Source organism: Methylobacterium sp. WL119 (assembly GCF_008039875.1).
GTDB lineage: Bacteria > Pseudomonadota > Alphaproteobacteria > Rhizobiales > Beijerinckiaceae > Methylobacterium.
Map to the genome: position 1 here is coordinate 1 of NZ_VRUU01000008.1, position 55011 is coordinate 55011.

The window sequence follows — 55011 nt, forward strand, 5'->3', positions numbered from 1 at the left end:
GGAATGGAGGGTGACCGTGTCCCCGGACGCGATCTCGAGCACCGGCGGCAGCGCGGCGTCGAAGTAGCCGAGCACCATCTTGTCGGGGGTGGCCGGGATCTCGTGATGCGTCGGCATGTGCGCTCCTGATGTCAGACGGCGATGTGGCGGGTGAGGTCGGCGTGGCTGATCGCGCCGCGCTCGCTCCGCTCGACGATGCCCCCGCGCGAGAGGACCACGACGGAGTCGGCGAGGCGGATCGCGAAATCGAGATACTGCTCGACGAGCAGCACGGTGATCCGACCTTTGAGGCCGGCGATCACTGCCTCGATCGCCGAGACGATTGAGGGCTGGATGCCCTCGGTCGGCTCGTCGAGGAGCAGCAGCCGCGGGCGCGTCGCCAGCGCGCGGGCGATGGCGAGTTGCTGCTGCTGCCCGCCCGAGAGGTTGCCCCCGGGCCGGTGCCAAAGCTCGCGCAACGCAGGAAACAGCGCCGCCGCCTCGTCCACCGCCCCGGTGCGCTCCAGCCCGTGAGCGCGGGCGGCGACGCGCAGGTTCTCTGCGACGGTCAAATCCGAAAAGATCTCGCGGCCCTGCGGCACCGTCGCAAGCCCGCCCCGCGCGCGCCGATCGATCGGCCAGGATGCGATCTCGTCTTCGTCGAAGGCGATCCGCCCGCGGCTCGCCGGGATCAGCCCGGCCAGACACCGCAGCAGCGTGGTCTTGCCCGCGCCGTTGCGGCCGAGCACTGCAAGGCAGCTGCCCGGTTCGATCGTGAGCGCGACGCCGCGCAGCACCTGCGCGCTGCCGTAATGCTGGTCGAGCCCCTCGACCGTGAGCCGCATCGGCGGTGCTTCGGGCATGCTCATCGGCCTAGAAACACCTCGATCACGCGGGCATCTGCCCGAGCGCCGCGCATCCCGCCCTCGTAGAGGGTGCGGCCCTCGTGCAGCACCGTCACCCGGTCCGCGATGGCCTCGACGAAGGCCATGTCGTGCTCGATCACCACGATGGCCCGGTCGGGCCTTCGCAGCGCGCGGATCAGCGCGGCGGTGCGCTCGGTCTCCGCGTCCGAGAGCCCCGCCACCGGCTCGTCGAGCAGGATGATCCTGGGGTTCGAACCCAGCACCATGCCGATTTCCAGCCACTGCTTCTCGCCGTGGGCAAGTGCCCCGGCGAGTGCGTGCGCGCGGGGTTCGAGGCCGATCTCGCCGAGCACCGCCCCGATGCGCGCGGCGCGCTCCGATGCCGGGAGCCCAGCGCCGCAGCCGATGTCGAGGTTTTCGTACACCGTCAGCGCCGGGAAGACGCTCGGCTTCTGGAACTTGCGCCGCACGCCTGCCTTGGCGATCCCAGCCTCGGAGCACTTGGCTAGGTCCAGGCTGTCGCCGAGCATCACCCGACCGCGGAGGGGCTTGGTGATTCCGGAGATCACGTCGAGGAGCGTGGTCTTGCCGGCCCCGTTCGGGCCGATGACGGCGCGGACCTCGCCGGCATCGACGGCGAGCGATAGCGCGGTCAGCGCCCGGAAGCGGCCGAAGACCACATCGAGCTTGTCGACCAGAAGGGCGCTCACCGGCCCCCTCCGTTGCGCAGCCATGTCGGCTTGGTGCGGAGGGAGGCGAAGTCGAGCAGGCCGTTCGGCAATGCCAGCACCACCACGAGCACCAGCCCCGACAGGATGAAGGGCCACGCCTCCGGCATCGCCGCACTGAGCCAGAATTTGAGCGCGTTGACTGCGACCGCGCCGATCACCGCACCGCCGAGCCGACCCATCCCGCCGATCGCCACCCAGACCGCGATCTCGATCGACAGGTCGGGGGCGAGCACCCGTGGGTTGATGATGCCGACCTGCGGCACGTAGAGCACGCCGGCCAGCGCCGCGATCATCGCCGAGAGGCACCAGATCCCGAGCTTCAGCCGTGTCGTGCCGTAGCCGAGGGTGCGCAGCCGGGTCTCGTCGTCGCGGCACGCCAGCATGCGTCGCCCGATCCGCCCCGCTACCAGCGCGCGGGTGCCGACGAGAACCGCCGCCAGCGCGCCGAGCGAGGCTAGGGCGAGGCCCGTCGTCACGGCCGCCGAGCCCATCGGATATCCGAACAGCAGCGGGAAGCCGGTCATGCCGTTGTTGCCGCCAAGCCCGGTATCGTTGCGGAACATCAGCAACATGGCGACGTAGACGAGTGCCTGGCTGATGATCGAGAAGTAGACGCCGTTCACCCGCGAGCGGAACGAGGCGAAGCCGAAGACGAAGGCGACGGCCCCCGACAGCGCCATCGCCAGGAACAGGGCGTAGGGCGCGTTGGTGAGCCCGGCCCAGTAGGCCGGCAGCGTCTTCCAGCCCATGAACTGCACGAAGTCCGGCGCGACCCCCGTCGCGGAGAACGCGTGCGACAACAGGTGCATGGCGCAGACGTAGCCGCCGATGGCGAAGAACAGCCCGTGACCGAGGCTGAGGATTCCGAGGTAGCCCCAGATGAGGTCGAGCGACACGGCGAGGATCGCGAAGACGGCGAGTTGCCCGATCGTGTTGACGACGTAGGGGGCGGGCTTCAGTCCGACGAGCACCAGGCAAGCAGCCAGGATTAGCAGCAGGATGCCGACGAGGAGCGGTTCGTGAAGCCACGCGGCCGACCGACGCGGACGAGCATTGACCGGGGACGGCAGGCTGTCGGCTGCCCCGCTCATCGCCGACGCCTCGCAACGAATAGGCCCTCGGGGCGTCGTTGGAGGAACACGATGATGCCGACGAGCACGATCACCTTGGCCGCGACCGCCCCGTAGAACGGCTCGATCAGCACGTTGGCCCCGCCGATGCCGAGCGCCGCCACCACCGTCCCGACCACGGTGCCGACGCCGCCCAGGACCACCACCATGAAGCTGTCGACAATGAAGGTCGCGCCCATGCCCGGATTGACGCTGTAGATCGGGCATAGGGCCACTCCCGCGAGCCCAGCGAGCCCTGAGCCGAAACCGAAGGCGAGGCGGTCGACCCGTCGGGTCCTAATGCCGAGCGCGCCGGCCATGTCGCGGTTCTGCGTCACCGCGCGGATGTCGAGGCCGAGCGGCGTGCGCTTGAGGATCAGCAGCGTCGCGGCGAGCGTCACCGCGGCGAAGGCGATGGCGAAGAGCCGGTTCCAGGTGACGATGAAGTCGGCGTAGAGCGGGACACCGCCGCTGACGTAGGACGGCATGCCGAACTGTAGGTTCTGCGAGCCGAAGACGACGCGCACAAGATTGATCAGGAACAGGCTCACCGCCCATGTGGCGAGCAGGCTCATCAGCGGCCTTCGGTAGAGGTGGCGTAGGATCAAAGCCTCGACGACGATGCCGACGCCGGCCGATGCCAGGAACGCGACGGGAATCGCCGCGACGAGGTAGAGGTCGATCAGACCCGGCGCGACCATCCGAAAGGCCTCCTGCACGCCGTAGGCGGCATAGGCGCCGACCATGATGAGCTCGCCCTGGGCGAGGTTGATCACCCCCATCAGCCCGAAGATGATCGCGAGGCCGACCGCTGCCATAAACAGGATGCTGGCAAAGCTCAGGGCGTTGTAGGAGAGCGCGAGTCCATCGCCGATGGTGACCGCGCGTTCGACCCGCGCGATCCCCGCATCGAGCGCGGCTTTGAACGCCGGATCCGCGGCATAGGCCGGATCGGTCCGCAAACTCGCGAGCCGGGAGCGTGCGGCGCTCGACGGGGCGTCGGCGATGGCGCCGATGGCCGCCCGGCGGCGCGCGGGCTCGGGGGCGTTCAGCGCGGCGGCCTGCATTGCCTGAACGATCGCGGCGCGTAGAACCGCATCCGTCTCGGCGGCGCGGGCGCGCTCCAGGATGGTGTCGGCCTCGGGCACCGCTGCGGCCCGTCGCTCCAGGGTGGCGAGTCCGGCCGAACGCTGGGCGGTGCTGGCGCCGGTGAGCAGCGCGACGACCCCAGCGCCTGTCTCGACGAGCCCGCGTTGGCGCAGGCCGAGGACCGGCGAGCGTGCGCCGGCGGCCGACCGCGTCGCGCCGGTCGCGGCATCGCGGCCTTCGCTGCCCCCTGGGCGATCGAGCAGGACCGACGTGTCCCCGACGCAGGCGAGGCGTCGGTCGAGCAGCGCCCGCAGGATGGAGCCGGAGAACGCGAGGTCGTCGGCGCTGGCGGTGGCGGCGGATCGGACAACATCATCCGCGCCGCGAGCGAGGCCGGCTCCGTCGCTGCAGACGGCCCTGGCGAGGGCCGAGCGGTCGATGGGGTCCGCAGCGGCCTGCGCCATCGAAGCGGACACCATCAGGATCAAGGCGAGGGCGACCCGCACCCCGCGAACGAGAAACGACACCGGTTGCGGCAACTCAGCCATACGGGCTGAACGGCACAGGCTTGGGGGCATCCGGCGACTGCCACAAGACGTCGAAGCCGCGCTTCTCGTTGACCGAGCCGATGAAGATCCCGCGCGAGACGTAGTTGTTCTCGCCTGTCATGGTCAGCGTGTAACCGGACGGTCCCTCGTAGCTGAGCCCTGCAAAGGCCTTGCGCACCTCGGGCACCGCGAAGCTCTTCGCCTTCGCGGCCGCCAGCGCCCAAAGCTGGACGCTGTCGTAGGCCGACACCATCGGATCGATCACCGTGTCGGCGCTGAAGGGCACGTTCTTGGCCTTCACATAGGCCGCCCAATCCGAAAGGAACGCCGCGTTGCGTTCACCCTTGGCGGCCTGAAGGTATGCCCAGCAATTGAGATGCCCGATCAGCTTGGTCGTATCCAGGCCCTCCAGATCCGCCTCGACCATGTCGAGGCCGAGGATCGGCACGTCGGTGGCGAGAATGCCTTGGTTGGCGAACTCGCGTAGGAAGTCCGGGATCGAGGAGCCGACGACAGTGAGGACGACGATCGGCTGGCCGCCGGGCTGGGCGGCGAACGTGCGGATCTGGTTCACCAGCGTCTGAAAGTTCGAGAAGCCGAGCGGCACGTACTCCTCGCGCCACGCGCTCTCGGCGATGCCCTTGGACGCCCAGTATCCCTTCAGGATCTTGTTGATGGTCCGCGGCCAGACGTAGTCCGAGCCGATCATGAAAAAGCGCTTGGCGGACACGCCCTCGGACCCCATCAGGTAATCCACGGCCGGCAGCACGGAACTTGCCGGCGGCGAGTTCACGTAGACGACGTTCTTGGAGTTCTCCTCGCCCTCGAAATGGAGCGGATAGAACAGCAGGCCGTCGTTCTGCTCCACCACCGGCAGCACGGATTTGCGCGACACCGAGGTCCAGCAGCCGAACAGGGCGGCGACCTTCTCCTGTTGCAGCATCTGCCGGCCGATCTGCGCGTAGAGCGGCCAATCGGAGGCCGGATCCGAGGTGACGACCTCGACTTGGCGCCCGTTGACGCCGCCCTTGGCGTTCAGCTGGTCTGCGGCCATGCGGACGACATAGTTGAGCCGCCCCTCGATGTTGGCCATCGTTCCAGACGATGAGAACAGGCAGCCGAGCTTGACCGTCTCTGCCGCCCAAGCTGGGCGAATCAGGGCTGGGGCGGCGAGCGCCGCGGCGGTTCCGATCAAGCCCCGTCTCGTGAATTCTGCCATCGGACCCATGCCCCTGCCTCGCTGTCGGATTGTCCGGGCGCGGGGCTGTGCGCGGAAGACCAAAGTGACTGCAGGCATGGCGGCGGCGTGCGCAAATGGCCGGCATGGCGCCCGCCCTGTGGGCGCGGTCGTGCCCAAACGTCAAAATTGCCGTTTGGGCGTCGGTCCGGCTCTTGCAGAGATCGGGCATTCCAAGGCGTCGAGGGCGCCGCGAAGACTGCTCTTGCATCGCGGCGACCGGACGGCTCCGAACAGGGAAGCTGCGCATGCGTCGATCCCGGCATACCGACCAGGAAGTGGCGTTCCTCCTGAAGGAGGCCGCAGCCGGGACCGCCATCGCGGAGATCTGCTCCGCCGCGCACGTCTCGATCGGTACGTTCTACCGCTGGCGCCGACGGCTCGGCGGCCTGCCGCCGGAGGGTGTCGAGCGGCTGGGGCAAGTCGAGCGCGAGAACGCGAGGCTTCGCGACGAGGTCCTGCGCCTGCGCAGCGCCTTGCGCGCCGCCTCCACTCACGCGTCCGATGCCCGTCGTGCGCCCGGCGCGAAACCGGACAATCGTATACCGGCGCCCGTGCATCATCGCGGCGGTGCCGCCTCCGTCGGTCGCTATGCCTTCGTCCGTGGAGCGAATTGACGAACCACCGCGGCGACGCCGGTCGACGGTCACGTCCGGAGGCTGTCGGAATGTGAAGGGCGCCACCACGTGATCCTGACGCGAGATGATCCAGGCGGCGTTGAGCGACGTCATGAACGGGCTTACAGCACCGCTCGGGTGAAGCCGTCGGCGCTGAATTGATCGAGCGGTCCGACGGCACTAGGCCGGGACCCGGCATTCAGGCGTTTGGGCGCTTTGGCATCAGACCGGCGGCGGCAGCGATGTAGGCGACCACGTTCGCGACGATGGCGACGAAGACGGCATCGACCAGCACAGAGCCACGGGCGGCGAGGATCCCTCCGATCGAGCTCGTGGCCACGAGCCCCGCACGGGCGACGGCGGTGTTGAACCCCTGGGCCAAGCTACTGTAGCGTTCGTCGACGGAACCGACCGCCGCGCTCGTGAGCGGTGCCACGGCATAGGCCATGCCGAGTGCCGCGACGAAGGTGCCGGGCAGAACCGTCGACCCGTGGGCGTTGTGTCCGCCGATACGCAGAAGCAGAGGGAACCCGGCCGCGACGGCCAGGGGACCTGCAATCAGGCGGGGTCTGGACGCGATCCGGCCCGCGAGGCCGCTGAGAACCAGCGAGCCGATGGCGACAACGAGTGGTAGCGGCAGGAGCGCCACCCCGGCGACCGTCGAACCCGAATGTCCGAGAGCGGAGACGGTGCGGACCGGGCAGTCTTCGTCCGGCTTCCGCGTGTGAGGCGCCGCATCGATCCGCCGCGATGCTGGAGCGTCATGACGTCGGAGCGTCGTGATGCCGTGGCCCTTCGGATCGAGGCGCGACGGTTCTCAGCTCGTGTCCCGGTAGGGCGGCAGGCGGCCGCTCTCGCGCAGCACCGCCTCCGTGCCCTCGATCAAGAGATCGTTGACCTCGCAGGTGCGTGCAAACGAGCGTTCCATCGGGCGCTGTAGCAGCACGGCCGGCCGGTCGACCTTTGCGCGCCGTGTTGCCTCGCGGAGTGACGTGAGTGCGCCGCGCAGCAAGGTGCGCACGTCCGTGGCGCCGGGCATTTGCGGTGACCGTCTGCAAGCAGCTACAAGTAATGACGGTCAAGCTTAGGCATGGCTGCTCGATTCGAGCAAATCGATTGTCAGTCGAGCGATCCGGTTCCGCACCGACGTCTTGGCTTTCATCGACGATGAATCGCCATTCAGGGCTGCTTAAGCATTTTAGGCTTACGACCTCGTCCACCCTTCCCCACCATTGCCTGCCACCTGCTGCTGACGGCCGAGCAGGACGCCGGAGGTTGCCTTGGTTTGGCGTATGGCGTTGCCCGAGCGTGCTCCGAACCGGTTCAAGCGTCCGCCCTATGGTATGGCACTTGGACTTGCAGAACGGATGGCATTGCCAAGTCTCCGAAGCCCGGTGTGATTATTGCCAAGCTGCGGCCAGCGGATGTCCGGGCCCGTAGTCCGGCACGCCTTGCGGCTCCGACAGCGGGCTCCGATCGGCCTGAGGAGAGATGGGCCAGTGACGGGTTCGGGAAAGCAGGGTCGGGCCACTCGGGGGCATCGGGGCTTCCTCGTCGGGGTGCGTGGGATCCGAAGGTGGCCTGGGCGTTTAGCCCATGAAGTGCCAGGCGGCCTCGGACGTCGTGCGCTCGTGGGAGACGATGCCATCGGGTCGGAGCCCGACCTCGTCGATCCGGGCCTTCTCCGAGTGGTCGAGGGCGAGGTCCCGCTCCTTGGCGGCGGCGGCGTGCTCGCCGTTCGCAAGATGCCTGGCGGAATGCCGGTAATGGGCGGCGGCCCGGTCATGCTGGTGCGCGGCTTCCTCGCAGATCCGTGCCATCTTGCTCATCGCCATCGTCCTTCCCCCGAATTGGTGCCCATCAGCCGCGTGCGGCCCTCGTCAGCCGCGGACCTGGCTCTGCGCCATGTCGCGGTCCCACGTCGTCCTGGCCGCCTCGCGGGCGGCGCGGGCGGCGTTCGCGGTGGCCGTCGCCGCGCGAACGATGGACGCACGCGCTCCGGATGCCGCCCGACGCATCGCCGCCATGTTGGAGCTGATCGAGGCCGCGACGGCATCCTGTGATTTCCGCACCGCCGCCTGCGTCGCCTCCACGGACTTCTGCGCGGAATCGGCGGCCTTGCGCATCGAGGCGTTCGCCGAGACCCCCGCCGCCCTGTTGGCCGCGGCGATCTTGGTCTCGGCCCGGTTGGCGGCCTCCGCGGCGTCGGTGACGAGCTTCCCGATCATGTCGGCGGATTGCTTCGGGGCACCCTTCACCGCCGCCTTCGAGGCCTGCATCGCGAGCCGGGCCGCCTCACGGGCCGCATCGGCGGCCTCGTTCGCCTCGCGCCCGGCCTCCCGCATCGTCGCCGCGGCATCCGTGGAAGGTGCCATCGGCGTTTGCGCCATCGCCGTCGTTATCGTCGTCAGGGCGAGGAAGGTCGCAGTCAGTACCGTCGTCGTTCTCATGTCGCGATCCATTCGTGGTGTGGGGTGTAGACGGCAGGGCGGGCCTGCCGACGGGGGCGTTCTCAATCGACCTGCGGGGTCTTGGAGGCGACGCCCCAATAGGCGTCCGCCTTCGCCGTCTGCAGGGCGAACGGCTCCGCCTTGACGAACCGGCCCTCGACGATACGCGGAGCCTGGTCCATGGCGTCCTTGGTCGTATCGAGGACGAGGATGTTCAGGTTGGGCGAGACCTTGAACCGGTCCCACGGGACCGCGACGTGGCGTTCGCCGAGGCCGAAGACGCCGCCGCGAGCGACGACGAGGTAGGCGATCCCGCCGCCCTCGGGCCCCATGACGATGTCGTCCACGCTGCCGAGCGCCACGTTGTTCGGCGTGCGCACCTCGCTCCCGAGCAGGTCGTCCGACCGGAAGGCGACGGACCGGCTCACGACCGGCCGCGCCAGCGAGAGCTCCTGCTCGCGGAAGCCCAAGGCGTTCGCGACCCGGAGGTCCCGGCCCTGAATGCCGGTCTTGTACCGGTCGTAGCTGGCCTGGATCTGGACCAGCACGTCCTCGCACGGCTGCTGCCTGCCGTGGCGCGCCAGGATGTCGGCGGCGGAGAGGAGCACCCGGACCTCGTATCCGGGACGGGCGTTTGCGTACCCCGTCATCGCGGACGCGGCGCCCATCGCCATGCCGTTGTTCCCGGCCAAGCCGCCGAACAAGTATCCGCCGAGGGGATAGCCGTATCCGTAGCCCGACCCGCCGAGCCAGTAGCCGTCTTTCTCCATCCGGGCGTCGAAGGCCTTGAGGTGGTCGAGGCAGGCCTGCGCCGGCTTGGCATCCGTCTCCGCCATGGGTCCGGCCTTCGGCTCCTCGGCGGCCCGGAGCGGGGCCATCAGGGAGAGCGAAACGACCGCCCCGAGGGCGATGGATCTGGCTGGCCGTTGCATGTTCGTGTTCCGGGTTGTCGGGCGCCCAAAGACTGCTCGCCCCGTTCATCCCCCGGGTTTGCCCCTTCGGCCCCCTCGATACTTTGTTCTGGATCAAGTCCGGCCCACGTCGGTGGGTGAAGGCGCCTTGTCAGGCGCCGACGGCCCGCACGTCCTCCTCGTTCGCGCCCGGTGGCTGGAGGAGGTGGGCGAGCGCCTGGAGGCTTTCCGTGATGTGCGTGAGCACCGTCCGTATCCTCGGCGTGTCGCGATTGTCCTTGTGGACCAGCAGGAGGATGTCGGCGCTGGGCGGTTCCGTCGGCACGTCCATACGGATCAGCCTGGGCTCGTCGTCCCCTCGGAAACGGGCGAGGCAGGCCAGCCCGCCGCCGCTGGCAGCGGCCTGCACGGCGGCCTCGTGGCTGCTCGTCTGCAGGACGACACGGGACATCGAGGCCATCTCGGTCAGCCAAGCCGACTGCGTCATCTCCTGGCTGTCCTCCATCTGCGTGATCAGGTGATGGTCCGGGCAGCCCTCGGCGAAGTTCAGGTCGCCCCGTTCCCTGATGTAATCCGACGTGGCGTAGAGGCCGAAGGCGATGCCGCCGATGCGCCGCACCACGAGGTCGTTCTGCTCGGGCTGCCGCATGCGGACCGAGATGTCCGCCTCGCGCATCGCCAGGCTGAGTTCCCTCGGGTTGGGGATCAGCTCGATCATGATGTCGGGATGCCTGGCGTGCAGGCCGGCGAAGCTCGGTGCCAGCAGGTGCGCGGCCATCGTCTCGGCGCAGGTCACCCGGACCAGCCCCCGCAGACGGCTGTCGCGGCCGGTGACATCCCGCTCAAGGGCCAGGGCCTCGGCTTCCAGACGCTCGGCCTTCTCGCGGACTTCCTTCCCGGCCAGCGTCGGCACGTAGCCGTCGGGGGTCCGGTTGAGCAGGCGCACCGCAAGGGTCGCCTCCAGCGAGTTCAGGCGCCGTCCCACGGTCGATTGCGAGACGTGGAGCACCTTGGCGGCGCTTGAAAGGCTGCCGTGCCGGACGAGCGTCAGAAAAAATCTCAGGTCGTCCCAGTCCAGCATGTGCTCCCCGCGATCCGTTTTCGCATTCCTCCTCGTCAGCTTTGGTGGCCGACTTCGTCGCGGATGAGCCTATGCTGAATGGCAGGAAATAACCACGCAGGAAATATTTTCGCCATCCGAGAATTCTCCTGGCCACTATTTCCTTCCTGGAGAATTCGATGGCACCACCACCCGTCAAACCAGGTCTTGGAGCCGCCGCCCCCATCGACAAGCGCGAACTCCAGACGGTGATCCACCAGGGCAAGGCCGACCCGACCGCCGTCCGGACCCTGCGCTGCCGCACTGTGGCGCAAGGAAGGCTGAGCCAGCTCAATTACATCCGGGACCTGCCGCCGCAGCCGGTGACGGAGCACGCGCCCGAGGGCCCGCTCGGCGAGGCCGCCGCCCCGAACGCCTCCGAGGCCCTGCTCGCGGCCCTCGGCTCATGCCTTTCCATCGGTATCCACGCCAACGCCCTCGCCCAGGGCATCCGGATCCGCTCGCTGGAACTCGACGTCGAAGCCGACATCCACATGACCTCGGTCTGGGGCGGCGGCGACCGGCAACCGAGGACCATCGGCTTCGAGAGCATCCGGGTGTCGGTGAGGATGGACGCCGATGCGTCCCGAAAGGCACTGGCGGCGCTCGTCAGGCATACGGTTCTATGGTCGGCAGTGGCGAACACCCTTCACAACCCGGTCCATCTCGACATCGCGCTCGCACCCGCCGCAGCCGCCTGAAACGAGGCCGGACATGACCGTCACATCGTTCCTTTCCGCGTTGGGACAGCGCCGCGCGAGACCTCGGACAAGAGTGGAACCGCCTCCGATCCTTGGTTCGCCGCCCGCCGTGTTCCACGACCGGGACGTGCACGGGGTGGTGATCCTCGATCGGCTTGCCACGGAGGCGAAGGTGCATGCGGCCGCGTTGGCCCTGAGCGAGGAGCGCCTCCGCTTCACCCAGGAGGCCGGACGCATCGGTTCCTGGACCCTCGACCTCGCGACGATGTCGCTCGACGCATCGGAGGGATGCAAGGCGAACTTCGGACGCGATCCCCTCGCACCCTTCACCTACGAGGCCTGGATCGAGGGTGTCCACGCGGAGGACAGGGGACGCATGCAGGGAGCGGTCTCGGCGGCCATCGCCGGGGACACGCAATACGACCACGAATTCCGGATCACCTACCCGGACGGGGCGGTCCATTGGATACACGCCCGCGGGCATGCCTCCTACCGAATGGACGGGACGGCCCTGACCATCGCCGGCATCTCGCTCGACATCACCGACCGCAGGAGGGTCGAGGCGCACCGCGACCTGCTGGCGAAGGAACTGGCCCACCGGGTCAAGAGCACCCTCGCGACGGTGCAGTCCATCGTCCGCCAGACCCTCCGCAGGTCCGCCTCCCTGGAAGAGGCCGAGACCATCCTCGACGCCCGCATCCTGGCGTTGTCGGCCGCGCACGACGTGCTTATCCGCGACACCTGGGAGGGGGCGACCCTTGGCGAGGTCGTCGGCGTCGCGCTGCGCCCATTCGGGACAGACCAGGAGGGGCGCTTCACGTGCCGGGGGCCCAGCGTCCAGCTCGCCTCGCGGGTCGCGCTGGCCTTCGCCATGGCCCTCCATGAACTCGCCACCAACGCCGTCAAATACGGAGCCTTGTCCACGGCGGCCGGAAGCGTCCTGCTGACGTGGGACATCCTCGAGGTCGACGGCTTGGAACGGCTGCGTTTCACCTGGGAGGAGGCGGGGGGACCGGCCGTTGCCCCGCCGACCAGGGCGGGCTTCGGGTCTCGTATGATCGAACGCGCCCCGGCGGTCGAGATCGGCGGGACCGCCGAGATCGATTACCGCCCGGCCGGCATCCTCTTTTCGGCCACGGCGATCCTGAGCGAGATCCTGCGGTTCGATTGAGTGGCGGACACAGATCCTTGGTCTCGGGATGCAAGCAAAACTGCATCTCCGGTCGGCGCTTTTGGTTCCGCACCCTGACGCCGCATGCACGTTATACTTAGGCGTAGACTGACCTGGATTGCCCGCTCCGAAAGGTCACAATGTTCAGAGCCGACGCCTTTTCCGTTCTAGCCAAGTCGGTCACGACCCTGCGTGACGGAGCGGAAGACAGTCGTGCCTGGGACGACGTCACGGTCCGATTGGCCGCCGGCGCCCTGCAGCGCGCCTTCACGCTCGACGAGGGTGCCCGGAACCACTTCCTCGACCTCGCCCGGCATGCGGAGCGCGTCCGTGCGACCGAGCGCTGGCGCGGTCGCTGACGCGACGTATCTCCCTGGCCGTTCGACGAAGCCTCACCGAACCGGAAGGACAGAGCCATGTCGATCCATCCACTTACGGTCATTCCCGCACCCTACCGGCCCATCCCAAATTCGCTCCTTCGCAACGGGGTCGGAAAGGCCCGCCTCATCAGCCTCTCGGCGGCCCTGCCGCTGGTGGAACGCGATGTCCTAGAGCCGTTGAGCCGACGCGTCTCGCTCGCCCACGGAGAGACCCTGTACGGACAGGACGAGCCCGCTTGCTCGGTCTTCAACGTCACCTCGGGGGCGCTGCGCCTGTACCGCATCCTTCCGGACGGGCGCCGGCAGGTCACCGGCTTCGCGTTCCCGGGCGACTTCCTCGGGCTTTCCCTGCTCGACCGGTTCGCCGTCTCCGCGGACGCACTCGGTTCGGCCACCGCTTGCCGGTTCGAACGGCTGGCGTTCAAGGACCTGATCTGCGGACATCCCGGCCTGATGATGCACCTGCACGAGATCACCGGACAGGAACTGTCCCGGGCCAAGGACATGATGATGCTTCTCGGGCGGCGTACCGCGGAGGAGAAGATCGGTGCGTTCCTGGTGGGGCTCCAGGAACGCTACGTCCGGATCGGGCTATCCGCGGTCACCCTCGAACTGCCGATGGGACGCCTGGACATCGCCGACCACCTCGGCCTGACCATCGAGACGGTGAGCCGGACCCTGTCGCGCCTCGACCGGGACGGCTGCCTCCTGATCGTGCCAGGGGGCGTCCGCCTCCTTGACCAGGCGCGCCTCGCCCGGATGTCGGCGCACTGAGCCTGGGCCCACGGGCGAACGACCGGGAGTGAGTCGGGTGCCTGCCGTCCTCCCAATCGTCCGCGCCTCGGCAGCGATGCCGTCAGAGGTCCGGGGGGCGGACAGGCGGCCGCCTGAGGTCATACCACCGAGGCTTCGGTACCGGCGCATCGGGTCTCAGATTCGTTCCGGTGGCGAGTGGATCCTGCGGGTGGATGTCGCTCGGCACCACCTCCTCGGATCGCGGCATGATCGGCCGTTGGACAGGGCGCGGGTTTCCTCTGCGTGCGCCGCCTGGACCGTCGTCCCGACGAGAAGCGCCCCGAAGGCGGCGTACGCGGTCCTGATCGATCCTGTCGTCGTCCGTCCTTTCCGGGGCGAGTGTCTTGGCCACCCCGACGTCATGGCCAGCATGCGCGTATCGACACCGACGGACTTTGCGCTGGATCAAGGACCCCATGGGACCGGCGACTAGGGTCCGTCCCGTCGGCACCGACGGAACCGTCCTGCTACCGGCCCTCCCCAGCGGCGGTTCCCAAGCCGACGGGCCGCGCGCCCTTCCGCCCCGGCCTCGCCAGGCATCGCCGGAGACGGTCCGCATCCTCCACGATCCAGGAAACAGATCATGACCATGGACAAGACGCTTCAGACGAACGTCCTCGCCGAGCTCAGCTGGGAGCCGAGCGTGACCGCCGCCCATATCGGCGTGACCGCCAAGGACGGTGTCGTGACCCTGACCGGCCACGTGCAGAACTACATGGAGAAGCACGCCGCCGAGAAGGCCGCCGGACGCGTCAAGGGCGTCCGCGCCGTCGCCGAGGAGATCGAGGTCCGCCTTCCGTTCGAGGCCAGGAAAAGCGACGACCAGATCGCCGCCGCCCTCGTGCAGCGGCTCGATTGGAACGTCTCCGTTCCCGACGAGGCGGTGAAGGTGAAGGTCGAGAAGGGTTGGGTCACGCTCACCGGCAGGGTCGAGTGGCAGTACCAGAAGGCGGCCGCGGAGCATGACATCCGCGGGATGCTCGGCGTGGTCGGCATCACGAACCTGATCACGATCAACCCGCATCCGAACGCGACCGACATCAGCGCGGACATCACCAAGGCGCTTCATCGGAGCTGGTACGACCCGAAGACCATCAGCGTCACCGCCCACGGCGGTGTCGTCCACCTCGGCGGCACGGTCCACACTTGGTACGACCGACAGTTGGCCGGATGGACGGCCTGGGGCGCGCCCGGCGCGACGACGGTCGACAACGACATCCGCGTCGTCTGAGCGAACTGCGACCCCCACCGTCACCGCACCGGGCAGGTCGCCCGGTGCGGAGTCCGTCAGGAACCCCATCCGATGATCAATGCCCGGATACACGGTCACGACCGGACCCTCCTCGGCCGGATCTTCCACCACCCTGCCAGCAACAACCTGGCATGGCGGGAGGTGGTGGCCTTCGTGGGGCGGATCGGCCTTAGCGAGGAGACGGGCGACGACACGTGGGGCTTCACCCTCGCCGGCCGGACCGCGACCTTCCTGCGTCCGCGGGACAAGGACATGGACCCACGCGAGGTCGAGCGCCTGCGCCACCTGATGCAGGATGCCGGGCTGTCGCCCTACTCCACCGAGATCCTTGAGGCCTCGCCAACCCCGGTGAAGAGCGATGCCCTCATCGTCGTCGACCACCACGAGGCGCGGATCTATCGCCTCGATCCCGAGACCGCGGGCGGCGAGACCGAGACGACGCTACGGCCCTACGACCCGAAGGGCTACATCCACCATCTCTCCGACAAGGAGGACGGCAACGATCGCGGCCAGCGCGCGCCCGAGGACCTCGGCTACTACGACCGCATCGCCGAGGCCGTCGCACGAGCGCCGCGCGTGGCCATCGTCGGCCACGGGACCGGCAAGGCCAGCGCGATGGCCGTCCTCTCGGATCGCCTGCGAGAGCATCACCACGAGATACAGGGACGCGTCGTGGCGACTGCGACCATCGACCTTTCGGCGGCGACGGACAGCCAGCTGCTGGCGCTCGGGCGCGGGATGCTGACCCGGGACGACCTGTCATGAACGCCCGCGTTTCCATGGTCGACGACCGCGACCTGACGCTGGAGGAGGCGACCGCAATCGTCCGGCGCGCCGTCACCGAGGCCTGCCGGCTCGGGATCACCGTGAGCGTCGCGGTCTGTGGCGCACAGGGCCGTCTCGTCGCCTTCTCGAAAATGGACGGCGCTGGCTGCATGAGCGCCCGCGGGGCCATCGGGAAGGCCGTGGCCTCGGCCATCTCGGGCGAGCCGAGCGAGATCATGCCGCCGCCCGGGGATGACCTTTATTGTTCCGTCGTCGAAGGCGAGGGAACCGCGGCGTTCCACGAGCGCGGCGGCATTCCCCTTCGGCGGGATGGCACCCTCATCGGTGCCATAGGCGTCTACGGCGAGGCATCACGGGAACAGGATCGCGCCTGCGCGACCGTCGGGGCGGCCACCTACGGGTGACGCCGGCCCCCGGCCATGGCACCCTCGACGACGCAGGCGGGCGACCATGCTCGTCGGAACCCGCTCCCGATCCACCGTCAAGACCGACGAACGTTGCAACCCCGAAGGTCCGCATCGTATCGTCTTCGCTGATCGAGACATACTCGCCCTCCACGAAACGGTGGCTGCCCAGCCGGTAGCCAGGCTCGTCGTCATCCGTCGTCCTGTCGTCGTCGTCGATCAGCCCCGTGCCCCCACCGAAGCCACCCTGCCGGTGGATCAGGCGCCCGTCGCGATACGGCTCCCCGAGCCAGAACCAGCGGACGCGGCAAAAGTCCCGCATCTTGCGCCAGAGCACCGGATCGAGCTCTCCCCTGGCGTCGAGGGGCGCGTCGATCTCGTAGCGGCGGTCGACGCTTCCACTGGGAAAATCCGGTCCGCGGGCGAATGTCAGGGTGACGTGGGGCAGCGTGGTGTTCTCCATCGGTGAGGGTACGCGCCCCCGCGGGGTCAGAGGACCTCGTGGACCGGTCGTCCCGTCCGTTCGAACGCGTCGATGTTGGCGACGGTCGTCTCGGCGATGGCCGTCATCGCCTCGACCGTGAAGAAGCCCTGATGCCCAGTGACGAGCACGTTCGAGAACATCAGCAGGCGCTCGAAGACGTCGTCCCGGATCACCGCGTCGGACTTGTCCTCGAAGAAAAGCTCTTCCTCCTCCTCGTAGACGTCGAGGCCGAGGTGTCCGATCCGACCCTCGTTCAGGCCGGCAACGACGGCCTTGGTATCGATGATGGCGCCGCGGCTGGTGTTGATCAGCATCACGCCGCGCTTCATCACGCCGATGGCGGCCGCATCGATGAGATGGTGCGTCTCCGGCGTCAGGGGGCAGTGCAGGGAGATGATGTCCGAGGTGGCGAGCAGGTCCTGGAGCGGGCGGTAGACGACGCCCATGGCCTCGCAGGCCGGGCTCGGCTCGACGTCGTATCCCAGCACCGTGCAGCCGAAGCCCAGCATGATCCTAGCGACGCCGAGGCCGATCCGGCCGGTTCCCACGATTCCCACTGTGCGGCCATGCAGGTTGAACCCGAGCAGGCCATCGAGAGCGAAGTTGCCGTCCCGGACCCGGGCGTAGGCGCGGTGGATGTGCCGGTCGAGGGACAGCATCAGCGCCACGGCGTGCTCGGAAACGGCCTCGGGGGAGTAGGCCGGGACCCGGGCGACGACGATGCCATGCCGCTTGGCGGCGGCGAGGTCGACGTTGTTGAACCCTGCGGACCGCAGGACGACGAGGCGCACACCGGATTGCGCGAACACATTGAGGGCGGCGGTGTCGACCGCGTCGTTGACGAACGCACAGACGACCTGGGCCTTGCCGGCAAGGACCGCCGTGGTCCGGTCGAGCCGCGCATCGATGTAGGTCAGGGCGTGGCGGCCCGCGACCGCCGCGTCGAGGAAGCGCCGGTCGTACGGCTTGGTGCTGAAGACCGCGACATCCATGTGGTCATCCTTGGGCGTGAGGGCGTTCGAGGAGAAGGCATTTGGACGAAGCCGCTCAGGCGGGCGCCAGGACTGAGACGAAAGGCTTCGTGCCGTCCTGCGCGAGGGGTCCCTGCTCGGCCGTGCCGGTCTCCCAGAGGAACAGAGCGAGGACCAAGGCCAGGACGACGCCGCCCACCAGGGGCAGGAAGGCGGTCTGGAAGTCGGCCAGGGTCAAGGGTACGCCCTGCCGCGGTAGCATCAGGTGCGAGATGAACGGCGACATGATCCCCGTCGTCACGAAGACGAGGAAGTTCATCACCCCGGCCGCGGTGCCCTTCACCTCCGACGGGTTTGTCTCCTTCATCATCGAGAAGGGGATCATCGCCGCCCCGGACGCGATGCCGAGGATGAGGGCCACGGAGTAGCGCGGCAGCGTGCCCACCGGGACGTAGATGGCCGTCAGGCCCGCGGCGAGCATCAGCAGGGCGCCGCCCAGCAGCACCGGCTTACGCCGGCCGAGCCTGTCCGAGACGTATCCGAGGAGCGGGCAGCCGAGGACCCAGCCGATGGGCACCATGGCCGCGTCCGACGCGGCCTCCGCCATCGACAGGTTCTCGCCGGCATGGAGGAAAGACGTGGCCCAGACCAGGGCGCCGATGGTGGTGGGCAGGAACAGAAGGCCCCCGACGATGCCGGCGAGCCAGCTCTGCGGATTACCGAAGATAACCTTGAACGGATGGAGCAGGGCGGAGACCGAGAACCCGGCATGGTGGCTCGGGCTGTCGCCGGTCTCGCGCGGCATCACGAACCAAGTCGCGAGGGCCAAGACAAAGCCCATCGCGGCGAAGGCGACCCAGACATGCTGCCAGGGGACGTTGAAGCCGCCGGCCGGGTCGATGGCCATGTGAACGGGCTTCGATCCGAACGCCGCGCCGGCCATGCCCAGGCATTGCGTGAGGCCGATGAACAGCGCCAGCATGCGCGTCGGCAGGTAGCGGGCCGCCACGTAGGACGAACCGACGAAGGCGAAGATCGCCCCGGTCGCCTGAAGGACGAAGCCGATCATGCCGGCCGCCTCGCTTCCTTGCGCGAAGACGAGACATCCGAGGCCGACGACGGCGATGCCGTACGGGATGGTCTGGTGGGCGCCGTACCGGTCCAGCAGGACGCCTGCGACCAGGGCCATCACCGCGTAGGCGACGTAATAGGCCGAGATCATCGTCCCGATGTGATTGGCACCCCAGGCCGAGGCGAGTTCCGCCTGCATCACCCCGGGCGCAGACCGCACCGCGTACTGGAAGAAGTAGAAGACCGCGCAGAGCACCCAGGAAAGGAGGAACAGGAGCTTGAGCTCGGCCGGCGGCGAAGGATCGGATCGTCCACCTGCAGGCGCCGCCACCGAGAGGTCTTTTGGATCGCTTTTGGCGATTGCCGCGTCCACCATTTCGAGATCTCTCCGGCATTCGCGGCTGACCGCGGTTTCGTGATGCCCGCCCGGAAAGCACGTTCTTCCATGGTCGTTCGCGACATCGAGAGCCCCTGGTGAGGGGACGCGTCCTGCGAGCGAACGAGGGGACACGAAGACCCTAGATCGGGGCTCGGGACGAAGCCTTGCGCTGGATCAAGGATACCGCCCGCGTTCCCGCCGTAGGCTCGTTCCCAGCTGGCACCTCGATGGGCGGACCTCGCTCGCGACCGTGATCGGCCCACGAGGAACGGGTGACATGGGCGGGAGAACTCAAAGGTTCCCGAAGGATGGGAGCAACGTCGGGGCCATGCTCGACGGCATCTCGGCGGTGCTGGGGGCGCTCGTGGTCCTCACTCCGTTCCTGTTCTTGGAGACCGGGAACTCCCCCGCCGCACTGAACGCCTTCGCATGCGGGTTTGCCGTCATGGGCTTGGCCTTCCTCGACGGGCCCGAACCAGAGCCCTGGACACGGTGGGCATCCAGTGTGCTGGGTGCCTGGGTCGCCGTCTCGCCCTGGATGCTTTAACGGGCTCTCCTACCAATGGGCGCCGTCAGTCGACCGCCGATGGCCGAGCCCGCGATCTCGATGGCGTTCGTCCTCGGTGTTGGTATCGCGGTCGTCGCCGCCCTCGACATCGTCCGGACCACCTCGAAAAACCGTCGGTCGCTCACGAAAGGACGATCGACAGCGCATGCCCTGAGGGAAATCGGACGTCAGGTACCGGCATTCCTCTCGCGATGAAGGGGCTTTCCCTGCGAGCCGCGACGCGCCTCCGCCCGAACCGAGCCGGATACGTCTTCGGGTCAGCCTGTTCGGTCGGGAGGTCCCGTTCGTGGCGTACCGCGACCTCGCGGATGACACCCGCGATCCGGTCCCGAGTATCCTCCGGCTCCCGTCGGATCGCCACGGCGAGATGGCCCAGGGTGCGTCGCTTATTATTGATCAGGCGAGATTCGGGACGCCGCCGGAAAGCCGCCGGGCCCGCTGCTCGTATCCCCCCGACGGATGGATCTCGTCTTGCAGGGGACCAACCTGGCCCCGAGAGAACGGACCGAAGCCTTCCGGCGCGGCGCGGCCTTCGTGAACATGATGTCCCGGTGTCAAGACGGCATGCGTCGCTTTCGGAGCCAGCTGCGACCCGGTGCCGGTGCCGTCCTCCGCAGCCATCTCGCCGGCGAGACGCTCGACCACGTCGAGGGCAGCCCCGATCCCGTCGGCCTGCAGGCAGACCTCGTCCTCGTCGATCCGGCAGGCGTCGTCCCCGGTCCACCACCGCCCGTCGTCGATCAGGCGGAGCACCTCGACGAGACGGTCACGCTGCTTGGTCAGGGCCTCGACGGCGCGGGGACAGGTCACCTCGAATTCCTTCTCGCCGTGGTCGAACGCGGGGCGTCGACCGTGCAGGCGCGGGGATCACCGTAGATGCCGGGCCGGCGTCGTCCTTGCGGTGGATCAACGACCTCGCCGGACGTCGATCCACCGGATGGCGTTCAGTGAGACATCAGGCAACAGACAGGGCTGTGGTCGAGGAGGGTGCGCGTCACGCCGCCGAAGAACCATTCCCGCAGGCGACTGTACCCGAAGGCTCCGCTGACGATCAGGTCCGCCCCGAACATCTCGGCGGCGTCGAGCAGGGTCTCGGCCGTCCCGCCAGCCTTCGGGGCCTTGAGAACCCCCACGGCCTTGACGCCGTGCAGGCCGAGATAGGCGACGACGTCCTCCAACTCGGTCCGGTCGGTGCCCTCCGCGACCTGGACGACCTGGACCTGTTCGGCGAGCGTCAGGAACGGCATCGCATCGGAGATCGCCCTGCGGCCCTGCGGGGTGTCCTTCCAGGCCACCACCACGCGGGTCGCCGACAGTCGCTCCACGCCGTGCGGCACGACGAGGATCGGCCGGCCAACCGTCATCAGTGCGTCACCGGGTCCGACGGCGGCCGCGTGATGCGGCAGGTCGTTCTTCCCCTGACGCCCGACCACGACGAGATCGGCCGCCCGCGACTGCTCCGCGAGGAACGTGAGCGTTTCCCTGAGCTCGGAACGCCACTCGATCCGCTCCGCCGGCCGGGCCGCAAGACGGAAAGTCTCTTCCGCCCGGTGCAACTCACCGAAGGCTTTCTGGCGGAGGTCCTCGATCCCGTATCCGGTCGGCACGGACGTCTCCCCGAACCCCCGCGGGTAGTCCGGTGCCCAGGCCGCGACGCCGATGAGGCGTGCATCGAGCCGTTGCGCGAGATGCGCGGCCACACCGATCCGCGGAGCCGTCCGCTCCCCGGGATCCACGGCGACGATGATGCTGGCATACGACATGGTGGACCTCCGGTGACGAGGGGAGGACCATGCCTGTTGGCCGGGCATCCATCGTTGATCCAGCGCAAACCCGTTCCGGGCGGCGAAAGGCCAGGCATCGTCGTCCCTCGACGATGGCCCGGTACGATTTCCGGCCCCGCCCTTGCGTTGGGTCAAAGCCGGCACCTTGGCGGACGGGCATCGTCCGGTTTCCCGCAGCCGAGCGAGCCGTCCCGTCCATGACATTGGCGAGCATCATGGTGTCCGTCGATCTCGCAGGCGACACGGAAGCCCTGCTCGACCTGGCGTCCGAGGGCGCGACCGACCTGATCGTCATGGGAGCCTACGGTCATGGGCGCTTGCGGGAGGCCGTCCCCGGCGGCGTCACCCGGGATGTCCTGCGCCGTTGCCCCGTCTGCAGCTTCCTGAGCCACTGATGACCGAGCACGCCCCGACGAGCGGCATGATCCCTCCCGCGAATGCCGATGACGGCAGTAAGCCGCCGGTCGACGGTGCGGTCACCCAGCTGGCCCGGCAGTTGATGGAAGACGGATTGGAAGGGCTTTCCGAACGCGAGCGGCGGGTGATCCTTCATGTCGCCAAGCGGCGGTACGTGTCCCGGGACGTGAACCGCGTCCTCGTCGAGCACCAGACCTTCGGCGAGCGCCTCGCGGACCGCGTCGCCCAGTTGGGTGGCTTGTGGGGCTTCATCCTGGTCTTCACGGGAATGCTCGTCGCGTGGGTCGTCGTGAACACCGTCGTCCTGGCCCGCGCCGGCGCCTTCGACCCCTACCCCTACATCTTCCTGAACCTGATCCTGTCGATGGTCGCCGCTCTTCAGGCGCCGGTGATCCTCATGTCGCAGAACCGCCAGGCGGCGCGGGATCGCATGGCGGCCGGTCTCGACTACGAGATCAACCTGAAGGCCGAGGTCGAGATCATGGCCTCGCACGACAAGCTCGACCGCATCCGGATGGAGCGTCTCGAGGGCATGCTGGCCGACCAGTCGACCCGGATCGAGGCCTTCGCCAAGGCGGTCGGTGCCAGCGCCGAGAAGGCGACGCGTCCCTGACGGGTTTTCGATGTCCGCTTCCTAGGGATGCAGTTTGGAAGCCTCCATGGCAGGACGGTCATTGCTCCAGGGACTTCAGGTAGGCCAACACGTCCGTGATCTGATCGGGCTCGAGCTCGAACTGGGGCATGGTCGGATGCCCCGTGGTGATGCCCTCCGCCAGGGCCTCGCCGAGGTCCTCGACCGGATACTTCGTATGGAGTTCCCGGAATGCAGGTGCGACGGCCAGGGGGCTTTCCCCGATCCGGCCGACGGCATGGCAGGTGGCGCAGTTCGCGCCGACGAAGGTCTTGCCACGTTGGACCTGTCCATCCGTGGCCGCCGCCGCGACCTGTAGGAGGCCGGTCATGAGCAGCGCGGATACGGGAAGGCGAATGGACATGGGATGGCTCCGGGTTCGGCTGATGCCATGACGCGCCTCGCGCCGGACGCATCCGAGAAGCGAGGCCGGCAGGCCCCCATCGACGCGGAAGGTCCAGGCGGCGGGTCGGCTCGACGGTAGGGCGGCGACCGGGACGTCGCTCAGGATACGAGCCACATCAGGCAGACGGCGGTTGCCGATCCGAGGACGGCGACCCCCAGCATCCGCAGGCTCTCCGTCAATGGATCGAGCGATGCCGCAGTCGGCGTCGCTCGCGTGACGGCGACATTGGTCAACGATGCGACGTCCGTGCTCATGACCGATGGACCCCTGATTTCCGGTCGCGCCTTATTACGGCCGACCACGACCCAGGGATGGCCGCGTTGTCGGGCCCGGTCTTTGATCGAGATCAACCCCGGTGTTCCCGGTGGACCCGTGCTCGCCGCCCGAGCCGCTCGTTCGGTCATGAACAATTCCGGTGACGCCTGATCCTTGCGCTGGATCAAGGACTGCTCCGGTTCCGCCACCTAGTGTTCACCGGATGCCGGGACGCGTTTCGACGACGTCGCCGGACCGCCTCGCATGGGTCGGGGTCGCCGAGCCCTTCCGCGCATCGGCGATCCCGGCAGCCCCCAAGGAGACCGTCATGTCCCACGACACCAGCCTGCAACACCGCGTCACGGCCGAACTCATCTGGGATCCGGCGGTGACCTCCTCGGAGATCGGCGTCACGGCCAGGGACGGCGTGGTCGCCCTGTCCGGTCAGGTGGGGACCTACGACGAGAAGATCGCCGCCGAGGCCGCCGCATGCCGCGTCAGGGGCGTCAGGGCCCTCGTGCAGGAGATCGAGGTCGTGGTGCCCTACGCCCGCAAGCGGTCCGACGAGGACATCGCCGCGACCGCCATCGCCCGTCTCGCCTGGAACGTCGCCGTCCCTCCGGATCGCGTCATGGTGAAGGTCTCGAAGGGGACCGTCATCCTGACCGGCGACGTCGACCATCGCTTCCAGTCCGAGGTCGCCGAGCGCGAGCTTCGGCAGTTGTCCGGTGTCGTCGCCGTGAACAACCGGATCGTGGTCAAGCCCCAGGTCGACGTCGAGGCCGTCAGCGACAGCATCAGCGAGGCGCTGGATCGCTCTTGGCTGTTCGACCCGAAGACCGTGACCGTCAAGGCGGATGGCGGGACCGTCTACCTCGGCGGGACCGTGCGCACCATGCAGGAGCGCAGGGAGGCGATGGGAGCCGCGTGGGCCTCCCCTGGCACCACCGCGGTCGAGAACCGCATCAGCGTCGTCTGAGCGACGCGAAGCCCCTGCCGGTCCTCGTGGGCCCGGCAGGGATTCCGACCTCCGAAACAGGAAATCGACCATGACGAAGCCCCACAACGAGCATCGCCAGTCCACGGACGACGAGGATACCGGCACCGATGGAGGCCGCCGCATCGAGGGTGCCGCCGACGAGATCTTCTGGCGCGCGAACGACGCCGTTGAAGACGTCGCCAAGCGGGCGACCCATCTGGCACAGGATACCCTCCACCGCGGACGGGCTGGCATCCGCAAGGCCGAACGGTCGAGCCGCGGCGGACATCCGGGACGGGGGGAGCGCGGCCTGACATCGCCCTTGGCAACCGCCCTGGCCGTCGGCGCCATGGGCTACGCCATCGCGACCCTGATCCAGGGAGCGATGAGTAAGCGTCATGCGGCCTTGCACAGGGCATCGCCGGAGACGCCTCCGGCATAGGCGTGGCGGCGCCCATGACCATCGATCCCGACCATCGCGAGGACCAGAGCATGCCCACCGATACGACGCAGACCGAAGGCGACATCCGTCTCAGAGCCTTTGAGCTCTGGAACATGCGTGGCCGCCCTCATGGCTACGAGGTCGAGTTCTGGCTCCAGGCCGAACGCGAGCTTGAGGGCGAGAAGACCGGTAAGCCGGTGCTCCCCGACGGGGACTTCGTGAAGAGTGGATCGGGGTCCGATTGCTTTTGCTGACCCCCGTCCCTCGAACTCCCGGACAAAGGCGAGCGTCCCCTCGAGAAACCCTGAAGCCGATGCGCGCAATCCATATGGAAAAGCATCTCGTCAACCGCATCGGCTGGCTGCGTGCCGCCGTGCTCGGTGCCGATGTCGGGCTCGTCTCCACGGCGGGCCTTATTGTCGGCGTGGCCGCTTCCTCAGCTGCCTCGGGCGTGCGAGCACACGGTCGAGCCTCCGGACGTCGCGTGGAGTCCTACGACGGTGATGGCGACGTCATAACCCACGAGATCGTCGGTATCGGCGCACCGGCGTATGTTGCGCCCCCCCCGACCGCCTGGGCGCCTTCCCACGTGGCAGCCGGCGCGACGGCACGGCCGCGCCGGCCAGTCCCGGCTCAGCGCAGGAGCTGGAGGATGCCCTGGTTGGCGGTGTTGGCCAGCGACAGCGCCGAGATCGCCAGGGACTGGCGCGTCGACAGCGCCTGCGAGCGCGCGGCCTCCTCGTTCATGTCCGCATCCGTGAGGTTTGCCGCTCCGGTGTTGAGCCCGTCGACCATCTGCTTGGTGAAGTCCTGCCGCGTCTGAACCCTAGAGGTTCGAGCCCAGGGTCGAGCTCAGCGACTTCAGGCTGGTCAGCGCGTTGGTCAGCGCGTCCGACGCCTTGGCGAGGTCGGCGTTGTTCTGCACGCCGAAGTTCGCCCCGCCCTGGGCGGTGGCCGAGTCCACGAAGCTGCCGATCCCGAGGCCGGCCGCCGACAGGGCGGTGCCCTGGACGCTGAGCTTGGACCGGGCCGAGCCGGTCTTTTCGTTGAAGGCGATGGTCAGGTTGTCGCCGGCCAGCAGGTTGGTGCCGTTGAAGCCGGCATCCTTGGCCGCCTGGTCGACCTGCGTGCCGAGGTTGTTGAACTGGTCGATCAGGGCCGAGCGCTGGGCCGAGGTGCCGCCGGCCGTGGTGAACGCTGCCCCGCCCGTGAGCTTGGCGGTCTCCGTCGCGTCGGCAGTGAACTCGCCCACCGTGGTCAGGCCGGCGGCCAGGGTGATCACGTCCGGGCCGGTGCCGACGACGTCGAGCTGGCCGCTGCTGTCGATGGAGGCGGTGGCTCGGCTTCACTGCTGCTGCTCCACCGATCAATCCTGACGCGAACTCTTGACCCTTTGGCGACCTTCGGAAGGTCCGCTTCCGGGCTGTTGAGGTAGAGGCCAACGTCCGGGGTGGGTGGTTTTCTGCCAGTGTGCTTTTGAGCGTCAAACTTCAGAGGCGGACGTTCGACATTTGGCAGTTTTTGGCCGTAAGACGCTGGTCCGTTTCTGACAGAGTTCGCCGGAAAAGCTGACGGTGGTGTAGCCGACAGATCTATTTCACCGACCGCGGCGTAGTCGTCGAGCACGGCCCGTTGGCAACATTTGTTGCCTCCGCTCAGGACGAGCGAACGCGATGGTCCTTCTCGCAAGCCCTCTGACTGACTTTTGCGGGGCATATCAAAATCAAGACCCGGTTCCGCCCGCCGATTAGGTCGCCAGCAAGTTCTCATCGGCAATCGGCACACAGGGGCGGGCACTGTTCGCGCAAGGCAAATCATCGAGCTGAGCCTGCAGGGGTGCTTCCGCCGGACCATCGACGCCAGCGGACTCCGTTTCGAGATGACAATCCCGATCCGATGAGCGGTCGGGCCGGGTCGCCGGCGCTTAACGGAGGCTGAACGGCGCGGTTCAAGATGAGTTCGAACCCTGGCCCTAGAGAGCCGTCAACCCCGACAGGGGCCGATGCCAGTCTCCACCGGCATCGCCAGGAACTGGCCCCGTCCAGGTACACCGGGCATCCCGTGGCCCAGGCCGGCAAACGACACCCGAGGAAGACTCGACATGAACGACATGCAGACCATCACCGGCACCGTCTGGGCCGTCTTCGGCCACCGCTTCGCCATCGATGGCAAGGAAGGACGCATCCTCGCCGACCTTGGGCCGAAGGGCGCCGAGGTCATCGCAATCGCCCATGGCGACACAGTTACGATCACGGGCGAGCCCAAACCCTCGGAAATCAAAGTGACGCTCATCACCCTCAAGGACGGCACCGTCTGCGAGATCGCGTGGCCGCGGAAGCTTCACACGGAAAAGGCGAACCAGACCCCGGCCGATCCGGCGGCGGTCCTCGCGGCGGTCAAGGCCGAGGGCTACGCCGTCGAGGGAGAGCCTCAACGCAAGCCGAAGCACTTCGAGATCGTAGGCGCCAAGGACGGCATTCGACACGAGATCCACGTCGAGCTCTATGGGAAGATTCGGACGGCCAAACCGCTCGCCGCCTGAGAGACCGAGCCGGATCGCAGCCGCAATCCGGCGGTCGTGATCCGGTTTGCCGACCCGAAGGAGCGATCACGTTCCCGCGTCATCCCAGATAACGCCGCACCTGCAGGGAGCCAACGGCAGGTCCGACGACTTGGCTCCCGTCCCGGGCGGTTCCGCCCAGATCCCTGCCCAAGGAAAATATCTTGGACGTCATCCATCCCGACCCGCCGATGCGCGAGGAGATCGCGCGCGGCTTCTACCCGGCGTTCGAGGGACGTTGGCGGCGTGCCGAGATCATCGGCCGTTGGGCCATGGTCGCATTCGTGGGCGCCTCCGTTCTCGGAGCGTTCGGGCAGGGGCTGTTCAGCGAGCGCGAGGCTGCCAACGCCGATGCCTCGATCAAGCTCCGCTACGAGCCGGTGGTCCGCTTCGGTGCTCCGACCAAGGTCCAGTTCGACACCCGCGTCCCGCCCGGCGGCGATAAGGTCGCCGTGACCATGGCAAAGGGGCTGGCCGATCATTTTGGGTTGGAGAGCATCATCCCGCGTCCTTCTGTCTGGGAAGCCGGCGCCGACAGCATCCGCATGGAGTTCCCCGTCGTGAAGGGTCAGGAACGCGTCACCATCCTGTTCGCGGGCTCGCCCGGCTTCCGAGGCAGCATCCATCTCTGGGCACGGCTGGATGCAGGCGAGACCCTGCCCTGGTCGCAGTATTCGGTGCCGTAGGCATGAGCACCGTCTTCAAGGCCGCGGCCGCCTACCTCGTCGTTCTCTTCGTCATCCGCCTCATCGGACGCCGGACCGCGAGCCAGCAGGCCCCCATCGACATGGTGGTGCTGTTCCTGTTCGGCGGTATGAGCGTCAGCGCGGTGCTCGGCGACGACAAGTCGTTCGTCGGCGCGATGAGCGCGATCTTCACCGTCGGCCTCATGCACGTGGCCGTCTCATGGCTGAAGCTGCGCTACGTCTGGTTCGAGCGTATCTGCGACGGCACGCCCATCGTCGTCTACCGAGACGGCGACTGGGACGAGACCCAGATGCGGCGCCTGCGGATGCAGCAGGCCGACGTGCGCACCGCCGCCCGCCAACAGGGCCTCGATGACATGGATCAGGTCGCCGTTGCCATCGTCGAGCGGGATGGGAAGGTCTCGGTCATCGAGAAGGACTGATCCCCGGCGGCTGCCCCAGGGCGTGACCCGTCGCTCCGGAACAGACGCCAATCAGGGACCACTCGAAGACGTGACCGGGACGGGCGGGCAACCACCGCACGGTCACCGTGTTGTCGAGGGCACCCGAACACCGCATCGCGTCATCCCACGGCCTTGCGTCGGCGAGCCCATCCGTTCCCATGAGCGAGCCGCACATGACCGACGATACGCTCCCACCCGAAGTCGGCGATGCCCGTCGCCTGGACGCACTCCGAGGGTACGGCATCCTCGATACGCCCCCCGAGAAAGGGTTCGACGACATCGTCGAGCTGGCCCGAATGACCTGCTCTGTCCCGGTCGCCCTGGTCAGCCTGGTCGCCGGCGACCGCCAATGGTTCAAGGCGCGGTCGGGCTTCGCGCCTTGCGAGACCTCCCTGGACAAGTCGGTCTGCGCGCATGTCCTCGGCTCCCCGGACCTGCTCGTAATCGCCGACCTGTCGCTGGACTCCCGTACCAGGGACAATCCCCTCGTCACGGGCGAACCGTACCTGCGCTTCTACGCCGGGGCGCCGCTGGAGGCGGCCGACGGCGAGCGTCTCGGCAGCCTGTGCGTGATCGACCTCGCGCCCCGCCCGGAGGGCCTCACGGATCGGCAGGCGGTAGCCCTACGCGCGCTGGCGGGGCAAGTCATGTCCCAGATGGAACTGCGCCGCTCGGTCGCTGAGCGCGAGGGACTTCTTTCCGGCCAGGCCGCGCTGATCGCGCAGCAGAACGCCCTGATCGCCGCCCAGGCCAGCGTGACCCGGGCGGCAGGGGACCGTGGCGTGATCCTCGATACCCTCGTCGGCGGTGTGATGGCGGCGGTCTCCCAAGCCGAGGGCGCAGTGATCGAGCTCCGTGAGGGCGACGACCTCGTCTATCGCTCGGCACGCGGTGCGCTCGAACCCCATGTCGGGCTGCGCATCCCCATCGACGGCAGCCTCTCGGGCCATTGCCTGGCGACCGCCAAGCCGGTGCTGTGTCCGGACCTCCTCGTTGACCCTCGCGTCCGTCGCGACCTCGTCGACCCGCTCAACGCACGCTCGGCAGTCTGTGTCCCGATCCTCCGTGGGGACGCCGCCGTCGGTGTCCTGAAGCTACAGTCCAGTCGTCCCGATGCCTTCACCGGCCTCGACCTCCACGTCGCCACCCTGTTCGCCGGCACCATTCCGGCCGGGTTGGCGGAAGCGGGCGAGGCGGAGGCGCGCCGTGGGATGCGGGCCGGCGAGGCCACCCTCCGCACGGTGATGGAGACGCTGCCCGTCGGTGTCCTGATCGCCGAGGCTCCGACGGGCCGCATCGTCGGGCACAACGCCCGGGCCACCGTGATCCTGGGGCATGATGTGGTCTCAGATACGTCCGCCGACCGGAAGGACCGCTGGGTCGGGTTCCATTCTGACGGATGCCAGGTCGAGCCCGGGGATTGGCCCCTCGACCGCGTGGTGCATGCCGGCGAGTCGCGCGCGGATCTTGAGGTCGACTACCGCCGCGGCGACGGCAGCCGTGCCTGGATCGGGTTCTCGGCGGCGCAGATGCTCGACGTTGATGGTCACCGCGTCGGTGCCGTCGTCGTCGTCACTGATATCGACGGGCGCAAGCGGAGCGAGCTCCAGTTGGCCGCCGCCAAGGAGGCTGCCGAGGAGGCAAACCGGGCCAAAAGCGAGTTCCTCGCCAACATGAGCCATGAGCTGCGCACCCCGCTCTCGGCGGTGATCGGCTACTCGGAGATGCTGCAGGAGGAGATGGAGGACGGCGGCCACGACGACCTGCTTCCCGACATGCGCAAGATCGAGGCGAACGCGCGCCACCTCCTCGGTCTCATCAATGACGTGCTCGACCTGTCGAAGATCGAGGCGGAGCGGATAGAGACCTACGTCGAGGACTTCGCCATCGACGCGATCGTCCGCGATGTCGCCTCGACGGTCGAATCCCTCGTCGCCGCAAAAGAGAACGTCCTCACGCTGGACCTTGCCGATGACCTCGGCGAAGCGCGTTCCGACGTGACCAAACTGCGCCAGTGCCTGATCAACCTCTTGAGCAACGCCGCCAAGTTCACGGAAGGTGGCCGGATCACCCTGAAGGCCGAACGGGGCGAACGCGACGGCGAGAGTTGGCTGACCTTCCAGGTGAGCGACACCGGGATCGGCATGAGCCCGGACCAGCAGGCGCGCCTGTTCGAGCGCTTCACCCAAGCGGATGCCTCGACGACGCGGAAGTTTGGCGGCACCGGCCTCGGGCTGTCCATCACCCAGGCGTTCGCATCCATGCTGGGCGGCGATATCAAGGTGGCGAGCGAGGAGGGTCGAGGAACCACCTTCACCATCTCGGTCCCGGCCCGCATCGCCGGCACGAACGACCAGCCGGCAATGGAAGCGGGTGTCGGGACGCCTCTATCCGACGATGTGTGCGGCAAGGACGTCGTCCTCGTCGTCGATGATGATCCGGCGACGCGTGATCTCCTCACCCGCTTCCTCGAACGCGACGGGTTCAAGGCCGTCGCCGCCGTCGACGGGCGGGAGGGCCTGGAGATCGCGCGGATCCTGAGGCCCCGGGTTATCCTGCTCGACGTGACCATGCCGCAGCTGGACGGCTGGTCGGTATTACGAGAACTTAGGGGAGATCCAGAACTCGGCAACACGCCCGTAGTCATGGTCACAGTGCTGGACGAGCAGAACCTAGCCTTCTCCCTCGGAGCCACCGACTACCTGCAGAAGCCGGTGGACTGGGACGAGCTTCAGGGGGTGATGGACCGCTTCCGACCCCGGGACCACGAAGGCCCGCTACTCGTCATCGATGACGATGCCGACACACGGGATCGTATGTCGACCCACCTCACCCGGGAAGGCTGGCGGGTCGTCACGGCCGAGAACGGCAAGGTCGGGCTCGGGGTCGTCGCGACAGTGCAACCCTGCCTCATCCTTCTCGATGTGATGATGCCGGAGATGGATGGCTTCGCGTTCCTCGCCACCCTGCGGGCCAAGCCGGAATGGGGTTCGATCCCGGTCGTCGTGCTGACGGCCAAGGACGTCGACGTGAACGACCGGCGGCGTCTGGCCGGACGGGCCGACAAGGTCCTCAGAAAGGGCCAGGTCGGTCTCGACGACCTCACTAGGCTGCTGCGTTCGGTGGTTTCGCCAAGCCCGGCCTGATCCTTCGAGAGCCATCGCGCTGACGGCTCGCAAGGTCTTGCGCTTCCGGGCCGAAAGATTGGTCCCAGGAGCGCTGCCTTTCGGTGCTACGGACCCCGTGCCCCCACCGGACATCCTATGGCCCATACCGGATACAACCCGCTACTCGTCACGCTGTCCATCGTCATCGCGGTGTTCGCGTCCTATGCGGCGCTGGACCTCGGTGCCCGCGTCCGGCGTCCGGACGCCGGTGCGCGCTGGGCCTGGGGCGCTGGCGCGGCGGTGGCGATGGGCGGTGGCATCTGGTCGATGCACTTCGTCGGCATGCTCGCCTTCGAGATGGGAATGGCGGCGGCCTACGATCTCGGACTGACGGTCCTGTCACTGCTGATCGCGGTGGGTGTCACGGCCGGCGCCTTTGCCTGGGTTGCACGCCGGGGAACGGGTGCGGGCTCGTTGCTGGTCGCGGGCCCGCTCATGGGCCTTGGCGTGGCGGCGATGCACTACACCGGCATGGCGGCGATGCGCGTGCCGGGCAACCTTGCCTACAACCCGGCTGTGGTGGCGGTCTCGGTCGCCATCGCGGTCACGGCTGCGACCGCAGCCCTGTGGCTTACCTTCCGCCGCAATCGGCCCTGGCAGAAACTCGCCGCCGCCTGCGTGATGGGGCTTGCAGTCGCTGGGATGCACTACACCGGGATGGCCGCGGCAACCTTCACCGCGCAGGAGAGCGGCGCCCATGCGGCCCACGTAGCCACCCTGGCGGCGGGCCAACGCGACCTCGCCCTGGCGGTCGCCGGCGTTACCTTCCTCATCCTGTTCCTGGCGATGATCGCTTCCTCGCTCGACCAGCGTCGGGTGCAGCGACGCCTGCACGTCAGCGAGGCGCGCTTCCGATCCGCCGTCAGGGCCGTCAACGGCGTGATGTGGACGACCGACGCCGCCGGGCATTTCGTCGAGGAGCAAGCAGGGTGGGCGGAGATCACCGGGCACACCCCAGAGCAGTACATGGGCGCGGGCTGGGCGAAGGCGATCCATCCCGAGGATCTCCCGGCGACGATCGCGACCTGGACCGACGCATTGCGAGCCGAGGCCCCCTACACGGTCGAGCATCGCGTGCGCACCGCCCAGGCGGGCTGGCGCCGCTACGTGGCAAGGGCAGTGCCGGTGCGCGATGCCGACGGCGCGATCCGGGAGTGGGTGGGCGTCCATGAGGACATCACCGAGCGACACGCGTTCGAGGTGGCGCTCAAGGAGGCGCGGGACGCGGCCGAGGAGCACAGCCGGGCGAAGAGCCGGTTCCTGGCCAACATGAGCCATGAGCTGCGCACGCCGCTTTCGGCCGTAATCGGCTATTCCGAGATGCTCGAGGAGGAGGCGGAGGAGCTCGGTCAGGAGAGCCTCCTCAAGGATCTCGGAAAAATCAAATCGAACGCCCAGCACCTCCTCGGCCTGATCAACGACGTGCTCGACCTGTCGAAGGTCGAGGCGGAGAAGATGGAGCTCTACCCCGAGGACATCGACGTCGCCGCCTTCGTCATGGACGCGGCCGCCACCGTCGAGGCGCTCGTCAAGAAGAAGGGAAACGTCCTCGTGCTCGACGTGGCCGATGGCGTCGGCCGAGCCCGAACGGACGCGGTGAAGCTGCGCCAGTGCCTGTTCAACCTGCTCTCGAACGCGGCCAAGTTCACCGAGGGCGGCACCATCACGCTGGAAGCCGGGCGCGAGGCAGGTATCCGCGGCGGCTGGCTCCAGTTCACGGTGCGGGATACGGGCATCGGCATGAACCCGGAGCAGGTCGGGCGCCTGTTCGAGCGCTTCACGCAGGCCGACGAGAGCACCACACGCAACTATGGCGGCACCGGTCTTGGATTGGCTCTAAGCCGCGCCTTCGCCCAGTTGCTCGGCGGCGACATCTCCGTGACGAGCGTCGAGGGCGAGGGAACGAGCTTCACCCTGCGCGTGCCGGCGGTGGCACCGGACCGGACGGTCGATGTCGCGCCGGATGCCGTACCGGAGAACGGCGAACGCATGGATGACTTGGTGCTGGTGATCGACGACGAGGCATCCCAGCGCGAGCTCATGACCCGCTTCCTCGAACGCCAGCGCTTTTCCGTGCGCACGGCGGCGGACGGGCGCACCGGCCTCAACCTCGCCCAGTCGCTCAAGCCCCGCGCCATCCTCCTCGACGTCATGATGCCCGAGATGGACGGCTGGTCGGTGCTCGCCGCTCTCAAGTCGGATCGCGAGACTGCCGGCATCCCGGTGGTGATGGTGAGCTTCGTTGCCGACGCGACGCTCAGCGCCTCGCTCGGTGCCATCGAGGCGGTGCCGAAGCCGGTGGACTGGGCGCGCCTCCGGACGATCCTGGATCAGTTCCGGGCAGCGGACGGCGACGTCCTCGTGGTCGATGACGACGCGGACATGCGGCACCGCCTACGGACGGCCCTCGAACGCAACGGCTGGAGCGTCCGCGAGGCCGGCGACGGCCGCGAGGCGCTCGAGCAGGTCGGGCTTGGCGTGCCGCGCCTCGTCCTTCTCGATCTCACCATGCCGGTGATGGACGGGTTCTCGTTCCTTGACCGCTTGCGAAGATTGCCGGGTTGCGCCGATGTGCCGGTAGTGGTCCTCAGCGCCCGGGACGTCACGGCCGAGGAGCGGGACCGGTTATCAGAAGCCGATCGCGTTTTGCGAAAGGGAGATTCCAGTCTCCAGGACATCGCCACCGAATTGCGCAAGCTCGACAACCGTCAGACCAGCAAGTCGGCCTAGGATATCCAATCGATCTGCCGTCCCTAGAGTTTTTCAGTTAAACCATGAGGTCATGGATCGCAGCAGCAATCCCGCATCCTACGAACCGCCTGCCAGTGAGCAAGATTGCCTGACCCAGATCACTGGAATGGCGCAGAGAATATCCACTGTCGGGTGCCTCCTAGATCCCTTGTTGCATCCGTGTGGAGTTGGATGCGGAACGTCCGCTTCCGGGTAAACCTGCAACGAGCGCCTGTGGGGCCTTGCGGATCCGATACCACGTCTCACAGCCTAGTACTATCTAAGCACTTTAATGTCGGAGGGCAGCGTGAAGCGCCTTCGGCAGGGTCGGTGGGAGTGTCTTCTCGCCTCGTCGGCATAGGCAGGCGGTCCGCTCGCGATGTTAGGGTAGGCCCCCAACAGCTCCATCCTTGTCCGGCCGCCGTCGAGGAGCCAGCGTACGGGACGAACGTAAAGCAGCAGATGTTCGAGCGCCGCCACGGTGCGGTCAAAGGGTGCCGGACCGGACCCCGGCACGGGCCGGCCCATGCCAGCCGCCTCTATCAAGCTGCGTCGATCCCGGCGGCCGAGGCACCACCCGGTGTCCGCGGCGCGGCCGGCGGATCGCGATCCGGGCTCGCGCCGCGGGACCGGCGCCACGCCCCGACGATCCTGCCTGCTCGCGTTTCAGGCCCCCTGCAGAGCCGCCTTCACCTTGGCCGGGGTGAACGGCACGGACCGCACGCGTACGCCGGTCGCGTCGAAGACTGCATTCGAGACCGCCGCCGGCACGATGGCGGCGGACGGCTCGCCGGCGCCCCACGGCTTCTCGGTTGGCCGGTCGATCAGGTCGATCACGACCTCGGGCACGTCCGGGAAGGTCAGGATCGGGTAGCTCGACCAGTCGAGGCTCGTCACGGCGCCGCGATCGAAGGTGACCTCCTCCAGCAGCACACGGCTGACGGTCTGGATGACATTGCCGTCGAGCTGGTTGCGCACGCCGTCGGGGTTGATGATCTGCCCGCAATCCTGGACCACGAAGAAGCGCGGCACGCGCACTTGCCCGGTGCTGCGATTCACTTCGACTTCGGCCACGCCCGCTACGTAGGTGCGATTGAGTTCGTACTTCACGTAGGAGATTCCGCGGCCGCGCAGCACGTCGCCCGCGGCGTCTTTCACCGGCGAGGGGCGCGCCTGCCACATGGCGAGTTCGGCAACCCGCTTCAGCACCTCAATGCCGCGCGGATCCTTCAGCGCCCGCAGGCGGTACTCCAGCGGGTCGGCGCCGGCTGCCGCCGCGCACTCGTCGAGGAAGGCCTCGTTGGCGTAGGTGTTCTGCATCCGCCCGGGGGTGCGGATCCAGGAGGGCCGGAACGGCGTCGAGGCCAGCCGGTGGCAGACCGTGCGCACGTTCGGAAAGGCGTAGGGCAGCGCCGAGTTGCCGATGATGTTGCCCGGCGCCATCGTAGTCTCGTGCGGCAGATCGGCCAGCGAGGCCGCCACCAGCGGCACGTTACCGGCCGCCCCCTCCGGGATGTGGAACTGGGAGGACCAGGCGGTGACGTTGCCCTGCGGGTCGAGCCCGGCCTTCAGGTCGATCAGGGTCGGCGGTCCTTTCGGATCCCAGCCGTGCTCGTCGGCGCGCGACCACTGGACCCTCACGGGGCGGCCGACCGCGCGGGCGAGAAGGGCGGCGTCGCCCGCCGCGTCCTCGTGACCGTTGCGGCCGTAGCAGCCCGAGCCCTCGACGTAGATGCAGCGCACCGCCTCCGGCGCGAGGCCGGTCATCGCCGCGAGCTGCTTGCGCAGGGCGTGCGTCATCTGCGAGGCCGTCCAGCAGGTCAGGAACCCGTCCTTCAGCTCTGCGATGGCGCAGGACGGCCCGATCGAGCCGTGGGTATGGATGGCGAAATCGTACGTCGCTTCGAGCTTCCGGGCCGCCTGTCCGAGCGCCGCCTCGGCATCGCCCGTGCTGCTCGTGACGTCGTCCTTGGTGACCTTCGTGGCGCGCACGTGCTGCCAGAGCTTGCCCTGCTCGGGCAGGCCTTCCCATTCCGACCACGTCGCCCTCAGCTGTTTTGCGGCCTTCACGGCCGCCCACTCCTTCTCGGTGACGATGGCCAGGAAGTTACCCTGGCGCACGACCTTGATCAGTCCTGGGATGTCCGCGACCGAGGCCTCATCCACGCCCTGCAGATCCGCCCCGATGGTTGGGGGACGGACCACCCGCGCATGCACCATGCCGGGCACGCGATAATCCTGCATGTAGGTGAAGCGGCCGGTCATCTTCTCGGGTATGTCGACCCGCGCCACCGGCTTGCCGACGAGGGCGAACTGAGCCGGATCCTTCGTCTTGACCGCCGGATCGACCTTGAGGTCGAGGCGCCCTTCCTTCACGAGATCGGCGTAGGAGAGTCCCTGGCCGCCAGCTTTCGGCCGGACGGTGCCGTTCTCGCTCACCAACTCGTCGGCCGGTACGCCGAGGCGCTCGCTGGCCATCTGCACGAGGCGCGCGCGGGCCGTCGCCGCCGCCTGCCGGATTTCGACGCCGCCCTTCTGGATCGAGAGGCTCCCGTAGGTCGGTCCCTGATCCGGCGTCAGCGCCGTATCGCCCTGGACGACGGTCACGCGGTCGAGCGGCAGGTCGAGTTCCTCAGCCGCGATCTGCGTCAGGGCGGTCTCGACCCCGGTGCCGAGATCCACCTTGCCGGAGAAGATCGTGGCGTGACCGTCGGCGCCGAGCGCCAGGAAGCTGTCGACGCGGTCCGGGGCGACGGGCTTCGCGAAGCCGTTGGTGGCGACCGGCGCGAAGGTCTGGGCGCTGGCGCCGCGGTCAGACAGCGAGAAGCCGACCACGAGGGCGCCGCCCTGGAGGAGCAGGCTGCGGCGGGAGAGGGCGGGTGCGGTCATGACAACAACCTCTGTCAGAGTGTGCCGGCAGCGCGCTGGACGGCGCGCACGATCCGCTGATGGGTGCCGCACCGGCAGAGATTCTGGGCGAGCGCCTGCCGGATCGCGGTCTCGTTGGGCTTCGGCGTCTCGTTGAGCAGGGCAGCCGACTGCATGATCATGCCATTGATGCAGTAGCCGCATTGCGCCGCCTGCTCGGCGATGAAGGCCGCCTGCACCGGGTGCGGCTTGTCCAGGCTGCCGAGCCCTTCGAGCGTCACGATCTTGGCCCCCGCCTTTAAACTCGAGACCGGGGTGATGCAGGAGCGCACCGCCTGCCCATCGACATGCACCGTGCAGGCGCCGCACTGGCCCAGCCCGCAGCCGAAGCGCGGCCCGTGCAGGCCGAGATCATCGCGTAGCACGTAGAGGAGCGGCGTATCGGGGTCGTCCACGCTCACGGGCGCCGCGCGCCCATTCACGTCCAGCGACATCAGCTGCACCATCGGGCATCTCCCTGGAACCATTCTCGGGTGCTCGGCCTATACCCGGCGTAGACCCGGAGCAACGCGGCGGCGTGACAGCGATTCCCATTCGCTGCAGGAAGCCGTGCTGCCCCCGGCGCCGTCAGGGAAGCGCATGCCCTCGCAGAACCGCAGCCGATGCATCCTCGCTCTCGTCCTCGCGCTGTCCGCGGGCCCCGCAGGGGCCGCCGAGCGCCTCGCTCAGGATTGGCCCGAGCCGTCCCGCAAGGCCGCTGAAGCCGTTGCTGACAAGTACGGCGCACCCCAGGAGCAGACGGCGACACTGCTGATCTGGCACCGCAACGGGCCTTGGATCCGGACGGTGGTGCACAAGATGGGAGCCGAGCACGATTTCCCGGCCAAGCACAACGACGTGCTAGAGCAGAGCTTGCCCTACAAAGTCCCGCTCAACTTCTTCAGCGCGGTCGCCACCTTCAACGGCAGCGTCATTCCGGACCGGACGCGAGGCACGCTCACCGCCTACGGCGCTAGCGAGGCCGAGAACGTCCTGAGCCTGAACCTGGCCCGGGCGGTGGTGCGCGGCGAGCTCACGGCGGAGCAGGCACGTGATAAGGAAGTTGCGGCTGCGCAGGAGTTGGCGAACGGACAGGAGCCGGACCTCGCGGCCAAGCTCTCGCTCGATCAGCAACAGGAGGGCGACGTCTCCGACCCAGACACCGCGATGATCCTGCCGCCCAGCCAAAAGCCATAGTCCGGAGTACGCGGCCCTCTGCTCTGGCAACGCGTTGATCCATGGGCGCCCGCTGCCTCGATCTCAGATTCTCATGCCGCGCAGTTCTCGACACTCTACCCCATGCGCTGAATACAGTGGTGAAGGCTGGAGCGCCCTATTCTAATCCGCGCACGTCGGCCGCCGCATCCTGCCGGCCGGGCATCGGGGCATCCGCGATCTCCCGGCGAAACGGCGCGATCCAGTCGTGAAGTGGCCGCCGCGCGCTGGACCGGCTCGTTTGAGGCCGACGCTCGGGACTGTGCGTCAGACGCTTAGAACGATCTTTCCGAGAGGCTCGTTTTTCCTCATGCGGGCGAGCATGGTCGGCGCCTCGGCTAGCGCGTAGCGGCTGTTGAATGACTGATGGAAACTTCCGGCTACCATCGCCGGCCACAGGTCGGCTCGGACGCGCACGGTGCGCTTCATCAAGCCCTGCGAGCAGAGCCTACTGTGGTTGGCAGCGGGGGGCGATGCAGCCTCGCCCTGCATGAGCGTTGTTGTCGAGGTTCGCTGCAGAGAACGTCGACGTTTGCGGCGAACCTACTTTGGAGCGGACCAGCGGCTTTCGGCCAGCATCGGCCGCCGCAGACCGCCTGCCTGAGCGTTTCAGACGGGTGGGATGCGGAACGTCCGCTTCGGATCGCCGTGCCGAACTGGCTGAGCATCATCTTAAGGCATCAGGTTCCTCGCGGCGTTCGCTCACTCCGGCGAGAGCAGGTCCGGCAGGCGCGAGAGATCCTTGAGCGACGCATGCGGTGGCCATGCAAGGTTCGGCGGTTCGCCCACCCGGTCGATCCACACGGAGCGGATTCCGAGCTCGTGGCAGACCTTGAGGTCGGTGAACTGCCCCATGCCGACATGGATGGTTTCCTCTTTCCGCACGCCCATGGTCTTGTAGGCGTGTAGGAAGAGCCCGTGATCGGGCTTATAGGCATGGGCCTGCTCGGCCGTGACGACGAAGTCGAGCGGCACTCCGATGGCCGCGACGGTGCCTGCGATCAGGTCGTCGTCCGTGTTGCTGATGACCGCCAGCCGGTAGCGTGCGCGGAGACGGTCGAGCGCCGCGGCAACCTCAGGGTGCGGCTCGATACGTCCCAGGACCCTCAGCAACGTGTCGCCGTCCTCGGGCTTGGCCGTATGGCCGGCATCGGCGAGGGCCTCGGCTAGGGCGGATCGCAGGATCGACTTGTAGTCGCGGAATTGCGGACGCTTCTGCCGCTCTACCGCAGCCTCTCGCAATCGATCGGCCAGGATGGCCGCTTGCTCCTGCGCATCGGCTTCCGGGAGGCGACGGGCAAGGATCGCGTGGGCCGCCGACCGGACGGCGTCATGCCACCGGACCAAGGTGCCGTAGCAATCGAAGGTGATGACCTTCGGCATCGGTTGAAGCTGCAGCATGATCGGTCCCACCGGGCGAGCCAAGTAGAGTATCCCCGCCTGCAACGCCTGGCGTCCACCCCCTCGAAGATCTGTAGCGCGCGTACGGCTCGGGCGAATGCTACGTTTGTCTCGAACAGGCAGTGCCAAGCATGACAGCCGGCGGGAAGCGGTTTTCCCGCCGGTTCGGCGAATTCACGCGGTGCCGTTGCCACCCGTCGCGCCGTAGACCTCGCCGGTGACGTAGCTCGCCTCCTGGCTGGCCAGGAAGACGTAGACCGGCGCGAGTTCCACCGGCTGGCCGGGGCGGCCGAGCGGCACCTCAGATCCGAACTTCTCGACCGCCTCCTGCGGCTGCCCGCCCGAGGGCTGCAGCGCGGTCCAGAACGGGCCGGGCGCCACCGCGTTCACGCGGATGCCTTTTTCGATGGACTGCTTGGCCAGCGCCTTCGTGAACGCGATGATGCCGGCCTTGGTGGTGGCGTAGTCGACCAGGATCTTGGGTGGGTTGTAGGCCACGACCGAGGCCGTGTTGATGATGGACGCGCCGGCCGGCAACAGGGGCATCGCCGCCTTGGTGATCCAGAACATCGCGTAGAGGTTGGTCTTCAGCGTCCGGTCGAACTGCTCGTCCGTGATGTCGCCGATGTCCGTCTGGTTGGTCTGCTTGCCGGCGTTGTTGACGAGGATGTCGAGACCGCCGAGCTCGACCACGGCCTTGTGCACCAGGGTGTCGCAGAACGCCTTGTCGGTGATGTCGCCGGGCAGCAGCACCGCCTTGCGGCCCTCCGCCTCGATGAGCTTCGCCACCGCCCGGGCGTCCGGCATCTCGGCCTCGACGAAGCTGAGCGCCACGTCCGCGCCCTCGCGGGCGAAGGCGATGGCCGCCGCGCGCCCGATGCCCGAATCGGCGCCGGTCACCAGGGCCTTCCGGCCGGCGAGGCGGCCGTGGCCCCGGTAGCTGGTCTCGCCGTGGTCCGGCTTCGGGTCCATCGCGCCGGCGAGGCCCGGCGCCTCCTGCGGTTGCCGCTTGAACGGCGGCTGCGGGTATTGGGTGCGCGGGTCCTGCATCTTGAGGCGGTGGTCGGAGGCGTCGGTCATGAGGTTGTCCTGGCGCGCCGGTTTCGTACGGGACAGCCCGTGCGGCGCGCGTCTTGGGTGATGCTGTCCGGGAACTTCGGAAATCGGCCCCGCCCCCGGATGTTCCGGCCCCTGCGGCCATGCGGACGCCTCCGGGACCTCGCCTAGGCCGCTTCGCCCCGCCTGTCCCCGAGCGCCGCCAAGGCCTCGTCGGCGGCCCGTATCCCGCTGTCGTGGGCTCCATGTGCAGTGGTGAAGTCGAAAGGATGCGTCGCCTCGCCGGCGAAGAACAGGCGGTCCTCGAATGGCCGGGCCAGCCGCGCCCGCGCATCGGATCGGCCCGGCAGGGCGCAACTATACGCCCCACCGATGGACGCCATCCGGCTCCAGGACGTCGCCGCGAGGGGGCGGATGGCCGACGCCACGTCACTGCCGAACAGGGCGGCCAGTTCGGCCGACACGTGGGCGAAGCCGGCGGCCGGCCCCCCCTCCGCCACGATACGGGCGCCGTCGCCCCCGAGGAACGCCTCGATCACCGGCCATCCGTTCGGTCGGATCGAGTAGGCAGCCGACCTTGGGCCGTGCAGGTTGCCGTAGGCATGCGAGTCTGGCTCGAACGCTGCGTTATGCCCGATCTCCAGGAAGATCTTTTCGTTGCGGCCCAGCGGCAGGGCGGCGGCCGCCTCGCGCCAGGGTTCGGTCCCGGCGGGAAGGCGGATCGCGTCGCCGGCCAGGACCGCGGTCGAGATCGTGAGGATGGCGGCCCCGGCGCGGATGGTGCCGGCGCGGGTGGTCACGGCGACGCCGTCCGCCGTCAGGTCGATCCGGTCGGCGGGGGTGGCGAGCCGCAGCGTCGTCGTGGACGGCAGGCTGGCAGCGACCAACGTGCCGTAGCCGGACGGCAGATGCCAGTTCCGGCCCGTCGAGGCATCGTCGTAGGCGAGGTAATCGGTCGCGGAGATCTGCTCGGGCGCCATGCCGCTCATGAAGCCGGCGATGGCCCGCACGTAGGCGATCCAGGGGCCGCCCGGCTGAAGGGCGTCGCTGGCCCGGTCGCTGCCCGCCGCGACGATGCGGAGCCGGTCTTCCCAGTCGCCGTACGCCCTTTGCGCCGCCTCTTGTGCGTGCTCATCGTGCTCGATGCCCGGGTGGGCCTTCGCCCATGGCGGTTCGCCTCGGTCGACCGGGAAGCCCGATGCCTCGGCGATGCCGACCCATGCATTTCGATCGCCGGAGTGGAGCCATTCGCAACCGAGGTCGAGCGGGTACCCTCCGATGTCCTGCGTCCACGCGCGGCCTCCGAGGCGCGCAGATGCCTCAAGCAGCAAGGCCGATGAGCCTTGTGCCGCGAGCCGCCGGGCGGCACCGATGCCGGCGGCGCCTCCCCCTACGATGATGACGTCGAACGCGCTGCCCATTGGGGGCAAGGTGAGGTCTGCCGACACGACTTCCAAGGTAGCTGCGCCGGTTGCACTCAACGTCGTCTGCACACCCCGCGGCTCGTTGAACTTCAGACGGCGACCCCGCCGTCCTCCGACCTGGGCGTCCGATAGCGTCCGGCGCCCTCGCTCACGAATCAACCGTTGCGGTACATTCGCTCGTCGATGGCCCCTCCCCTGACCGTCTCGACGCGCCAGGCCTGCACGTGCTCGCCGGCCTCGTGAACCAGGTCCGCGCCGATCCGCAGGGTGATGTCGCTCACGTGGATCGCCTTGCGCTCCGGCAGGATCTCCCGGATGACCCGACGACAGAAATGGCCTGCCCCCTGAAAAGTGGTCCTCCCTGAGGTATGGCTTCGAGCCATGTGGAGGATGTTGTCATGGGACGGAAAAATCATACGGCTGAAGAGACCGTCGCCAAGCTGCGCCAGGTTGATGTCTTGGTCTCGCAAGGCCGTAAGGTCGCCGAAGCAATCCGGTCGATCGAGGTGACGGAGGTCACGTACTACCGCTGGCGTTTTGAGTACGGTGGCTTGAAGGGTGATCAGCTCAAGCGGCTAAAATCTTTGGAGACGGAGAATCAGCGGCTTCGTCGGGCGATCTCCGATCTGACCTTGGAGAAGCTGATCCTGAAGGAGGCAGCCTCGGGAAACTTCTGAGCCCGGCTCGCCGCCGGGCGTGTGTCGACTACGTCGTTGCCGAGCATGGCGTATCGGAACGCTTCGCTTGCCGTGTCCTGGGCCAGCATCGTTCGACCCAACGCAAGGCCGCCGTGGTGGTCGAGGACGAAGCTGTTCTGACGGCTGCGATCGTCGCCCTGGCGCTGCAGCATGGATGCTACGGCTATCGTCGGGTTACGGCCTTGCTCCGGCGTGACGGCTGGACGGTGAGCGTGAAGCGGGTCGAACGGATCTGGCGCCGCGAGGGCCTCAAGGTTCCCGCTCGCCAGCCGAAGCGGTCGCGGCTCTGGCTCAACGACGGCTCGTGCCTGCGACTGCGGCCGGAGCGACCTGACCACGTCTGGTCGTATAACTTTGTCGAGCACCGCACGCACAACGGGCGCAAGTACCGGATGCTGAACGTGATCGAGGAGTTCACGCGCGAGTGCCTCACCATCCGCGTATCCCGCAAGCTTAGGCCCTCGAAGTGATCGACGTGCTCTCGGATCTGTTCAGCCTGCGCGGTGTGCCGGGCCATGTCCGCTCGGACAATGGACCTGAGTTCATCGCTCGATCTGTCCGAGACTGGATCGCAGCGGTCTGATCAGCAACGGCCTACATTGAGCCAGGCAGTCCGTGGGAGAACGGGTATTGCGAGAGCTTCAACGCGAAGCTGCGCGATGAACTTCTCGACGGCGAGGTGTTCTACACCCTCAAGGAGGCCTGCATCGTGATCGAGCAATGGCGGAGGCACGGCAACACCCTCCGACCGCACTCGTCGCTCGGCTATCAGCCGCCCGCGCCGGAGGTCGTCATCTGGCCAACCGAACCGAGCAGCTCAGCGCCGCTCGCACAACCCGCCATCGTCACGCGACCGACGATGCACTAACTTCGAACCTGGGCCACAGGATAGGGGCAGGCCAGTCCACCGGCGCACCTTGCTGGAGAACGTATAGAAGGTTTTCTCGGTCGGCGCCTGATCCGTCTTCCAGCCTTCCAGAATCTGCTCCGGGCTCGGTGCCTCGATCCTCTCCTGCTTCGGCCGAGACACGGCCTCCGTTCGAAGGTCTTCCTTCGGCGGGGGCGAGGGTGTGGGGCGGGTATTCCCGGAGTGCCGGTCCTTGATGATGGTCATCACCTCGAGTTCGGCTTCGACGAACGCCAGATGGAGACGACGATCCGCTGGCGATCCGAACGCGATGTTCAGTCCGGCATCGAGCACGGTCATCATCGCATCGAAATCGAAATGCGTGGCGGTGCAGTCGCCGCGCGCGTTGGCATTGCGCAATTCGGCCTCCCGCGACGCGATCTCCCGTCCGAGTGCGTCGAACCCTTCGCGACTGAGGGGGTCGACGCCGCGCCGCCGCGCTTCATCCGCGGCGAGCTTGCGGTGGCGGAACGTCGCGACCAGACCCTGAAGAACCGTGTCGTCGAGGTCCGAGAGTTTCGGCTGAGCGCTGAGGCAGACGGCGCTTCGCCAAGCGGACGAGTGCGTCCGCCTCGCCATCCAGCCGGCGGGCCCGATCGCGTGCCACGTCCGCGTCGCGGGTGCCGAGGCTGACCCAGAACTCCCGGCCGGCCCGCCTTCCCTTCAGCGAGACGGGCGCGCTTTCGTCGAAGATGCCAGGCCCTGCCGTTCCGGGCACCGCCAGCATGTCGGCGCGCAGCGCATCCGGGATGGTGCAACGGACATAGAAGATGCCCCGACGCTGGACGAGCCCCACCATCTACCTCATGGCTTCGTAGCACTCCTTCATAGCAGGAGCGCGCTGAAAGGCCTACGGCATCAAAAAGATACCGTCATCACAATGGTTTAAGGGTGATTTGGCGGAGAGGGGGGGGACTGTCCGGCCGGACTTAAAAACTCAATTAAATCAAGGGCGTTTCGTTTGGCGCCACGACTCATTCTGTACCAGCTAACAGTACCAGCGTCGACGTCAAATTTGATGACAAGCGGTTGCCGCAGATAGGTAACGGTGCTCGCCTCCGCCTCCCATGGTCGAGGTGATCGAGGAGTGCGCGTCGGAAGCAATATCCGAAGTCGGGTCAGACATTGCAGCTTGGCAGGATTGGATACTTGATTGCTAACTGAGCCTGTGATGCGCTCATCGAGCCGACGAGCCTTTGGCCGTCCAGAAAAAAAGTGCAGGTTCACGATTAGTCAGAGCTACCTTTCGTTTTGGTCGAATGGTGAGGGAGGGCCCACAAGAAGCCGCAACTAAGTTTTGAGTACTTGCGCAGATATCTGCGCTAGACTGCTGGAACCATGTCGATAACGGTGCCGTCCCGATACTCAACCACAGCGACGATGCGTCCGTCAGCTGCACGGGGGCGTGCAGGAGCACCGGCCCGACGCCTGGCTTCCGCGGCCAGGTCGTCGATCCCGACGAGGGGGATCCCGGCTGCGCGGAGCCGGTCCGCAAGTTCCAGGCGGCGTGGGTTCACGGTGACGCCACCGTCGGTGACCACCACGTCCACGGTCTCGCCCGGTGTTGTAACCGTGGTGACGTGGTCGACCACCTTGGCGTGAGACCGGGCGACGAGCTGCGTTGTGATCAGGGTCAGCGATGCACCGGCGGCGGTGTCAGCATGACCTCCGGAGCCGCCGAGGATGATCCCGTCGGTGCCGGTGGTGACGTTAACGTTGAAGGTCCGGTCGATCTCGGCGGCGCCGAGGATCGAGGCGTCGATGCGGTTCACCACGCAGCCGCGGTTGTGCGGGTTGGCGTACATCGAGGCCGACATGGACTGATGCGCCGGGCTTCGGCGGAAACTGTCGACTGCATCGATGTCGAAGGCTTGCACGTCCATCAGCGCGCGGAACAGCCCGGCATCGAACATCCGGACGATCCCGGCCGTGATACCGCCGGCGGCGAAGCTGCCGGCCACGCCCCGCTCGGCCATGATGGTCCCGAGGTAAGCCGCGGCCGCGAGCGAGGCGCCCCCGGCGCCGGTCTGGAACGAGAAGCCGTCCGTCAGCAGCCCAGAGGCGGCGATCACGCTGGCCGCGGTCTCGGCGATGCCGAGCGCCACCGGGTCGGTGGTCGCGCGCGTGGTGCCCGATACTATGAGCGACGGATCGCCGATCGAGGCGATCGGAACGACGAAATCGACCCAGTCCTGCCCGATCTCGATGGGTACCGCCGGATAGGGCACGAGGGTGTCGGTGACGGCGACCACACGCTCAGCGCCCTGCGCGTCGGTGACGGCGTAGCCGAGGGGTCCGCAGGCGGCGCGTCCATGCGTGCCGTTGAGGTTGCCGTAGCTGTCGGCGACCGGTGCCGCCACGAAGGCGACGTCGATGCGCAGGTCGCCAGATTCGACCGCTCGTGCGCGGCCGCCATGGGTGTACATCAACACCGGCTTGGTCAGGATGCGCTGCGAGACCGCCAGCGCCAGCGGTCCGTAGATGGTGCTGGCGGCGAGCCCCGTAACGACGCCTGCGCGGATGTGTTCGATCAGCGGCGCATGGACGGCGAACAGCGCGCTCGCGGCGACGGTGATGCCGCGCAGACCCGCGCGCGCGACCGCATCTAGGACCTGGTTGAGCACGGCGTCGCCGTTGCGCAGGTGATGGTGGAACGAGATCGTAGCGCCGTCGCGCAGGCCGCAGGCACGGATCGCGGCGTCGAGATCAGGTAGCAGCTTCTTGCCCTCTGGCCGCGCCGGATGCACCGTCAGCCCCGCCCGCGTGACCCGTCCGCGATCGGCAAAGGCGCCGGCGAAGGGCCGAACCGGACCGTAGCCGGGGATGTCCGCGGGCCAATGCCCCATGCGGACGCTCATGGTGCCGCGTCCCCGCCCACCGATCCCAAGATGTCGGCGGCGCGCCGGACGACGGGAGCGTCGACCATCCGCCCGTCGAGCTCGAACGCGCCGCGGCCCTCGGCGCGGGCCGCGGCATCAGCCGCCAAAACCCGGCGCGCCCAGGCGACCTCATCTGCGGTCGGACTGAAGCCCGCGTTAAGCAGCGGCACCTGCGCGGGATGCACCGCCATCGCCCCGCGAAAGCCGAAGCGGCGCGCCCGCGCCACCGTCGCGGCGAAGGCGTCGAGGTCGGCGTAGGCGCCGATGCTGTCGATGAAGCCGAGGGGCACGATGCCGGCAGCGCGGGCGGCGCGGAGGACAGCATAGCTCGGCGCAAGCAAGGTGTCGGGATCGGGCACACCGCCCATCGCCGCGGCGTAATCCTCGGGACCGAGGGTGATCGCGGCGACCCGGGGATCGGCTTTGGCGATCGCATCGAGGCGGGGGAAGGCCGTCGGTGTCTCGACCTGCAGGACGAGACGCACCGATCCCGGCGCCATTGCGCGCTCAGCCTCGATCTCCGATACAGCTTCTGCGACCTCGCGGACGAACCCGGCTTCCTCGACCTTCGGTAGCACCAGGGCCGCGAGGCCCGGAACCACCGCCGCCTCGAGGTCGCAGGCCAGCAGACGCAAACCGTGGTTCACCCGCACCATCGCCGCCGCGCCGTCGCGCCCGACCGCGGCGATCGAGGCCGGCAGCGCCGTACGCGCCGCCGCCTTCTCGCCCGGCGGCACTGCATCCTCGAGGTCGAGGATCAGCGCGTCGGCACCGCGTCTGTGTGCGCCCTCGACGAAGCGCGGCACGTGGGCTGGCAGGAACAGAAGCGAGCGCCAGCGGGGCTGCGGTCGGTTCATCCCTATCCTTACATCGCGCCGAGCGCGCGGGGCAGCCACAGAGAAAGCGCCGGCCAGTACGTCACGAGCACGAGGAAGCCGAGCATCGTAAGCAGCCAGGGTAGCACCGCCACGGTGAGTTCGCTGATGCCCATATGAGCGATGCCGCTCGCCACGTAGAGGTTGAGCCCAACCGGCGGATGGCACAGGCCGACCTCCATGTTGACCGCCATGATGATCCCGAAATGGATCGGGTCGATCCCGAGCTTCACCGCGATCGGGAACAGGATCGGCGCCATGATTAGCAGGATCGAGGACGGCTCCATCACGTTGCCAGCGATCAGCAGGATGACGTTGACCACGAGCAGGAACACCAGCGGGCTGAAGTTCTTGGCGATCAGCCAAGCCGCCATAGTCTGGGGGATGTTCTCCGAGGTCATCAGGAACGAGAAAAGCACCGCGTTTGTGATGATGTACAGGAGCATCGCGCTCATGTTGGCCGAGGCCAAGAGTACGCGCGGCACGTCGGACAGCTTCAGGTCCTTGTAGACGAACACCGCGATGACGAAGGCGTAGACGGCGGCCGTTGCCGCTGCCTCGGTGGGCGTGAAGACGCCGGCATAGATGCCGCCGATCACAATCACCACAAGGAGCAGGCCCCAAAGGCTGTCGCGGAAGGCGCGAAACCGCTCCATCCAGGTGGCGCGCGGCATCCGCGGGTATCCCCGCCGCCACGCGATCACTAGGGTGACGGCGGCAAGCAGGCCGGAAAGCACAAGGCCGGGCATGACGCCGGCCAGGAACAGGTTGCCGATCGACGAGTTCGTGGACACGCCGTAGAGCACGAGGATGATCGAAGGCGGCACGAGGATGCCGAGCGCGCCCGAAGTCGTGATGATCCCGGCGCCGAAGCGGCGCGGATAGCCCTCCGCCACCATCGCCGGCAAGATGATCGAGCCGATCGCCACAACCGTCGCGACGCTCGATCCTGACACGGCAGCGAACAGCGCGCAGGCCACCACCCCGGCAAGGCCGAGGCCCCCGGGCCAGTGCCCGACCAGGGAGGTGGTGAAGGCGATCATCCGCTTGGCCACCCCGCCATGCGACAAGAAGTTGCCGGCCAGGATGAAGAACGGAATCGCCATGATCGAGAAGTTCTCGATTCCGGTAAAGAGCTTCAGCGCCACGCTCTCGATCGGCACCTGCGTCAGCGTGAACAGGAAGGTCAGCACCGTCAGACCGAGCGCGATCGAGATCGGCATGCCCGTCAGCATCAGCCCGAGCAGCAGGCCGAAGATGATCAGCGCGCTCATGCCGGGCCTCCAAGCTTACCCATCTGGACGGGGTCGACGCCCTCGACCGTCTCGACGCCGTCGACGTGGGCGTGGTCGCGGGCCGGCAGGTGGCCGGTCCGCAAATAGTGCCAGGCCACCTGGAGGAAGCGGAAGCACATGAGATAGGAGCCGAGCGGGATCGCGAGGTAGACCAGCCAGACCGGGATTTCCATGTCGGGCGTGGTCTGGTCGGTGTGCGCGATGCGCCAGACGAAGTTGGTGCCCAGCGTTCCGACGATCGCCGTGAACAGGGCCCCGCAGAGCAGGCTCGTCAGCACCATGCCCTTGCGCGCCCGCGGCGGCAGCTTGTTCACCAGTACGTCGACGCCGACATGGATGCCGGTCCGGACGCCGTAGGCGGCTCCGAACTTCGCCACCCAGATGAACATGTAGATGCAAAGTTCCTGCGCCCAGCCGAAGTCGAGGCGCTCGGTGTAGGGCTGCAGCGCCGGCACGCCGGAGAGGAACCGGTGGACGACGGCGGCGAAGGTGATCAGTGTCGCCGCCGCCATCAGGCTGCCGATCAGCACCTCTTCGAGCCGATCGAGGATCTTGAGCATCATGACGTGACGCGTCCCGATGTTCGTGCCGCGAACGCGGTCAGTTGTTGGCGCCGTCGGACTCGGCTTCCTTGTTTAGTTCCGCCACGAGGTCCTTGCCGACGCGCGAGGCCATCTCCTTCTGAACGGGGAGAAGCGCCTTGCGCCACGCGGACTTCTCGGCGTCGCTGAGCTCGTAGACGGTGGTCTTGCCGGTGGCTCGGATGTCGGCAAGCGCCTTGTCGTTGTCCTTCTGCGCGATCTCGTGCTCGTAGGTGGTCGCGTCGGCCATCGCGCCCTCCAGGGTCTTGCGGATGTCGGCCGGCAGCCCGTCCCAGAACGGCTTGTTCACGATCACCGCGTAGCCGACATAGCCGTGGTTCGACAGAGTCGCGTGCTTCTGAACCTCGTTGAGCTTCTGCGTGGTAACATTCGAGGGCGGGTTCTCCTGGCCGTCGACCACGCCGGTCTGCAGGGCCTGGTAGAGTTCAGAGAACGCCATCACCTGAGGCAGCGCGCCGACCGCCTTGAACTGCGCCTCCAGCACCTTCGAGGATTGGATCCGGAACTTGAGGCCCTTGAGATCCTCAGGCAGGTGCATCGGTTTGTTCGAAGTCATTATCTTGAAGCCGTTGTCCCAGTAGGCCAGCCCCTGGATGCCCTTGGATTGCAGCTTCTTGAACAAGCCCTGCCCGATCGGTCCGTCCTGAACCTTCCGCAACACGGTGTCGTTCGGGAAGATGTATGGCAGGTCGAAGGCCTCGAACTCCTTGACGCCAAGCGGCCCGAACTTGCTCGTCGAGGGGGCGAGCATCTGCACCGCCCCGAGTTGGAGCATCTCGACCTCTTCCTTGTCCTTGTAGAGTTGGCTGTTGGGATAGAGCTCGACCTTCACCGCGCCGTTAGTGCGCTCCTCGGCGAGCTTCTTGAATCGCTCGGCGCCGAGGCCCTTCGGTGTATCGGTCGTGGTGACGTGGCTGAACTTGATGACGATCGGCGTCTGCGCCTGCACGAGACCGGTGCCGAATAGGCACGCGGCGGCCAGGAGAGTTCCCAGGATCCGAGACTTCATAGCACCCTCCCACTCAATTCCCTGGCGTCGTCCCGGTGGGGCCGCGCCGGTATTTTGGATACCCTCGCAAGTCGGTCCCGCCGCGGTCAAGGCACGGGACTGCCCGCACCTGTCGAGCGGCCTTGCGGTGTCATTCCGTTTTCGAGTGCCGTCCGCGGCTCACCTGGGTTGGCACGTTGGACTGCTGCTCCAGCACCGCGATCGCCACCACCGCCGCCCGCGCGATGTGGAGCCGGCATGACGCTTCGGCGGCGTCCCCATCCCCGGTGACGATCGCCGCAGCGATCGTACGGATCTCGGAGACGCTGTCCTTGAGCCGCCCCGGCTGACTCATGGAGGTTAGGCGAAGCAGGGTGATGCGGTTGTGCAGGGTAGTGAGCATCTGCCGGACAACGGCGTTGCCGCAACCGCGCATCAGTGTGGCATAGAGGGCGGTCTTAGCCGCAATCAGCGCGCGGCGATCCGCGTTTGCGGCCGCTCGCGCGAAGCCCTCGACGTCGCGCCCTAGCGCCGCGATCTCGGCTTCGGGCCGAAGCCTCGCGAATTCGCGGCCAGCATAGCCTTCCAGCAAGCCGCGCACCGCGTAGAGGTCGCGGGCCTCCCCCGGCGTGATCACGGTCACCGACGGGCCCCGATGCGGCACCACGGTGACCAGCCCCTCCGCTTCCAGCTGCCGGATCGCCTCGCGGATCGAGGTGCGCCCGACGCCGGTGAGTTCGCAGAGTTCGCGCTCGATCAGCCTTTGCCCGGGCGGGAAGCGCCCTTCGACGATCGCTGCGCGCAGCTTGTCCTCGACGAGCAGCCGAAGGGTTGCGGGATGGCGTTCGACGTGCAGGTCGAGATCCGGCACGAAGGTCAGAGGTCCGGGCCGACCGGCTCGCCGGTGATCGCGCCCTCGGCCTTCAGCACCTCGTGCGCCGCCTTGAAGGCGTCGAGGCCGGCCGGGATGCCGCAATAGACCGTGGCGTGTAGCAGGGTCTCCCTGATCTCTTCGACGGTGACGCCGTTGGCGAGCGCGCCCTTCACGTGGAGGCGCAGTTCCGCCGGCTTTCCGAGAGCGGTCAGCATCGCGAGGTTGAGTAGGCTGCGCGTGCGGCGGTCCAGCCCATCGCGTGTCCAGGCGTAGCCCCAGCACCATTCGGTGGTGATGCGCTGGAAGGCCATCATGAAGTCATCGGCTTTGGCGAGCCCGCCGTCGACGTACTCGGTGCCGAGCACCGCACGCCGGACCTCTAGGCCCTTCTGGAACTGTTCGCTCTCGGCCATCGCGCCCTCACCACTTCAACTTCGCCGATGGTGACGGTGCGAGTATTGTCTGTCAATCAGCAGATTAGACGCTCTTTACGGTGCGATGCAGCAAAAACGTACGTGCTATTGACGGATTGTCTGATGATCTACATCGTGCTTCGGATCGGCCGTGTTTCTTGATGAGACGATGCCAGCGTTCCAGGAGATGCCTATGCCGACGGCCGATACCATCGTCCCTCCCGCCGTGATCGGCTTCGTCGGCCTCGGCAAGATGGGCCTGCCGATGGCGGGGCGGCTGTTGGCAGCCGGCTTCGCGGTGCACGGCTTCGACCCCGTCACTGACGCTCGCGCGGCGTTGGCCGCCTCCGGCGGCGTAGCGTGCGCAACGGCCTCCGAGGCCGCCGCCGGCGCTGCGGCCGTGATCACGATGCTGCCGGACGGGGACATCGTCCGTTCGGTGATGCTCGGCGGAGCAACGCCCGTCGCCGCGGCCATGGAGCCGAGCGCGATCCTGATCGAGATGAGTTCGTCCGCCCCGCTCGCAACGCGGTCCCTCGGCGCGGACCTCGCGGCCGTCGGCTTAGGTATCGTCGACGCCCCGGTTTCCGGCGGGGTGAAGAAGGCGGTGGCCGGCACCCTGTCGATCATGGTCGGAGGCGCGGTCGACGCCATCGCTCGCGTGTCGGCGATCCTCGCGGCGATGGGCGCGGCCGTGTTCGAGACCGGCGGGCTAGGCTCGGCCCACGCGATGAAGGCGCTCAACAACTACGTGTCGGCGGCAGGCCTGATCGCCGCCTGCGAGGCCGTACGGATCGGCGCGGATTTCGGCCTCGACCCGGCGGTGATGACCGACATCCTCAACGTCTCGACCGGACGCAACAACACCACCGAGAACAAGCTCAAGGCCTTCATCCTGAACGAGGCCTACGATTCTGGCTTCGGCCTCGCCCTGATGACGAAGGACATCGGCATCGCCGCCGACCTCGCCACGGCGCTCGACCGTCCGGCGCCGTTCTCGCGCACGGTCGCGGAATTCGCACGGCGGGCGCTCGATGACCTTGGGCCGACCGCGGATCACACCGAGGTCGACCGCTATCTAGGGCGGTTGAAGACCTGACCCCGGCTCAGACCGCGCCCGCGTGCGTCGTGCTCGCCTGCATGCAGATCCGGTCCTCGGCATCGAGCGTGAACCCGGAGAAGCCGCCGGCCGCATCAAGGCGGCCGCAGACGCGAAAGACCTGATTTGCGGTCATCGGAGCCAACCCGCGATATGCGAAACGCTGCGGCGTGTGGCCGATCAGCGTGGCAGCGAGGTTCATCAGCAGGCTCGCCTGCATCGGCCCGTGCACGACGAGGTCAGCATAGCCTTCCACGTCGGTGGCGTAGGGCCGGTCGTAGTGGAAGCGGTGCCCATTGAACGTCATCGCGGAGTAGCGGAACAGCAGCGTCGGGGTCGCGGGGACAGACCAGATTGTGGACCCTTCCTCCGGTGTGCTCCGCGCTGCTTCGGTTCTGTCTGTGCGGCCAGCCTCCTCGCGGTAGACGATATCCTGGCGCTCGCGGATCGCGAGACCGCGATCCGTCGTGACCGCGTGGTCGACGGTGACGAAGCAGAGGCGGCCGCTGCGACCCTCCTTCATCACCACGTCGCGGACGGTTTCGCGCCGACGGATGGTGTCGCCCAGGCGCAGGGTGTCCAGTGTCTCAATCTCGCCGCCGGCCCACATGCGCCGCGGCAATGGCACCGGCGGCAGGAATCCGCCCTTGGCCGCGTGGCCATCGGGTCCGAGGGTATCAGCCCGCGGCGTTTCCGGGGCGAGGCACCAGTGCAGGGCGGGCGGCGCCGCGCCATCTGCCGTCGGCGCGAGGTGGGGCGCCAGCGTTGCCTCGTATTCGGCCAGGATGCGACGAGTGACAACGTCCTCGCCCTCGCGCGTTCGCCCGATCCAGGCTTGCAGATGCGCGACATCCACCGGGCCGACCGCCTGCGCGTTCACGACTTGGTGCCCTTGGTCTCGCCGAGGCCCGGCACCGCGCCGTATGCGCGTTCCGCACCCTCGACGCGCGCAGCCGGGGCCGGGAAGGCGACGGGGCCGGACGGCGTCTCGACGGTGATCCGCCGCAGGTGCGGATGGGTGGCGAGCGCCGCCATGTCGTTGACGGAGGCGAACGCCACGTCAGCCTGTGTCAGCCGGGCGACCACCGCGTCCGCGTCGAGACCAGCGAAGGCGCGGGCCACCAAAGCGTCGGTCTCGGCGCGGTTGCGGGTTCGTGCCACGTTCGTGGCGAAGAGCGGGTCCTTGCCGACCGTCGCATCGCCGACGAACAGCTCGCAAAACTTGATCCATTCGCGGTCGCTCTGGATCGAGATTAGCAGCCGCTTGCCGTCGCTTGTCGAGAACACGCCGTAGGGGGCGATCGAGGGGTGGGCGAGGCCAAGGCGCTTGGGCGGCCGGCCGCCTTCCTGATGGAGTAGCGGCACGGTGAGCCAGTCCGCCATGACGTCGAACATCGAGATGCGGATGTCGGCGCCCCGTCCGGTGATGCCGCGCCCGATTAGCGCCTCCAGGATCGCCGCGTGGGCGGTGGCGCCGGTAGCGATGTCGACCACGGAGATGCCGACACGGGCCGGTTCGTTCGGACCTCCGGTGATCGACGAGAGGCCGGATTCTGCCTGGATCAGCAGGTCGTAGGCCTTGCGGCTAGCGAGTGGCCCGGTCTCGCCGTAGCCGCTGATCGAGCAGGCGATCAGTCGAGGGTGCTGGCGGCAGAGGGTCTCGGTGCCGAAGCCGAGGCGGTCGAGTGCGCCGGGCTTCAGGTTCTGGATCAGCACGTCAGCGCCCGCGACGAGGGTTCGCAGGCTTTCCTTGCCGGACTCGGTGGCGAGATCGATCACCACGGTTTCCTTGCCGCGGTTGAGCCAGACGAAGTAGCTGCTCTGCCCGCCGGCCACGACGTCGTCGTAGCCGCGCGCGAAATCGCCCTCCGGCCGCTCGACCTTGATGACGCGCGCACCCGCGTCGGCGAGCCGGGAGGAGCAGAACGGCGCGGCCACCGCCTGCTCGATGGCGACGACCACAAGGCCGTTGAGGGGAAGACCGGTACGCATCGGAACGGTTCTCCTCAGAAGGATCTAGGCAGGCCGAGGACGTGCTCGGCGACGTAGGACAGGATCAGGTTCGTGGAGATCGGCGCCACCTGATAGAGGCGCGTCTCGCGGAACTTGCGCTCGACGTCGTACTCGCAGGCGAAGCCGAAGCCGCCGTGGAACTGGATGCAGGCGTTGGCCGCCTCCCAGGACGCCTTGGCGGCGAGGTACTTCGCCATGTTGGCCTGAGCCCCGCAGGGGAGATTCTCATCGTAGAGGCGGCAGGCC

General features: G+C 67.7%; 58 protein-coding genes and 4 pseudogenes (1 of these 62 only partly in view). 26 read left to right on the top strand and 36 right to left on the bottom strand.

All coding sequences use genetic code 11. The features are described from left to right. The 6 genes and pseudogenes from FV227_RS29700 to FV227_RS05650 all read right to left on the bottom strand — a co-directional run. Window positions 1-117, bottom strand: a pseudogene (locus FV227_RS29700) (amidase); the annotation flags it as partial. Window positions 118-131: 14 nt separating this feature from the next. Then, window positions 132-848, bottom strand: coding sequence for an ATP-binding cassette domain-containing protein (locus FV227_RS05630; RefSeq protein ID WP_246686427.1), 717 nt, complete (start codon window positions 846-848; stop codon window positions 132-134). Further along, complete coding sequence (locus FV227_RS05635; RefSeq protein ID WP_147858518.1) at window positions 845-1555, bottom strand: ATP-binding cassette domain-containing protein; 711 nt, start codon at window positions 1553-1555, stop codon at window positions 845-847. The genes FV227_RS05630 and FV227_RS05635 overlap by 4 nt, the downstream gene beginning before the upstream one ends. Continuing rightward, window positions 1552-2667, bottom strand: coding sequence for an urea ABC transporter permease subunit UrtC (gene urtC, locus FV227_RS05640; RefSeq protein WP_147725113.1), 1116 nt, complete (start codon window positions 2665-2667; stop codon window positions 1552-1554). Before urtC ends, FV227_RS05635 begins: the two co-directional genes overlap by 4 nt. Beyond that, on the bottom strand, window positions 2664-4301 hold the full coding sequence (urtB, locus tag FV227_RS05645; RefSeq protein WP_246686426.1) for an urea ABC transporter permease subunit UrtB: 1638 nt from the start codon (window positions 4299-4301) through the stop codon (window positions 2664-2666). Before urtB ends, urtC begins: the two co-directional genes overlap by 4 nt. A 13-nt stretch (window positions 4302-4314) precedes the next feature. Then, the gene (locus FV227_RS05650) at window positions 4315-5541 is read right to left on the bottom strand and encodes a transporter substrate-binding protein (RefSeq protein ID WP_147858519.1); all 1227 of its coding nucleotides are present in this window, start codon (window positions 5539-5541) and stop codon (window positions 4315-4317) included. Window positions 5542-5807: 266 nt separating this feature from the next. Here FV227_RS05650 and FV227_RS05655 point away from each other — a divergent pair, with 266 nt between their 5' ends. Beyond that, window positions 5808-6176 (top strand): transposase, encoded by a 369-nt coding sequence (locus FV227_RS05655; RefSeq protein WP_187274695.1) that lies wholly within the window; start codon window positions 5808-5810, stop codon window positions 6174-6176. A gap of 199 nt (window positions 6177-6375) precedes the next feature. Here the strand turns inward: FV227_RS05655 and FV227_RS05660 are convergent, their stop codons facing one another. The 6 genes from FV227_RS05660 to FV227_RS05685 form a co-directional block, all read right to left on the bottom strand. Next, window positions 6376-6825: an MFS transporter gene (locus FV227_RS05660; protein WP_147728919.1), complete on the bottom strand. Its 450-nt coding sequence runs from the start codon at window positions 6823-6825 to the stop codon at window positions 6376-6378. A 168-nt stretch (window positions 6826-6993) separates the two neighbouring features. Continuing rightward, on the bottom strand, window positions 6994-7215 hold the full coding sequence (locus tag FV227_RS05665) for a hypothetical protein (RefSeq protein ID WP_147728920.1): 222 nt from the start codon (window positions 7213-7215) through the stop codon (window positions 6994-6996). A gap of 550 nt (window positions 7216-7765) precedes the next feature. After that, window positions 7766-8005, bottom strand: coding sequence for a hypothetical protein (locus tag FV227_RS05670; RefSeq protein WP_147728921.1), 240 nt, complete (start codon window positions 8003-8005; stop codon window positions 7766-7768). A 51-nt stretch (window positions 8006-8056) separates the two neighbouring features. Beyond that, window positions 8057-8626 carry a hypothetical protein gene (locus FV227_RS05675; RefSeq protein WP_147858521.1) on the bottom strand — a complete coding sequence of 190 codons (570 nt, stop codon included), beginning with the start codon at window positions 8624-8626 and terminating at the stop codon, window positions 8057-8059. 62 nt (window positions 8627-8688) lie between these two features. Beyond that, complete coding sequence (locus FV227_RS05680; protein ID WP_147858522.1) at window positions 8689-9558, bottom strand: PRC-barrel domain-containing protein; 870 nt, start codon at window positions 9556-9558, stop codon at window positions 8689-8691. Window positions 9559-9688: 130 nt separating this feature from the next. Continuing rightward, window positions 9689-10618: a LysR family transcriptional regulator gene (locus tag FV227_RS05685; RefSeq protein ID WP_147724817.1), complete on the bottom strand. Its 930-nt coding sequence runs from the start codon at window positions 10616-10618 to the stop codon at window positions 9689-9691. Window positions 10619-10776: 158 nt separating this feature from the next. Here FV227_RS05685 and FV227_RS05690 point away from each other — a divergent pair, with 158 nt between their 5' ends. The 8 genes from FV227_RS05690 to FV227_RS30435 all read left to right on the top strand — a co-directional run bounded on the left by FV227_RS05690 (window position 10777) and on the right by FV227_RS30435 (window position 16594). Continuing rightward, window positions 10777-11337 carry an OsmC family protein gene (locus tag FV227_RS05690; protein WP_147724815.1) on the top strand — a complete coding sequence of 187 codons (561 nt, stop codon included), beginning with the start codon at window positions 10777-10779 and terminating at the stop codon, window positions 11335-11337. 73 nt (window positions 11338-11410) lie between these two features. Further along, window positions 11411-12508 (top strand): sensor histidine kinase, encoded by a 1098-nt coding sequence (locus FV227_RS05695; protein WP_187274696.1) that lies wholly within the window; start codon window positions 11411-11413, stop codon window positions 12506-12508. Window positions 12509-12648: 140 nt separating this feature from the next. Beyond that, entirely contained in the window at window positions 12649-12867 is a 219-nt protein-coding gene (locus tag FV227_RS05700; RefSeq protein ID WP_147724811.1) for a hypothetical protein, read from the top strand. Window positions 12868-12924: 57 nt separating this feature from the next. Further along, a complete protein-coding gene (locus FV227_RS05705; protein WP_147724809.1) occupies window positions 12925-13662 on the top strand; it encodes a cyclic nucleotide-binding domain-containing protein in 738 nt (245 codons plus the stop codon). A 604-nt stretch (window positions 13663-14266) separates the two neighbouring features. After that, the gene (locus tag FV227_RS05710; RefSeq protein WP_147724807.1) at window positions 14267-14914 is read left to right on the top strand and encodes a BON domain-containing protein; all 648 of its coding nucleotides are present in this window, start codon (window positions 14267-14269) and stop codon (window positions 14912-14914) included. Window positions 14915-14986: 72 nt separating this feature from the next. Then, entirely contained in the window at window positions 14987-15700 is a 714-nt protein-coding gene (locus FV227_RS05715; RefSeq protein WP_147724805.1) for a hypothetical protein, read from the top strand. Continuing rightward, the gene (locus FV227_RS05720) at window positions 15697-16125 is read left to right on the top strand and encodes a heme-binding protein (RefSeq protein ID WP_147724803.1); all 429 of its coding nucleotides are present in this window, start codon (window positions 15697-15699) and stop codon (window positions 16123-16125) included. Before FV227_RS05715 ends, FV227_RS05720 begins: the two co-directional genes overlap by 4 nt. Before the next feature lie 46 nt (window positions 16126-16171). Further along, window positions 16172-16594, top strand: coding sequence for a hypothetical protein (locus tag FV227_RS30435; protein ID WP_187274697.1), 423 nt, complete (start codon window positions 16172-16174; stop codon window positions 16592-16594). A gap of 20 nt (window positions 16595-16614) precedes the next feature. On the opposite strand, the gene FV227_RS05730 is transcribed toward FV227_RS30435, so the two are convergent. Next, complete coding sequence (locus FV227_RS05730) at window positions 16615-17601, bottom strand: 2-hydroxyacid dehydrogenase (RefSeq protein WP_147724801.1); 987 nt, start codon at window positions 17599-17601, stop codon at window positions 16615-16617. 55 nt (window positions 17602-17656) lie between these two features. After that, the gene (locus FV227_RS05735) at window positions 17657-19027 is read right to left on the bottom strand and encodes an MFS transporter (protein ID WP_147858524.1); all 1371 of its coding nucleotides are present in this window, start codon (window positions 19025-19027) and stop codon (window positions 17657-17659) included. 331 nt (window positions 19028-19358) lie between these two features. Here FV227_RS05735 and FV227_RS05740 point away from each other — a divergent pair, with 331 nt between their 5' ends. The 3 genes from FV227_RS05740 to FV227_RS05745 all read left to right on the top strand — a co-directional run bounded on the left by FV227_RS05740 (window position 19359) and on the right by FV227_RS05745 (window position 20474). Beyond that, on the top strand, window positions 19359-19577 hold the full coding sequence (locus tag FV227_RS05740; protein WP_147724797.1) for a hypothetical protein: 219 nt from the start codon (window positions 19359-19361) through the stop codon (window positions 19575-19577). 39 nt (window positions 19578-19616) lie between these two features. Continuing rightward, a complete protein-coding gene (locus FV227_RS28855; protein ID WP_187274698.1) occupies window positions 19617-19793 on the top strand; it encodes a hypothetical protein in 177 nt (58 codons plus the stop codon). A gap of 276 nt (window positions 19794-20069) precedes the next feature. Then, the gene (locus FV227_RS05745; protein ID WP_147724795.1) at window positions 20070-20474 is read left to right on the top strand and encodes a hypothetical protein; all 405 of its coding nucleotides are present in this window, start codon (window positions 20070-20072) and stop codon (window positions 20472-20474) included. A 68-nt stretch (window positions 20475-20542) separates the two neighbouring features. Here FV227_RS05745 and FV227_RS05750 read toward each other — a convergent pair whose 3' ends face one another. After that, window positions 20543-21361 carry a universal stress protein gene (locus FV227_RS05750; protein WP_147724793.1) on the bottom strand — a complete coding sequence of 273 codons (819 nt, stop codon included), beginning with the start codon at window positions 21359-21361 and terminating at the stop codon, window positions 20543-20545. A 263-nt stretch (window positions 21362-21624) separates the two neighbouring features. On the opposite strand from FV227_RS05750, the pseudogene FV227_RS29710 reads away from it, so the two are divergent. Both FV227_RS29710 and FV227_RS05760 read left to right on the top strand, forming a co-directional pair. Then, window positions 21625-21777, top strand: a pseudogene (locus FV227_RS29710) (universal stress protein); the annotation flags it as partial. Further along, window positions 21777-22412 (top strand): DUF1003 domain-containing protein, encoded by a 636-nt coding sequence (locus tag FV227_RS05760; RefSeq protein ID WP_348642507.1) that lies wholly within the window; start codon window positions 21777-21779, stop codon window positions 22410-22412. The pseudogene FV227_RS29710 and the gene FV227_RS05760, both read left to right, overlap by 1 nt. Before the next feature lie 58 nt (window positions 22413-22470). Here the strand turns inward: FV227_RS05760 and FV227_RS05765 are convergent, their stop codons facing one another. Continuing rightward, window positions 22471-22794 (bottom strand): cytochrome c, encoded by a 324-nt coding sequence (locus tag FV227_RS05765; protein ID WP_187274699.1) that lies wholly within the window; start codon window positions 22792-22794, stop codon window positions 22471-22473. 140 nt (window positions 22795-22934) lie between these two features. After that, window positions 22935-23279: a hypothetical protein gene (locus FV227_RS05770; RefSeq protein WP_147724789.1), complete on the bottom strand. Its 345-nt coding sequence runs from the start codon at window positions 23277-23279 to the stop codon at window positions 22935-22937. A gap of 140 nt (window positions 23280-23419) precedes the next feature. Between FV227_RS05770 and FV227_RS05775 the strand changes: the two genes are divergently transcribed. The 4 genes and pseudogenes from FV227_RS05775 to FV227_RS29715 form a co-directional block, all read left to right on the top strand. Next, entirely contained in the window at window positions 23420-24070 is a 651-nt protein-coding gene (locus FV227_RS05775; RefSeq protein WP_147724787.1) for a BON domain-containing protein, read from the top strand. Between the two features lie 70 nt (window positions 24071-24140). Further along, window positions 24141-24512: a hypothetical protein gene (locus FV227_RS05780; protein WP_147724786.1), complete on the top strand. Its 372-nt coding sequence runs from the start codon at window positions 24141-24143 to the stop codon at window positions 24510-24512. Window positions 24513-24526: 14 nt separating this feature from the next. Continuing rightward, window positions 24527-24766, top strand: coding sequence for a DUF2934 domain-containing protein (locus tag FV227_RS05785; protein WP_147724785.1), 240 nt, complete (start codon window positions 24527-24529; stop codon window positions 24764-24766). A 59-nt stretch (window positions 24767-24825) separates the two neighbouring features. Further along, window positions 24826-24963: pseudogene (locus tag FV227_RS29715) on the top strand (VIT family protein); the annotation flags it as partial. A gap of 182 nt (window positions 24964-25145) precedes the next feature. Here the strand turns inward: FV227_RS29715 and FV227_RS29720 are convergent. After that, window positions 25146-25307, bottom strand: coding sequence for a flagellin (locus tag FV227_RS29720; protein ID WP_246686424.1), 162 nt, complete (start codon window positions 25305-25307; stop codon window positions 25146-25148). 31 nt (window positions 25308-25338) lie between these two features. After that, on the bottom strand, window positions 25339-25794 hold the full coding sequence (locus FV227_RS05795) for a hypothetical protein (protein WP_246686423.1): 456 nt from the start codon (window positions 25792-25794) through the stop codon (window positions 25339-25341). 819 nt (window positions 25795-26613) lie between these two features. Here FV227_RS05795 and FV227_RS05805 point away from each other — a divergent pair. The 5 genes from FV227_RS05805 (at window position 26614) to FV227_RS05825 (ending at window position 34119) form a co-directional block, all read left to right on the top strand. Then, window positions 26614-27054: a hypothetical protein gene (locus tag FV227_RS05805; protein WP_147724783.1), complete on the top strand. Its 441-nt coding sequence runs from the start codon at window positions 26614-26616 to the stop codon at window positions 27052-27054. A 182-nt stretch (window positions 27055-27236) separates the two neighbouring features. Beyond that, window positions 27237-27758, top strand: coding sequence for a hypothetical protein (locus tag FV227_RS05810; protein WP_147724781.1), 522 nt, complete (start codon window positions 27237-27239; stop codon window positions 27756-27758). Between the two features lie 2 nt (window positions 27759-27760). Then, window positions 27761-28201: a YetF domain-containing protein gene (locus tag FV227_RS05815; RefSeq protein WP_147724779.1), complete on the top strand. Its 441-nt coding sequence runs from the start codon at window positions 27761-27763 to the stop codon at window positions 28199-28201. 194 nt (window positions 28202-28395) lie between these two features. Next, entirely contained in the window at window positions 28396-31368 is a 2973-nt protein-coding gene (locus FV227_RS05820) for a response regulator (RefSeq protein WP_187274700.1), read from the top strand. Between the two features lie 117 nt (window positions 31369-31485). After that, window positions 31486-34119 carry an MHYT domain-containing protein gene (locus tag FV227_RS05825; RefSeq protein ID WP_147724775.1) on the top strand — a complete coding sequence of 878 codons (2634 nt, stop codon included), beginning with the start codon at window positions 31486-31488 and terminating at the stop codon, window positions 34117-34119. 666 nt (window positions 34120-34785) lie between these two features. Here FV227_RS05825 and FV227_RS05835 read toward each other — a convergent pair. After that, window positions 34786-37008, bottom strand: coding sequence for a molybdopterin cofactor-binding domain-containing protein (locus tag FV227_RS05835; protein WP_147858526.1), 2223 nt, complete (start codon window positions 37006-37008; stop codon window positions 34786-34788). Between the two features lie 14 nt (window positions 37009-37022). Continuing rightward, window positions 37023-37493 carry a (2Fe-2S)-binding protein gene (locus FV227_RS05840; protein WP_147724769.1) on the bottom strand — a complete coding sequence of 157 codons (471 nt, stop codon included), beginning with the start codon at window positions 37491-37493 and terminating at the stop codon, window positions 37023-37025. 133 nt (window positions 37494-37626) lie between these two features. Here FV227_RS05840 and FV227_RS05845 point away from each other — a divergent pair, with 133 nt between their 5' ends. Continuing rightward, entirely contained in the window at window positions 37627-38223 is a 597-nt protein-coding gene (locus FV227_RS05845) for a hypothetical protein (RefSeq protein WP_147724767.1), read from the top strand. Between the two features lie 720 nt (window positions 38224-38943). Here the strand turns inward: FV227_RS05845 and FV227_RS05850 are convergent. The 4 genes from FV227_RS05850 to FV227_RS30280 all read right to left on the bottom strand — a co-directional run bounded on the left by FV227_RS05850 (window position 38944) and on the right by FV227_RS30280 (window position 42403). Continuing rightward, window positions 38944-39642, bottom strand: a complete 699-nt coding sequence (locus tag FV227_RS05850) for an HAD-IA family hydrolase (RefSeq protein ID WP_147724764.1) — start codon at window positions 39640-39642, stop codon at window positions 38944-38946. 174 nt (window positions 39643-39816) lie between these two features. Next, window positions 39817-40722, bottom strand: a complete 906-nt coding sequence (locus FV227_RS05855; protein WP_147858527.1) for an SDR family oxidoreductase — start codon at window positions 40720-40722, stop codon at window positions 39817-39819. A 143-nt stretch (window positions 40723-40865) separates the two neighbouring features. After that, the gene (locus tag FV227_RS05860) at window positions 40866-42119 is read right to left on the bottom strand and encodes an FAD-dependent oxidoreductase (RefSeq protein WP_147724823.1); all 1254 of its coding nucleotides are present in this window, start codon (window positions 42117-42119) and stop codon (window positions 40866-40868) included. A gap of 158 nt (window positions 42120-42277) precedes the next feature. Further along, window positions 42278-42403 (bottom strand): hypothetical protein, encoded by a 126-nt coding sequence (locus FV227_RS30280; protein ID WP_279605340.1) that lies wholly within the window; start codon window positions 42401-42403, stop codon window positions 42278-42280. Window positions 42404-42520: 117 nt separating this feature from the next. Between FV227_RS30280 and FV227_RS05865 the strand changes: the two are divergent. Then, window positions 42521-43688: pseudogene (locus FV227_RS05865) on the top strand (IS3 family transposase). Here the strand turns inward: FV227_RS05865 and FV227_RS05870 are convergent. From FV227_RS05870 to FV227_RS05905, 8 genes are all read right to left on the bottom strand, one after another. Beyond that, a complete protein-coding gene (locus tag FV227_RS05870; protein WP_147858528.1) occupies window positions 43638-44306 on the bottom strand; it encodes a hypothetical protein in 669 nt (222 codons plus the stop codon). The pseudogene FV227_RS05865 and the gene FV227_RS05870 sit on opposite strands and share 51 nt — an antisense overlap. A gap of 743 nt (window positions 44307-45049) precedes the next feature. Then, window positions 45050-46585 carry a citrate lyase subunit alpha gene (citF, locus tag FV227_RS05875; protein ID WP_147858529.1) on the bottom strand — a complete coding sequence of 512 codons (1536 nt, stop codon included), beginning with the start codon at window positions 46583-46585 and terminating at the stop codon, window positions 45050-45052. Further along, window positions 46582-47463, bottom strand: coding sequence for an aldolase/citrate lyase family protein (locus FV227_RS05880; RefSeq protein WP_147858530.1), 882 nt, complete (start codon window positions 47461-47463; stop codon window positions 46582-46584). The genes citF and FV227_RS05880 overlap by 4 nt, the downstream gene beginning before the upstream one ends. A gap of 8 nt (window positions 47464-47471) precedes the next feature. Then, on the bottom strand, window positions 47472-48755 hold the full coding sequence (locus FV227_RS05885) for a TRAP transporter large permease subunit (RefSeq protein ID WP_147724754.1): 1284 nt from the start codon (window positions 48753-48755) through the stop codon (window positions 47472-47474). After that, window positions 48752-49339, bottom strand: coding sequence for a TRAP transporter small permease (locus FV227_RS05890; RefSeq protein WP_147724752.1), 588 nt, complete (start codon window positions 49337-49339; stop codon window positions 48752-48754). The genes FV227_RS05885 and FV227_RS05890 overlap by 4 nt, the downstream gene beginning before the upstream one ends. Window positions 49340-49376: 37 nt before the next feature. After that, window positions 49377-50387, bottom strand: coding sequence for a TRAP transporter substrate-binding protein (locus FV227_RS05895; RefSeq protein ID WP_147724750.1), 1011 nt, complete (start codon window positions 50385-50387; stop codon window positions 49377-49379). Window positions 50388-50517: 130 nt separating this feature from the next. Then, the gene (locus tag FV227_RS05900) at window positions 50518-51237 is read right to left on the bottom strand and encodes a GntR family transcriptional regulator (protein ID WP_147724748.1); all 720 of its coding nucleotides are present in this window, start codon (window positions 51235-51237) and stop codon (window positions 50518-50520) included. A gap of 5 nt (window positions 51238-51242) precedes the next feature. Then, window positions 51243-51653, bottom strand: a complete 411-nt coding sequence (locus FV227_RS05905) for a carboxymuconolactone decarboxylase family protein (RefSeq protein ID WP_147724746.1) — start codon at window positions 51651-51653, stop codon at window positions 51243-51245. Between the two features lie 193 nt (window positions 51654-51846). Between FV227_RS05905 and FV227_RS05910 the strand changes: the two genes are divergently transcribed. Continuing rightward, complete coding sequence (locus tag FV227_RS05910) at window positions 51847-52752, top strand: NAD(P)-dependent oxidoreductase (protein ID WP_147724744.1); 906 nt, start codon at window positions 51847-51849, stop codon at window positions 52750-52752. Window positions 52753-52759: 7 nt separating this feature from the next. Here FV227_RS05910 and FV227_RS05915 read toward each other — a convergent pair whose 3' ends face one another. The 3 genes in view from FV227_RS05915 to FV227_RS05925 are tightly spaced (at most 14 nt apart) and all read right to left on the bottom strand, a layout consistent with a single transcriptional unit that may run on beyond the window. Beyond that, complete coding sequence (locus tag FV227_RS05915; protein WP_246686422.1) at window positions 52760-53632, bottom strand: MaoC family dehydratase N-terminal domain-containing protein; 873 nt, start codon at window positions 53630-53632, stop codon at window positions 52760-52762. Further along, window positions 53629-54744, bottom strand: a complete 1116-nt coding sequence (locus FV227_RS05920; protein WP_147724742.1) for a CaiB/BaiF CoA-transferase family protein — start codon at window positions 54742-54744, stop codon at window positions 53629-53631. Before FV227_RS05920 ends, FV227_RS05915 begins: the two co-directional genes overlap by 4 nt. Before the next feature lie 14 nt (window positions 54745-54758). Then, window positions 54759-55011: the 3' end of an acyl-CoA dehydrogenase family protein gene (locus tag FV227_RS05925; RefSeq protein WP_147724740.1), read on the bottom strand. Its footprint extends 911 nt past the window's final position; 253 of the gene's 1164 nt are visible here — the last part of the coding sequence; its start codon lies beyond the right edge, outside the window — the gene reads right to left on this strand; its stop codon occupies window positions 54759-54761.

Bases quoted from the DNA above. Each gene is read 5' to 3' on its own strand.
- FV227_RS05630 (WP_246686427.1), bottom strand. From the start codon at position 848: ATGAGCATGCCCGAAGCACCGCCGATGCGGCTCACGGTCGAGGGGCTC.
- urtC (WP_147725113.1), bottom strand. From the start codon at position 2,667: ATGAGCGGGGCAGCCGACAGCCTGCCGTCCCCGGTCAATGCTCGTCCG.
- FV227_RS05650 (WP_147858519.1), bottom strand. From the start codon at position 5,541: ATGGCAGAATTCACGAGACGGGGCTTGATCGGAACCGCCGCGGCGCTC.
- FV227_RS05655 (WP_187274695.1), top strand. From the start codon at position 5,808: ATGCGTCGATCCCGGCATACCGACCAGGAAGTGGCGTTCCTCCTGAAG.
- FV227_RS05665 (WP_147728920.1), bottom strand. From the start codon at position 7,215: ATGCCCGGCGCCACGGACGTGCGCACCTTGCTGCGCGGCGCACTCACG.
- FV227_RS05670 (WP_147728921.1), bottom strand. From the start codon at position 8,005: ATGAGCAAGATGGCACGGATCTGCGAGGAAGCCGCGCACCAGCATGAC.
- FV227_RS05675 (WP_147858521.1), bottom strand. From the start codon at position 8,626: ATGAGAACGACGACGGTACTGACTGCGACCTTCCTCGCCCTGACGACG.
- FV227_RS05680 (WP_147858522.1), bottom strand. From the start codon at position 9,558: ATGCAACGGCCAGCCAGATCCATCGCCCTCGGGGCGGTCGTTTCGCTC.
- FV227_RS05685 (WP_147724817.1), bottom strand. From the start codon at position 10,618: ATGCTGGACTGGGACGACCTGAGATTTTTTCTGACGCTCGTCCGGCAC.
- FV227_RS05690 (WP_147724815.1), top strand. From the start codon at position 10,777: ATGGCACCACCACCCGTCAAACCAGGTCTTGGAGCCGCCGCCCCCATC.
- FV227_RS05700 (WP_147724811.1), top strand. From the start codon at position 12,649: ATGTTCAGAGCCGACGCCTTTTCCGTTCTAGCCAAGTCGGTCACGACC.
- FV227_RS05705 (WP_147724809.1), top strand. From the start codon at position 12,925: ATGTCGATCCATCCACTTACGGTCATTCCCGCACCCTACCGGCCCATC.
- FV227_RS05710 (WP_147724807.1), top strand. From the start codon at position 14,267: ATGACCATGGACAAGACGCTTCAGACGAACGTCCTCGCCGAGCTCAGC.
- FV227_RS05715 (WP_147724805.1), top strand. From the start codon at position 14,987: ATGATCAATGCCCGGATACACGGTCACGACCGGACCCTCCTCGGCCGG.
- FV227_RS05720 (WP_147724803.1), top strand. From the start codon at position 15,697: ATGAACGCCCGCGTTTCCATGGTCGACGACCGCGACCTGACGCTGGAG.
- FV227_RS30435 (WP_187274697.1), top strand. From the start codon at position 16,172: ATGCTCGTCGGAACCCGCTCCCGATCCACCGTCAAGACCGACGAACGT.
- FV227_RS05730 (WP_147724801.1), bottom strand. From the start codon at position 17,601: ATGGATGTCGCGGTCTTCAGCACCAAGCCGTACGACCGGCGCTTCCTC.
- FV227_RS05735 (WP_147858524.1), bottom strand. From the start codon at position 19,027: ATGGTGGACGCGGCAATCGCCAAAAGCGATCCAAAAGACCTCTCGGTG.
- FV227_RS05740 (WP_147724797.1), top strand. From the start codon at position 19,359: ATGCTCGACGGCATCTCGGCGGTGCTGGGGGCGCTCGTGGTCCTCACT.
- FV227_RS28855 (WP_187274698.1), top strand. From the start codon at position 19,617: ATGGCCGAGCCCGCGATCTCGATGGCGTTCGTCCTCGGTGTTGGTATC.
- FV227_RS05750 (WP_147724793.1), bottom strand. From the start codon at position 21,361: ATGTCGTATGCCAGCATCATCGTCGCCGTGGATCCCGGGGAGCGGACG.
- FV227_RS05760 (WP_348642507.1), top strand. From the start codon at position 21,777: ATGACCGAGCACGCCCCGACGAGCGGCATGATCCCTCCCGCGAATGCC.
- FV227_RS05765 (WP_187274699.1), bottom strand. From the start codon at position 22,794: ATGTCCATTCGCCTTCCCGTATCCGCGCTGCTCATGACCGGCCTCCTA.
- FV227_RS05775 (WP_147724787.1), top strand. From the start codon at position 23,420: ATGTCCCACGACACCAGCCTGCAACACCGCGTCACGGCCGAACTCATC.
- FV227_RS05780 (WP_147724786.1), top strand. From the start codon at position 24,141: ATGACGAAGCCCCACAACGAGCATCGCCAGTCCACGGACGACGAGGAT.
- FV227_RS05785 (WP_147724785.1), top strand. From the start codon at position 24,527: ATGACCATCGATCCCGACCATCGCGAGGACCAGAGCATGCCCACCGAT.
- FV227_RS29720 (WP_246686424.1), bottom strand. From the start codon at position 25,307: ATGGTCGACGGGCTCAACACCGGAGCGGCAAACCTCACGGATGCGGAC.
- FV227_RS05805 (WP_147724783.1), top strand. From the start codon at position 26,614: ATGAACGACATGCAGACCATCACCGGCACCGTCTGGGCCGTCTTCGGC.
- FV227_RS05815 (WP_147724779.1), top strand. From the start codon at position 27,761: ATGAGCACCGTCTTCAAGGCCGCGGCCGCCTACCTCGTCGTTCTCTTC.
- FV227_RS05820 (WP_187274700.1), top strand. From the start codon at position 28,396: ATGACCGACGATACGCTCCCACCCGAAGTCGGCGATGCCCGTCGCCTG.
- FV227_RS05825 (WP_147724775.1), top strand. From the start codon at position 31,486: ATGGCCCATACCGGATACAACCCGCTACTCGTCACGCTGTCCATCGTC.
- FV227_RS05835 (WP_147858526.1), bottom strand. From the start codon at position 37,008: ATGACCGCACCCGCCCTCTCCCGCCGCAGCCTGCTCCTCCAGGGCGGC.
- FV227_RS05840 (WP_147724769.1), bottom strand. From the start codon at position 37,493: ATGGTGCAGCTGATGTCGCTGGACGTGAATGGGCGCGCGGCGCCCGTG.
- FV227_RS05845 (WP_147724767.1), top strand. From the start codon at position 37,627: ATGCCCTCGCAGAACCGCAGCCGATGCATCCTCGCTCTCGTCCTCGCG.
- FV227_RS05850 (WP_147724764.1), bottom strand. From the start codon at position 39,642: ATGCTGCAGCTTCAACCGATGCCGAAGGTCATCACCTTCGATTGCTAC.
- FV227_RS05855 (WP_147858527.1), bottom strand. From the start codon at position 40,722: ATGACCGACGCCTCCGACCACCGCCTCAAGATGCAGGACCCGCGCACC.
- FV227_RS05860 (WP_147724823.1), bottom strand. From the start codon at position 42,119: ATGGGCAGCGCGTTCGACGTCATCATCGTAGGGGGAGGCGCCGCCGGC.
- FV227_RS05870 (WP_147858528.1), bottom strand. From the start codon at position 44,306: ATGGCGAGGCGGACGCACTCGTCCGCTTGGCGAAGCGCCGTCTGCCTC.
- citF (WP_147858529.1), bottom strand. From the start codon at position 46,585: ATGAGCGTCCGCATGGGGCATTGGCCCGCGGACATCCCCGGCTACGGT.
- FV227_RS05880 (WP_147858530.1), bottom strand. From the start codon at position 47,463: ATGAACCGACCGCAGCCCCGCTGGCGCTCGCTTCTGTTCCTGCCAGCC.
- FV227_RS05885 (WP_147724754.1), bottom strand. From the start codon at position 48,755: ATGAGCGCGCTGATCATCTTCGGCCTGCTGCTCGGGCTGATGCTGACG.
- FV227_RS05890 (WP_147724752.1), bottom strand. From the start codon at position 49,339: ATGATGCTCAAGATCCTCGATCGGCTCGAAGAGGTGCTGATCGGCAGC.
- FV227_RS05895 (WP_147724750.1), bottom strand. From the start codon at position 50,387: ATGAAGTCTCGGATCCTGGGAACTCTCCTGGCCGCCGCGTGCCTATTC.
- FV227_RS05905 (WP_147724746.1), bottom strand. From the start codon at position 51,653: ATGGCCGAGAGCGAACAGTTCCAGAAGGGCCTAGAGGTCCGGCGTGCG.
- FV227_RS05910 (WP_147724744.1), top strand. From the start codon at position 51,847: ATGCCGACGGCCGATACCATCGTCCCTCCCGCCGTGATCGGCTTCGTC.
- FV227_RS05920 (WP_147724742.1), bottom strand. From the start codon at position 54,744: ATGCGTACCGGTCTTCCCCTCAACGGCCTTGTGGTCGTCGCCATCGAG.